This is a genomic window from Bradyrhizobium sp. 170, assembly GCF_023101085.1.
GTDB lineage: Bacteria > Pseudomonadota > Alphaproteobacteria > Rhizobiales > Xanthobacteraceae > Bradyrhizobium.
Genome location: NZ_CP064703.1, coordinates 570,247 through 625,751, shown reverse-complemented (window position 1 = coordinate 625,751; position 55,505 = coordinate 570,247). Strand labels below are relative to the sequence as shown.

Genomic DNA, 55,505 nt, shown 5'->3' with positions numbered 1-55,505 from the left:
CGAATGGTGGGCACGCTTCGCTTTGCCCACCCTGCGAAGTATCTCCTAGAACGGACTGATGGAAAAATACCGCAGCCACAGATCGGTGAAGCGGCCTTTTTCCCAAATCCTGAACAGCGCCCAGTTCAGCGACGTCCGCAGCAGATCGTTGCCCTTGCGGACGGCGATGCCGATGCCTTCGCCGAAATAGCGGCTCTCGACAAAGGGCCCGCCCGAGAACGCGCAGCAATCGGCCGAATCGGTGCCGTTGATCCAGAACGCCAGCGAGATCGCGTCGCCGAAGATGAAATCGACCTCGCTCCGCCGAAGCGCCAGCCGCAGCGCGTCGTCATTGGGATAGGACTTGATCTCGGCGTCGGTGAACATCGCCTTCAGATAGGCCTCGTGCGAGGTGCCGGCGATGACGCCGACCTTCTTGCCTTCGAGATATTCAGGGCGGACCTCCGGCATGACAGCGTCGCGCCGCGACACGAAGCGCGCCGGTGCGCGGTAATAGGGATCGGTGAAATCGAGCCTGGCGCGCAGGGCCGGCGTCACCGCCATGGAGGCGATGATGGCATCGCCGCGATTGCTTGATATCGCATCGACCAGCGTCTCGAACCGGCGCATCTGGACGGTGCAGCTGATCTTGATCTCGTCGCAGAGCGCGCGCGCCAGATCGACATTGAAGCCGGCGGGATTGCCGTCGGGACCGGTGAAGTTGAACGGCGGGTAGTCGGTCTCGGTCAGGAACCGGATCACGGTGAGGCGCGACATGTCCGGCCGGTCCGGACGCCGCCGCGGGTCCCAGAAGCCGGGCACCGCCTGCGGGGCCGCCTCGACCGCCGGGCGGGGCTGGGTTTGCGCCTGCGCCGCAGCACCGCCAACAGCCATCAACGCGGAAGCGATCAACAACCGGGCCAGCCAGGCGCCGACGGTGCGATGCAGTCTTGCATTGGTTAACGAGGCGTTAAGATATGGCATCTTCGGCAATGCTTGCGGAATTTCATGGCCTTATAGACCATCCGGCCCACGATGCGAGGGCCGTTTTACAGCTTTTGGCCGGCCTTGCCGGCTCAAAGGTAGCGTTTCAAATCCTTGGCGGCTTCCGCCGGCGTCCGTTTCAAGTTGAAGGGCGCTACGAAATTGCCGTCGCGGTCCATCAGATAGATCAGCGCGGTATGGTCCATGGTGTAGTCGCCGTCCTTGAGCGGGACTTTCCTGGCATAGACCCGGTAGGCCGAAATCACCTTGGCCACCGCCGCAGGCTCGCCGGTCAGCCCCTTCAAATGCGGATCGAAGCTGGAGAGATAATCCTTCATCGCGGCGGCCGTGTCGCGCTCGGGATCGACCGAAACGAACCAGGCGTTGACGCGATCGGCGTCCGTGCCCATCGCCTTCAGCACCTCGGAAATCTCGAACAGCGAGGTCGGGCAAACATCCGGGCAATGGGTGAAGCCGAAGAAGATCAGCGTCGGCTTGCCCTTCAAATTCTGCTCGGTGACGGCCTGTCCGGCCTGGTCGGTCAGTTGAAACGGACCGCCGATCGCCGCCGGCGCGGTCACGGTGCGCAAGCCGCCCATCGCCCACAGCATGATCACCAGCCCGACCAGCAGGCTCGCGGCGAAGGCAGCGATAATCACCAGCGGGCGGATCGTCCGGTCCATCGTCGATTTCCTTTTTCGCCGTATCAGAAGCAAGCCGAGATGCCGGCGGCGATCATCTCGAAAAACACCGCGGTGCCGTAATGGAACCACAATGCCGCCGCGCCGAGCACGACCAGCGCACCTAGGGTGGCTGCGCTCCAAACGATCATGGACGCCACCCTGCCCTGCGGGCGAGCGGGGGTCATCATGCCTTGGTCGGTGGAAACTGGCTGAGCCATGCGTTTCAGATAGGGCCAGTTCCCGGGGCAGGCAAGCGGAATGGCCGTGCGCGACATCACGTCATGCGGAGGGGCAAGTTGGGCGAGAGGTGCACGAAAAGTAAATGGCCGGGACAAGGCCGGCCACCACGTCACTTTCGGCGAAACGGCCGCCCGCGTTCAGCGCGATGCCGGCTTGTTGGTGGAGGCTTGCGCGTCGAGGTAGCAGGGCTTGTACATCGACTGCAGCTGCTTGCCGCGCAGGAAGATCATGCGCTGGGTCAGGCCGCCGCGCGCCGCAATCCACTTCCGGACCGCTGGCGGATACATCGAATACAGCATGTGGGTGGCTTCGGCGTTGGTGACGGCGCGGCCGTTGGAGCCGAAATCCCAGGCGGCATGGAAGCCGAGATTGGCGTGCGAGGTGACGCAAATCCGGTCATGGGGAACCGCGCCGAGCACGATGGTGCAGGCCGAGGCGCACAGGCCGTCGATGATCACGGTTTCGCCTGAGGTGCGCAGGCCCTGGTACTTGTCGACATAGGTGCCGATCCGGCCGCCGCGGTCGTCGGCAATCCGCACCACCGCCTGGCTCGCTCCTACCCCCGCCAGCAGCAGTACCGCCGCAAGCAACCCCGTCACCAGCTTCATATCCCAGCCCCAGTCGAAGAATGTCGAAACCGAATCTGATCGTCTTAGTGATGCAAGACGGAATGTAGCGTCGTTTGAGATCGCGTTTTTGTCTAGGCAGCGAAGGCCGCTCAAATCAAATTCAAATTAAGTGTTGCCGGGCCGCTGCACCCTCCGCGCGCATAGGTCCCAAACTGGAACAAACAACCTTGCAGACGTGATAACGCGGTCACAGACAGGAACCCATTTGCCGTTGACCGCGCGCAAGGACGCGGGCTTGAATCATAAATGGCACGGGGGAGGAAACGATGACTGAGGTCACAGACGTAATCGTGGTCGGCGCCGGACTGGCGGGGCTGGTCGCGGCAACCGAAATCGCAGATGCCGGCAAGCGCGTCATCGTCGTCGACCAGGAAGGCGAGCAAAGCCTTGGCGGACAAGCCTTTTGGTCGTTCGGCGGACTCTTTCTGGTGGACTCTCCCGAGCAGCGCCGGCTCGGCATTAAGGATTCCCACGATCTCGCGCTGCAGGACTGGATGGGCACCGCGGGCTTCGACCGCGACGATGACCATTGGCCAAAGCGCTGGGCGGAAGCCTATGTCGCGTTCGCCGCCGGCGAAAAGCGCGACTGGCTGCGCGCGATGGGCCACCGTATTTTTCCGGTGGTCGGCTGGGCCGAGCGCGGCGGCTATGACGCGATGGGCCACGGCAATTCGGTGCCGCGCTTTCATGTCACATGGGGTACCGGTCCCGGCATCGTCGAGCCGTTCGAGCGGCGTGCGCGCGAGGCCGAGAAGGCTGGCCGACTAACGTTCAAGTTTCGCCACCGCGTCGACACACTTGTGATGACGAACGGCGCAGTCGAGGGCATCAGTGGGGCAGTGCTCGAACCTGACAGCGTCGAGCGCGGCAAGAGTTCATCGCGCAAGGTGATCGGCGATTTTACGCTGCGCGCGCAGGCCGTGGTCGTCGCCTCCGGCGGCATCGGCGGCAATCACGACATGGTCCGGCAGAACTGGCCGAAGCGCCTGGGCGAGCCGCCGAAATTCATGATCTCCGGCGTGCCCGAACATGTCGACGGCCGCATGATCGGCATCACCGAGGCCGCCGGCGCGCGGCTGATCAACCGCGACCGGATGTGGCATTACGTCGAGGGCATCCGAAACTGGAATCCGATCTGGCCGCGCCACGGCATCCGCATCCTGCCCGGCCCGTCCTCGATGTGGTTCGACGCGAGCGGAAAACGCCTGCCCGCGCCGCTGTTCCCGGGCTCGGACACGCTCGGCCAGCTGCACCACATCATGTCGACCGGCTACGATTATTCCTGGTTCATCCTGACCCAGAGCATCATCAAGAAAGAGTTTGCGCTCTCCGGCTCCGAACAGAATCCCGACCTCACGGGCAAGAGCTGGCGCATGACGATCAAGCGCGCCACCAACAAGGGGGCGCCCGCGCCGGTGGAGGCGTTCAAGAAGAACGGCGCCGACTTCATCGTGCGCGACAATCTCGCCGACCTCGTCAGCGCGATGAACGCGCTGTCCGGCGACAATCTGCTCCAGCACGATCACATCAAGGCGCAGATCGAGGCGCGCGACCGCGAGATGTCAAACCCTTACGTCAAGGACGCGCAGGTGATGAACCTGCACAATGCGCGGCGCTACATCGGCGACAGACTGATCCGCACGGCAAAGCCGCATCGTATCCTCGATCCCGACCACGGCCCACTGATCGCGGTCAAGCTCAACATCCTGACGCGGAAGACGCTGGGCGGCTTCGAGACCGATCTCGACTCGCGCGTGTTCGGCACGAGCGGCGAGATCATCCGGGGACTTTATGCCGCAGGCGAAGCCGCCGGCTTCGGCGGCGGCGGCGTGCACGGCTACCGTTCGCTGGAAGGCACCTTCCTTGGCGGCTGCCTGTTCTCAGGGCGAAACGCGGGACGCGCGGCGGCTAAGGCGGCGGGGTGAAACGCCTTCCCGTCAAGGCCTGGCATAGCCGCCTGAAGGACGGCGTCGCTTCCGCTCGCCTATGCCGAGGTTCGATGCAAATAACGCAGTAGTCCTCGAGGCGTGAGCGCGCTAAGAAACCGCCGCCCCTAATCAGGAGAACAACATGACCATCCAGCGCTTCGAAACCGGACCTCGCATGAGCCAGGTCGTCGTCCACGGCAACACCGTCTATCTCGCGGGCGTCGTCGCCGGCAAGGCGGCCGGTAAGAGCGTGACCGAGCAGACGCAAGACATCCTCGCAATCATCGACGGCCATCTCGCCAAGGCTGGCACCGACAAGTCGAAGCTCTTGTCCGCCACGATCTACATCACCGACATGAAGACGTTTCCCGAAATGAACGCGGCGTGGGACGGGTGGGTATCGGCCGGCAACACGCCGGCGCGCGCCACCGTTGAGGCGAAGCTCGCCGCGCCGCAGTACAATGTCGAGATCATGGTGGTCGCGGCCAAGTAAGGCCTACCGTAGCAAGGCATCTAGCTGCCCCGGATTGCAAACGCTATCCGGGGCATTTTCATTTGCATCTCACGCGCGGATTTTTGCGCCGGCAACATCGCTGATGTTGGCCTGGAGCCAGCGGGCGATCCGGCGCCAGGAATGGCTCAAGACCTTGCGTCCCATGAAAAGGCTGAGGTGACCGCACGGCTCGCAGGCCCGTTCCAGCCACGCCGGCCGCGTGCCCAATAACGCTGCCGTGGCGAACGCCTGATCGCGCGGAACGACGATGTCGTCCGCTCCGGCCAACAGGAAAGCCGGCACGCGTACTTCAGTGAGATCGATCCTGCGGCCGAGCGCGACGAAGCGGCCTTTAGCGATCAGGTTTTGCCGGAAAACCTGCTCGGTCACCTCGAGATAATAGGTCCCCGGCAGGTCCAGCGTCGCGCGATCCCAGCGTTCGAAACGATCCAGCAGCATCTGCGCCTCATCCGATCCATCGCCGAGATTCCTTTGCAGCACGGCTTCCACGTCATGCTGGCTGAACGGAATGTTCCAGAGCTTAAGCATGTGCTCGCCGCTGACGAGGCCATCGCCCTGCTGCACCATCTGCTCGAAGGCCTGATGCGGAAGTGCGGCCACCATCTTCGAGAGTTCTGACGGCGTGGAGATATCGACAGGCGCGCCGGCGAGCACGAGCCGCCGCACCTTGCCGGGAAAACGGGCGGCATAGACCAGCGATAGCCATCCGCCCTGACACAGGCCGACAAGATCGACCGGCGCGCCAATCTCGTCGATCGCGACATTGAGATCGGCCAGATAATTGTCGATCGAGAGATAGCGCATTTCCGGCGTGGCCGAGCGCCAGTCCGGGACATAGATCCGGTTCACGCCGCCTTTTTGCAGCGCCTGCACCAGACTATGGCCCGGTGCGAAGTCCGCGATCAGCGCACCGTGCAGCGCATAGGGCGCGCAGACGACAACCGGCGGCTGCGTCGAACCCTTGCGCGAAAACTCCCGCAATCGCATCGACGGAAGCTGCAGCGACACCGCGTTCGGCGTGGTCCAGGCCAGCGGCTCTTGGTCCGGCGCGCGCGAAAGCTCAGGCTTCTGATCGCCGAACCATTGCGCGTAACTGTGCAGCGCCAATCGCGTGGCTTGCAGCGGCCACAGCCAGACCTGCTGCGCCCAATCGGCGCCCGCATACGGCTCCGGCGGCTTTGTTTTTTCTGTCATGCCCGTTCACCGATTGACCGCCCCACATAGGGAGGACGGCAAGGGCCAAGCTTTGATTCTGATCAAGAACCAACGCGGTCGAGATCATGCTTTTACGCCAAATCTGGCGCAGGCCCCAGCCCGATCAATGGTCCCGCGCCCGAGATTTGCGGGCGGCGGGCTCGCAATTCCTGACCACGGGTCAAACCCTTGACCTCCGAGGTAATCGATCAGCCCGGGCGAACCTTCGATAGTGCGTTCAGCCGATCCATCCGGCGTAACCGAAGGAGAGCCTCATGACCGACGTTCACACCATTGCCCTCAGCTACATCGATCTGTGGAACGAGCGCACGCCAGCCCGCCGCCGCGAAATGCTGGCGGCGAACTGGACGACGGATGCGAAATACGTCGATCCCCTGATGAGCGGCGACGGCCACGACGGCGTCGATGCGCTTGTCGCCGGTGTGCAGCAGCGCTTTCCGGATTTCAGGTTCAGGCTGATCGGCGAGCCCAACGGGTTCGGCGACCACGTCCGCTTCTCCTGGGGACTGGGTCCCGATGGCGGCGACAGCCCGATCAAGGGTACGGATTTCGCCGTGCTCAGCGACGGCCGCATCCGCAGCATCACCGGGTTCCTGGATCAGGTACCGGCGGCCTGACGGGTTTGTAGGATGGGTGGAGCGCAGCGATACCCATCAATTCCCCTGTAGAGACATGATGGGTATCGCTTCGCTCCACCCATCCTACGAAACCGAATAATTTTCGGGAACCTCTTTCCCTCTGCCGCATCCAACCCCAATACCCTGTTATTGGTGGACATCATGCGCCAGGCCCACATACCGCAAATAGCGCCCGTCGAATCCGTCGACACCGAGCTGGTACGGCGGGCGCTGGCCCGCGACGAGGCAGCGGTTCGCGCCATCATGCAGGCGAACAACCGCAGGCTCTATCGCCTTGCCCGCGGCATCCTGCGCAACGACGGCGAAGCCGAGGATGTGGTGCAGGAGGCCTACGTTCGCGCCTTCACGCATCTGGAAAGCTTTCGTGGCGATTCCAGCCTGTCGACCTGGCTGTCGCGGATCGCGATGAACGAGGCGCTGGGCCGGCTGCGCCGCCGACGGCCCGCCGTGGAGCTGGACTCGTTGCCGCAAGGCGCGCTCGAAGCCGAGATCATCCAGTTTCCCCTCTCCACCGCCGCCGATCCGGAAAAATCCATGGCCCAACGTGAAATTCAAGCCGTCGTCGAACATGCCATCGATGAATTGCCGGAAGCGTTCCGTCTCGTCTTCATCACCCGCGTGATCGAGGGCATGAATGTGGAAGAGACCGCCGAGATTCTTTCGCTCAAACCCGAGACCGTGAAGAGCCGGCTGCACCGCGCCCGCACCATGCTGCGCGACAACGTCGAGAGGAAGATCGGCCCCGTGGTGATGGAGGCCTTTCCCTTTGCCGGCAAGCGCTGCGAGCGGCTGACGGCCGCGGTGCTGAAACGGCTGGGTTTCGATTAACTTTCCCGGGAACCTCTGCACTCCACGGCCATCCAACTCCTGTTCGTCAACAACGCGCGGCATTGGTTCCGCGCCACAGGAGTGTCAGACATGTTCGTTCGATTGAGCGCGGCGATCGCCGCATTGAGCATCCTAAGCAGCGCCGCGCTGGCGCAGGGCGCAAAACCCACCGATCCCCAGATCGCGCATATCGCCTACACGGCTGGCGTCATCGACATCGCCGCCGCCAAGCAGGCAATCGAGAAGGCCGGCAACAAGGACGTGAAATCGTTCGCGCAGGATATGGTGCGCGACCATGAGGCCGTGAACAAGCAGGCGCTCGACCTCGTCAAGAAGCTGAATGTGACGCCGGAGGACAACGACACCAGCAAGGCGCTGTCGAAGCAGGCCACTGAGAAACTCGCCGAACTCGCCAAGCTGAAAGGCGCCGACTACGACAAGGCCTATGTCGCGAACGAAGTCGCCTACCACAAGGCCGTCAACGGCGCGCTGGAGACGCAGCTGATTCCATCAGCCAGCAATGCCGAGCTGAAGAGCCTGCTGCAGACCGGCCTGAAGATTTTTCAGGGCCACCAGCAGCACGCCGAACAAGTCGCCGCCAAGCTGAAATAAGGAGAACGCCATGCTTCCGGGACGCTATCTGCTTGCTATGGCCGCCCTGCTGTTCGGCGCGATAGCCGTCCCGGCGCATGCAGCGACGATCCAGATCACGATCGACAATCTGGTGTTCGCGCCATCAGAGGTTTCGGCCAAGGTCGGCGACACCATCGAATGGATCAACAAGGATGTGTTCGCGCACACCGCGACCGCCCGCAACGGCGATTTCGACGTGAACACACCGCCGAAAAAAACGGTCACGTCAATTCTGAAGAAGGCCGGCAATGTTGAGTATTACTGCCGCTTTCATCCGAACATGAAGGCGGTACTGACGATCGCGCCGTAGCCCGGTTAATGCGAATCTAAGACTCTCTTGAAAACCGCCTCTTCTGGATTCTTTAGAGCGGAAACAATGTTCTCGGCGACTTTATCCATAAGCTTTTGTCCCCAAAAGGGGTCGCTCATATCGTAATAAATAACTCGAATATGCTTCAAGTCGAACGGCACGTCCTCTTCGTTCGATGACACCAAGACCACAGGCTTATCAAGCGCGTGAGCTAGGCCGAGTTCATAGAAGACGTTCGGGTTCCGGGTGGTCAACTCAGCCACGAGAACTTTCGCTGAATTTATGCCAGCCCAAATCTGATCAATGATTTTGCCGGTGCCGAATATGTCGGCATCTGCCCTAACGGCCCTCAAGCCAGCTTTCTTGATTGCGGGTTCATAAACGGTTTGGAAATATCCACCAATCGCGCCTGCGAAGGGCATTACCACGAAGCAACTATCACCTGCGACAATCTTTGTTCCAACGCTTCTCTTGAGATCGGCACCCGTTTCGCGCTCTGGCGTCGAAGTGACGTCCAGAACCCGAAATTTTTCACCACGTCGCTCCAGAAGGTGGGCGCTTTGTAACGACTGAAGAAAAATCTCGTTAAACTCAGATACCTTCTCAAGAGGCAGTCCAAATTTGTCGACTAAGGCATTCTCAAAGAACGATCCGTCCGGCAAATCTTCGCCTCGATAATGCATGTAGACTTCCGAAATCTCCGGCGCTTCTAAGATGGCTTGCCGCATAGCTTCAATATCATCGCCTGGCTTCTGCGGCCGGAGAGCCTGCCGAGCCCTCTCTGTGACGCCGACGAAACCTGATCTTGGGCGATTGAGAAAACCATACTTGATGCCAGAACTTATTTCGACGCGGAACGGCCCCCCGATCCCAACACCGACATAGTTCGCGCACTCATTTTCGGAGCACTCCCGACCCGCATTTTGTTCAATGATAGCTCTTGCTATCCGAAGCGCGCGCTCCACAGTGTGCCTCGGGTACTTGGCTGTAGATGCACCGGCATTGCCCTCTTTCAACTTGGCTTTTTTTATACGTTTAGTCTTAGCCTTTTGCTTTTTCGCCCTACGTACGGCCTTCTTTGGCGCTTTGTCAGCCGCGACTTCGTCTTCCATGCTCATGGGAGCCTCCCTGCCGACGACACTCTACAATCAATGCGTGCGGCCCACAACCGCGCGGCTTTTGACCACTTGGAAGAGCTTTCACGGCAAAGACTGACGGATCGAAGGTTCATCTTTTGAACTCAATGACGAATCGAATCGCGACGACCCTTATCGCAACACGTCACACATCTAGCTTGCCCACCAAATGGGGGATATTCCCATATCTAGTTGAGGTTGAGTTAATGATCAGATTCTCGTAAAGTGCGGCGGTGGATTTAGAAGGGGTAGCGTCTGGCTTATTTGGATAAATAGAACGGATGGCCCTATGGACGACCTAAAGAAATTTGCGAATTGGTGGAGTCTGTTAGGTGCCGGTGGCGCAGCAATCGCAGCAGCTTCAATAAATCAACTGAATCCAGTCGGAATGTTTTTTGGTGCCGGCCTCCTACTCGTCGGGGTTGGCGAATGGATATGCAGGCCACAGCGGACAGAGGTTGTTCGTGGCCCTAATCCCGGAATGTTCATTACCCACAGAAGCAACCCATGGAAGCCGAAGCCTCTCGGCGTCATCTTCGATCTTGTGGGCGTCGCAGCCTTAATGCGAGCCGTTTATCTTGTGGCGTTTGCGCCGTGATACCGCGCCTAGCGCGCGGCTCAGGCCGCCCGCACCGAGCTGAGGAACTTGCCGACCTCGCGCTTGAGCCGGTCGCTTTCGCCGGACAATGACTTTGCCGCGCCAAGCACCTGGGCCGAGGCGGACCCGGTCTCGCTGGCGCCACGCTGCACGTCGGCGATGTTGGAGGAAACCTGCTGCGTGCCGTGCGCGGCCTGCTGCACGTTGCGGGAAATTTCCTGGGTCGCCGCGCCCTGTTCCTCGACGGCGGCAGCGATCGTGGAGGCGATCTCCGACATCCGGCCGATGGTGTCGCCGATCTCCTTGATGGCGCCGACCGATTCCTGCGTCGCGGCCTGGATGCCCGATATCTGCTGGCTGATCTCGCCGGTCGCCTTGGCCGTCTGTTCGGCCAGCGCCTTCACTTCGGACGCCACGACTGCAAAACCGCGCCCGGCCTCGCCCGCTCGCGCCGCTTCGATGGTGGCATTCAGCGCCAGCAGATTAGTCTGACCTGCAATGGTGTTGATCAGCTCGACCACGTCGCCGATGCGGGCGGCGGCCTTGGCGAGTTCGGCGACGCGGGCGTTGGTCTTCTGCGCCTGCTCCACCGCCTCATTGGCGATGCGCGCTGAGCCCTGCACCTGACGGCTGATCTCGTTGACTGACGACGCCATCTCTTCGGTGGCGGATGCGACCGATTGCACATTGGTGGAGGCTTCCTCGGACGCCCCCGCAACCGTGGTGGCAAGCTCCTCCGAACGCTCCGCGGTCGCCGTCAGCGTACCGGCCGAGGCTTCCAGCTCTGTCGAGGCCTGCGACACGATCTCCACGATTTCGCCGATCATCGCTTCGAAATCGCCAGTGATCCGGTCGACGCGCTGGCCGCGCTGGATCTTGGCATCCGCTTCCACCGCAGCGGCCGCGTCGGCGGCCTTCTTGGCGATCAAGGCGTCCTTGAAAACCTGCAGCGAGCCCGCCATGGCGCCGATTTCATCGGCACGCTCGACGGTCGGGATCGTGACGTCATGCCGGCCGGCCGCGAGGTCGCCGACGACGCCGGTCAAGGTTGCGAGCGGCGTAATCACGCGCCGGCGCAGCATCACAGTGACGCCGGCGAGCACGACGAGCAGCGCCACAACGGCAAGGCCGGCCAGCGCCAGCATGGTCAGCGCGGCGTCACGCGCGGCGCCCGCGCGTTCTCCCGCCTCCGCCAGCGCGGCATCGCGCACGGCGAAGAAGGCCTGCACCGCCGGCACGATCGTGCTGGCGAGCTGATTGGAGTCGATGGCGAATTTGCCGTCGTTGCGTCCGGCCGCCATTTCCTTTTCAAGCCATGGCGCAGCCTTTCCGAAATAGGCCTCGATCGCGTCGTTCATCGCTTTCGCAAGGCGCGGCGGGCTGCCGATCTGGTCGACACCGGCCTCGATCCGTTCGCGGTCGAGGTCGACGCGGCCCTGGGCGCGGTCCATGCTGGATATTTCAGCCGCCGTCAGCGGACGGCGGGTGCTGATCGCAAGCGATACCGTAGCAGCCCGGCCGCCGGCCGAGATCCGCAGATCCTGCGCCGTGCGGGCGACGTTCAACAGCGCCGTCAGCGAGGCGTCCGCCATCGCGACCTGATTTTCAAGGCGGTTCAACAGCGGTTCGAGAATGGCCACGGTCTGGGCAATGCCCGGCAGGAAGCCCTTGATCGCCGCCTGATCGCGCGCGCTCATCGGCTGGGCCATCGCGCGATCGCTTGCTGTGCGAACCTCGGCCAGTTTGGCCGCCGCCTGGTTGAGGCCCTGCACGATGACAGCGCCATCGCTAAGCGCGCCGACGGCGGTCCGCGCTTTTGCGAACGCGGCATCTGCGGTCTGCACGGCCTTCGCGGCCACCTCGAGCTGGGCCGGCGTCGCGGCGCCTTCCTGGAACAGCGGGCCGACATAAGGCGCACGGTAGCCGGCAACCTGCTGGCCAACCGCCAGCACCGTGCCATAGGCCTCCACTGCCTTGATCGCCTCGGTCTTGCTGGCGAAGGTCCGGTACTGCGGGACCAAAACCCCGGCGCCAAGGATGACCGCAAGGATCGTCACCGAAAGCATCGATACCGCAAAGAGACGACCGATTCGCATGTTGTGATTCCGCTGCGTGAGGGAGCGGCCAACGTAGGCGGAACTCGGCTAAGGCAGCCTTAATGCAGGCTTAAATGCAGGCCGGTAGAAATACGGGGGCTGCGCGACGCTCCTGGCGGTCAGGACCGCAGCGCCATCACCAGCCGCAACGCGACCGCCGCCTGCCAGACTGGATAGAGGAACGAGATCTGATCGAGGCCGAGCGCGTTGTCGAACGCCAGCAGCGTGCCGGCCAGCGTGCCCGTGATCAGCATCGACCACCACGTAGCGGCGTTACGCGGCCCTGAAGGCAACAGCGCGATTCCCAGCGCCATCGCGCCCGCACCGACCAGCCCGCCGGTCAATCCGGCGAGCAGATAGCGCATGACCGTGGCAGCGCCCGCGGTCTGGCCCTCGATGAAGATGGCCGCGTTCACTGCGCAGACAAAAGCGACCATGGTAACGAGCGCAGCCAGCCCCGCGGCCCAAAGCGGATTGGCGCTGAAGCGCCGCACCAGAATGAAGACGAGCACGGCGAACGGCACCGCGATCAGCGAAATGCGAAGCTGGCCGGGCAGGCCGACGATATGGTCGATCAGCGTCGGCAACAGCGGCGTGAGAATGCCGGAGATGACACCACCGGCGGCCACCATGAGCAGGTTGTTGCGGGAGGTGTCGGAGGAAGTGATCGCCTGGGTCAACGCGCACTCCTTTTTCCACACGCCTCACGCCTAGCACGGCAGCGACGGAAACTGAAGGCAACGGGCGAGGAGTGAGCCGGGCCGCAAATAAAAGCCGCGCCAACCCGAAGGCTGACGCGGCGATGGCCGTTCTGTTGCCAGGTGGACCAACCCCGAACAGGTTACGCCGCGAGGCGCACTTCGTTCAATGCAACGTTATCGTTTGCATTTAGGTTTTTGACCCGATAACGGCGGTATCATGCCGAGCACAATTCAGAGCTTCTTTGCGACCATCGATCCTGGTTCGCCCCCGCCCTAGCAGCCCTGGGATTCGGCCTTTCGGCAGAATCGATCTCACCGAGATGAGACCTTTAAGCTCAAGCTGCTAAGGTGGAGGCGCCGGGTACTGCCCCCGGGTCTGCCCGCAGTCCACTCTAAGGTTCAGCGCCATCGTCTTGCGACGAAGCGACCCTACGCGTGATCGAAAGCGAAAGATAGGCCGGTGTTGCGCAAAGTCGACGGGTCGAGCTGGCGACAGGCCTGAAGTGTCACAATCCACCCTTCGGCACGAAGAAACAGAGCTCGTCCCCCGTGCGCCTGTTTATGAACAGCACGGGCAAATGATCTGGCGTGTCTTCAGACTTGATGATGTCGGGTGGGATGACTTTCCATTGGCCGTCTTTGAGGTATTGCCACTGGTCCGAATGGTCGTCTGCGACGCGGAAGCGTGTTTTGAATACATCGCCGTTGTCGCAACACGATTTCCATGGAACACCGAGCCGGTGTTGGGCGGCAGGGTTCATTTCCTGTCTGTTGAACCACTCGTGGTGCGGCATCGACGCATCGTGAGCGTCAGCACGAAAAGACACCAGAAGAATACCGAACATCGTTAGTACGCGACCGAACATGGCAGCCTCCATTCTGGACTGTCATCAATTCGCGAATCACACGAACTCTCCGGCAACTAAGGAGGCCATATTCCAAAAAAAATGGGAGCCCATTTTCTGAGCGGCTAGCTTTTTCAGACAAGACTGTTGCTTTCCTGTTCGTGCGGAACGACGTCGAAGGTCCTGCCACTGCAGCGAAGAAGCTCTCGGCGTTCTTCGTCAGGCGCGCCGGTTTACCGTCGTGCGAGATATCAACCGTAGAAACACGGGGGAAGCTGAAACGCCGACTGCACTCATCGTCGCAATCACGTTTACATTTGCGATTGGCGCACAGGCGCAAGCGAGGGCCGACCGGTCCCCATCGGCGGGATCTGTATAGGCCGCCGGCGAAGTGAACGTTGAAACACAGGCACGAGTGTGAGGCGCATTTCGCGACGTATTAGCTACGAGACTTTGCCAGCGGCTTTAAGCTGATCGCATCGCGCTTTCGCTTCTTGTCCGCTCCAGCCGCCCTTGCGATTGTTAGCAATACAAGTCGAGTATTTAGGCTCTAGGCATACCTGCATCGTTCCGCCGCGCTTCGTCGGCCGCGTTCCAATAGGCCCGTCACAGGCTGCATGACTGACTACCGGTGCAACTACAAGAAATAGAACTCCCAGTAACGCCCTCATAACCTCCTCCAATATAATTTGATTAGCGATCGTCGAAAAAAGGCCGACTAGCCGAAGGCGTAATCCGCCACGGTTGTGTTTCGGTGGATTACGCCTTCGGCCAATCCACCCTACGCAATTGTTGGAGCGGGCGAAGGGAATCGAACCCTCGTATGCAGCTTGGGAAGCTGCCGTTCTACCATTGAACTACGCCCGCGGGTCGCGCCCCATGATTAGCCGACCTCGCTCGATCCGCCAAGCTGTTCCGTTGTCCGTCCCGCGTCACTGTTAACTTTCCAAAAATTCCAGATGCGCTTCGTCACGCCGGTGCTATCATCCGCGCCGGGGGCTTGGTGGCATATGACGGGGCGTGGCTACACTATTTTCGATTCGGGGATCGGCCGCTGCGGCATCGCGTGGGGCCCGTCGGGCATTATCGGCGTGCAGCTTCCTGAAGTACGCGAGCTCGATACGCGGCGGCGCCTTTATCAGCTCTATCCGGATGCCCGCGAACTTCGCCCTCCCCAAAATGTCCAGGCTGCAATCGAAGGCATCACCGCCCTGCTGCGCGGGGCCGTATGCGATTTCGCCGAGGTCGCGCTGGATATGACCGGCATTCCCGCCTTCAACCAGCGCGTCTATGCCTATGCGCGCTCGATCCCGCGCGGGGAGACCCGGACCTATGCGGAAATAGCCTCGGCCTTGCGCGCATCCGGCGCGGTCTATTCGGTGGCGCAGGCGATCGGCCGCAACCCCTTCATGATCATCGTGCCCTGCCATCGCGTGCTCGAGGCGGGCAACTATGCCGACAAGATCTCGCCGAATGGCGGAGCGATCTCCAAGCGCCGGCTGCTGTCGATCGAGGGCACCAGCCCTACCGAGAGCAAAACGCTGTTCGACGTGCTGATGCCCGTTGCGCCGCCACGGGCCCATAACTAGATCTGCGGGATGATCGCGACCACGCTCATCGAACGCAAATCCATATCCGTGTCCGACTTTCGCTGCAGCGCGGGCCCCGGCGACCGGCCGTTCGCGGAACAGCATCGCGGCCACTCGATTTCCTATGTGCGCAAGGGCAGTTTCGGCCTGCACTGCCGGGGCACGTTCAGCGAACTGGTGGCGGGATCGGTGCTGATCGGCCATCCCGGCGATGAATATACCTGCACCCACGAGCACGTCTGCGGCGACGAGTGCCTGTCGTTCTTCATCGCTCCCGAACTGGTGGAAGCGATCGGCGACAGCCAGACCCCCTGGCAGGTCGGCGCCGTGCCGCCGCTGCCGGAACTGGTGGTGCTCGGGGAACTGGCGCAATCGGCAGCAGATGGCAGCAGCGATATCGGTCTCGACGAGATCGGCCAGGTGCTGGCGAGCCGTTTTGTTGAGGTGGTGTCCGGCACGCCGCGCAAATCCGGCCCTGATGCTGCGCGCGATCGCCGCCGCGCGGTAGAGACCGCGCTGTGGATCGATGCAAACTCGCACCACCAGATCAATCTGGAAGATGCCGCCGCCCAGGCCGGGATCAGCCCGTTCCACTTCCTGCGGCTGTTCTCGCAAGCGCTCGGCGTCACCCCGCACCAATATCTGGTGCGCTCGCGGCTGCGCCATGCCGCGCGGCGACTGGCCGACGACGACAGCCCAGTCACCGATATCGCCTATGACGTCGGCTTCGCGGACTTGTCCAATTTCGTGCGCACGTTTGGCCGCGCCGCCGGCGCCTCGCCGCTGAAGTTCCGCCAGGCCTCCCGCGGCAAGCGCAAGATTTTCCAAGAACGGCTGGCCCTCCACTAGCTAGGCTTTCTCCAGGCCGCGCGACTTCGCGCTTATGACTGGAGAAACTCATGTACGACCACATCGGATTACGCGTCGGAAATCTCGACGCCAGTGTGCGCTTCTATACGGCAGCACTCGCGCCCTTAGGTTTCGTGCTGTGCTCGCGCGACGATTCCGGCGCGGGCTTCGGTCCCAAAGGCGAACCGGCGCTCTGGCTGCATCTGCACAAGGGATCGGCGGGGTCAGCGGCGCATGTCGCGTTCCGCGCCAAGGATCACGCGGCTATCAAGCAATTCCATGCCGAAGGCCTGAAAGCCGGCGGCCGCGACAATGGCGGCGCCGGGCCGCGGGCGGATTACAGCCCGACCTACTTTGCGGCGTTCCTGATCGACCCCGACGGCAACAATGTCGAGGCGGTTTGCACGTAATGCCGATGCACGAAACCGTAGGGTGGGCAAAGCGAAGCGTGCCCACCATTCAAAATAGCAATCTCGGTTGGAGGGTGAGCACGGCGCAAGCGCGCCTTTGCCCACCCTACTGATCAGAACGACAAAGGAAAGACCATGGCTTCCATCCACAAAGAAATCCTCATCGACGCATCCCCCGACCACGTCTGGGACGCGCTGCGCGATTTCGGCGCGCTGCATACGCGGCTGGTGCCCGGCTTCGTGACCGACACCAGGCTCGACGGCGACGCGCGCATCGTCACATTCGCAAATGGCACGGTGGCGCGCGAAATCCTGGTCGATTGCGACGACAAGAAGCGCCGGCTGGTCTATGCCATCGTCAGCGAACGTATCAAGCAGCACAGCGCCTCGGCACAGGTGTTCGCCGAGAGTGATGGCCGCACCCGCTTCGTGTGGATCGCCGACGTGCTGCCGAACGAGATCGCGCCCTACATGGATGCGCAGATGGATCTGGGCCTCCTCGCCATGCAGAAGGCATTGGGACGCAGTGCCGCATGATGTCCGCGTTTCTCGACGCCCTCGGCGCGGACGGCCCCTCGGCCGACCGCGCCGGCAAGATGGATCTCTACGGTCGTTTCGTCGGCTCCTGGGATCTCGATGTCAGGCAATTTTCCGAAGATGGCACGGAGCGGCGCCGCGCCGGCGAATGGCATTTTGGCTGGGCGCTGGAGGGGCGCGCGATCCAGGATGTCTGGATCGTGCCGCCACGCGGCGAACTGCGGCACGGCGACGCCGCGGCCAATTTCAGCTCGTACGGCACCACGCTGCGGGTCTACGATCCCGATATCGACGCCTGGCGGATTCAGTGGACCGACCCGGTCACGCGGAATTTCCTGCAGATGATCGGCCGGGCGGAAGGCTCTGACATCGTACAGTTGGGCACGCGGCCGGACGGCCAACTGGCGCGGTGGAGTTTTAGAGACATTACTGCCGACGCGTTCCTGTGGCGCGGCGAAGTCTCGGCGGATGCAGGCGCAACTTGGCGTGTCGTCACCGAGTTCACCGCGCGTCGCAGGCAGGCGTGATCTTTCGCACAGATCGGTTCCCTGCCCGCTCCTAGCCTCGGCGCGTGCGTCTGAATGGCGCCGCGCCCGCGGCCGCCCGCGCATGAGGAGTCGAACCATGACTGGAGCTGACAAGGTTGTCTGCCACGCAGCCACGCTGCTTTTGCTGTTCACCCTGACCGCGATGCCGGCAAAGGCGCAGTTCGGCGGTGGGGGCGGCGGCCAAGACATGATGACGCAGATGGCGCCGATGCTTGAAATGATGAAGGCGAAGATGGGCAAGCGCCGCTTCGCCATGATGATGCAGACCATGGGCCCGATGATGAGCCGCATGATGGAAGGCGGCGGCGGTAGTGGTCTTAACGGTCTTGGCGGCATGATGGGCGGCGGAATTCCAACCGGCATCGGCGGCGGTTATAGCGGCGGCTATGTGCCCGAGGGTTACGGCGTGAGCACCGGTGGCATGAACATCGGCGGCCTTGGCGGCGGCGACTTCATGGGCATGCTCGGCGGCGGTGGCGGCGGCGAGCTGATGAGCATGGTTCCGCAACTGATGCGCATGGCCAATGTCAGCGGCGGCCGTCACGGCCGGCGACGCACGCGGCGATAATCATTTCCGTCATTGCCTGCGACAAACGCGAAGCGTTTGCGCAAGGTAGCGAAGCGACGACTTGTCCGCCGTAGCTCGAAGAGCGAAGGCGGAAGCAATCCATGCCTCAGCAAGCGGTGAGATGGATTGCATCGCGGAGCCTGTCATCACTGTGCGAGCGCATTGCGCTCGTCGCCGGGCGCGCATTCGCGTGACCCGTTGGCTCGCAATGACGATCAAGACAGCGCCGGCTTCACCACGGGCACAGGCTGCTTCGGCCCCCAACGGGTCAGCATCACGCTGACGCACGACAGCACACCGAGCAACACCATCGAGGCCGCCGCCAGCTTGAAGAAGTCCTGTGCGGTCGCATTGTGCGTGGACAGCCACCAGCCGCCGGTGCCGATAAACAGCAACCGCGCGGTCTGCGCCAGCACCGGACCGATCATTTTAGCCGCGCCTTGCGATGAAAAATAGCACGTCGTGGCAAGGCCGATGAAAGCATACATCGGCGCCGCCGTGGACAAATACTGCCGGCTGGCGGCGCGCACGCTCGCATCGTCGGTGAAGAGATTGACCCAGATGTCGGGGAATACAGCAATGACACTCGCAACCGCACCGACCGAGACGAATGCGACGACCCCCGCGATCCAGCAGATTCTGCGGGCCCGCGCGATGCGCTGCGCACCGACCGCCATGCCGACCATCGGCACCGAGGCGATGCCAACCGCAAATGAGATCGACGTCAGCATGAATTCGAGCCGCGCGCCGATGCCGTAACCGGCGAGGATTTCGGTGCCGAAACTCGCCAGCATGTGGGTGAAGATGCTGATGGTCAGCACCGACTGCAGCGGCGAGAAGCAGGAGATGGCGCCGACCTTCAGGATGTCGATGAACATCGGCATGCGAATGCGAAGGCCGCGGATTTTCGGAATAACGCGCGCGCGGCCGGAAAACAGATACCAGGACATCACGGAGATGCTGATCAGGTAGGCGATCAGTGAGCCCGCCGCGACGCCGCGCATGCCGAATTGCGGGATCGGGCCGAGGCCCAAGCCTAGCGTGCCGCCGAGAATGATCTGGCAGACGGCCGACGAGAGCATCATTAACGACGGCAGCTTCATGTTGCCGGTGCCGCGCAAAATGCCGGACATCGTATTCATCAGCCACGGCACCACGGCGCCGCCGAAGAAAATTTGCGTATAGGCAACCGCCTGCGTCAGCACATTGCCGCGGCCGCCGAGCAGTTCGAGCAGCGCGGGGCCGAAGATCAGCATGCCCAGCATGAAGGTCAGGCCAAAGCAGAGGCCGATCAGGAGCGCATGCGCGGCCAATGTCGAAGCGCGTTCGATATCGCCGGCGCCAAGCGCACGCGCAATCGCCGAGGCCACGCCACCGCCCATGGCGCCGCCCGACATGGTCATGGTCAGGATCACGATTGGAAACACCAGCGCCATCGCGGCCAGCGATTCCACGCCCAGCCGGCCGATATAGGAGGTCTCGGCGATTACGACACAGGTGCCGGCGGTCAGCGCGATCACGTTCGGCCAGGCCAGCCACAAGAGCGTGCGCAGGATCGGGCCGTCGATCAGCGCATTCTTCACCGGCGCTTCCGGCGGCGGAAGCGGGCGCTCCTTCTCGTCGACGGGAATTTCGGCAACGCCGATATCGGACATTTCTGCTCCCCGCGCGCGGATTTGGTTCCACGGCGCGCTGTTTTCCTAGCACGGCGGGGGATGATTCCACGTGCGCCGGGCGCAATGGGGGCCTGCGGGATTGTGCTGCAGGGGCGTGCTTTGCCCTCCACTTGAGCGCGAGGCGCGCCCAAGCCGCCATTTCACGGGGAATTCATGCCGCCCCCACGAACGTTTAGGCCCGCATCGCATTGGTAAGGCGACTCCCTTAGGGAAACCCGTCATGCGCAAGCACCTCCTCCTGGCCCTGAGCGTTGGCGCGCTGGCGCTGCCGCTGGCCGCCTGCAACGATCCCAAGGATACCGCGACTGACACCGCGACCGTGGCGCAGACGTATGGTCCTTCGCCAACCCTGCCGCCGCCGGAACATTCGTGGATCCCGACGGTCGATATCGCCTCGGTCAACCGTTGGCCCGATGGCGCCAAGCCGACCGCCGCCAATGGCATGACGGTCAGTGCTTTCGCGACCGGGCTCGACCATCCGCGCACGGTCTATGTGCTGCCGAACGGCGACGTGCTGGTCGCCGAGAGCAACGCACCGCCGAAGCCGGACCGTGGCTTCAGCATCAAGAGCTTCATCTACGGGTTGGCGCAGAACCGGGCGGGTGCAGGAGTTCCGAGCGCCAATCGCATCACGCTGTTGCGTGACGCCGATGGCGATGGCGTTGCCGAGACGAGAAGCACCTTCATCAGCAACCTGAACTCGCCATTCGGTATGGCGCTGGTCGGCGAAGATTTCTACGTCGCCAATGCTGACGCGATCGTGAAATTTCCTTACTCGACCGGAGACACCAAAATCAGCGCACCCGGCGTCAAGCTGGCGGACTTGCCTGCGGGCCCGATCAATCACCATTGGACCAAGGATCTCGCCGCCAGCCCGGACGGCACGAAGCTGTATGCGACGGTCGGCTCCAACAGCAATATTGGCGAGAACGGCATCGACGCCGAGAAGGACCGCGCGGCGGTTCTGGAAGTCGACCGTGCCAGCGGCCAATGGCGCGTGTTCGCCTCGGGCCTGCGCAATCCGAACGGCCCGGCATGGAATCCGAAAACCGGCGAGCTCTGGGTCGTCGTCAACGAGCGCGACGAACTCGGCAATGATCTTGTGCCCGACTACATGACGTCGGTGAAGGATGGCGCGTTCTACGGCTGGCCATATAGCTATTTCGGAGACCGCGTCGACACGCGCGTCGAGCCGCGACGGCCCGACCTGGTGCAGAAGGCGATGGCCCCGGATTATGCGCTCGGCGCGCATACCGCCTCGCTCGGGCTGGCGTTCAACACCGGCAATCTGTTTCCGCAGGAAATGGCAGGTGGCGCGTTCATAGGCCAGCACGGCTCGTGGAATCGCAAACCGCGCGCTGGCTACAAGGTGATCTTCGTTCCCTTCAAGGACGGCAAGCCCTCGGGCGCGCCGCAGGACGTGCTGACCGGTTTCCTCAACGACAAGGGCGAGGCGCAGGGCCGCCCCGTCGGCGTGCGGCTCGACAAACAGGGCGCGCTCTTGGTCGCCGACGACGTCGGCAACACGATCTGGCGCGTGACGCCGGCGGCGAAATCGGCATCGCGGTGACTGGCAACTACCGTCATTGCCTGCGACAAACGCGAAGCGTTTGCGCAAGAGCGTAGCGACGAAGCAATCCATCTCTCGGCAAGCGGAGATATGGATTGCTTCGCTTCGCTCGCAATTGTCGACGCTAGACCCGGAAATGCTTGGAGAGCTTCAACCCCTGCGCCTGGTAGTTCGAGCCGATGCGCTGGCCGTACATGGCGTCGGGGCGCGACAGCATTTTCTCGTAGACCAGACGGCCGACGATCTGGCCGTGCTCGAGAATGAACGGCACCTCGCGCGAGCGCACTTCGAGCACCGCGCGCGCGCCCTGCCCGCCGGCGCCGGCATAGCCGAAGCCGGGATCGAAGAATCCCGCGTAATGCACCCGGAATTCGCCGACCAGCGGATCGAACGGCACCATTTCCGCGGCGTAATCCGGCGGCACCTGCACGGCTTCCTTCGATGCCAGGATATAGAACTCGCCGGGATCGAGGATCAGGCTGCCGTCCGGGCGGGCCGGGATCGGCTCCCAGAATTCGTCGACGGCATAGCCGCTGCGGCGGTCGATATCGACCACGCCGGTGTGGCGCTTGGCGCGGTAGCCGACGAAGCCTGATGTATTTTCGCCGGAGAGATCGACTGATAGCGCCACGCCATTGGCCAAATCTGCGTCGTCGATATCGACCAGCCGCTCCGCGCCATGCAGTGCGTCGAGTTCGTCGGCGTTGAGGATGGCGTCGCCGGTGCGGAAGCGCACTTGAGAGAGCCGAGAGCCCTCGCGCAGCAGCACCGGAAACGTCTTCGGGCTGATCTCGGCATAGAGCGGGCCGTGATAGCCGGCGCCGATCATGTCGAACCGTCGCGTGCCGTCGGCGATCACACGGGTGAAGACGTCGAGCCGCCCGGTCGAGCTCTTTGGATTGGCGGCCGCTACGATCGACGGCGGCAGCGCCAGGCTCTCCAGCAGCGGCACGATGTAGACGCAGTTGGTCTCCAGCACCGCGCCGTCGGAGAGGTCGATTTCGTGCAGCTTCAACTCGTCGATGCGCTCGGCGACAGTTGAGCCGGGACCGGGCAGAAAACTCGCGCGCACCCGGTAGGCGATATCGCCCAGCCGCAAGTCGAGGCTCGCCGGCTGGATCTGGCTTTCGACAAAGGGATATTCCGGCAGGATCAGGCCCGCATCCGCCATCGCCGCGATCATGCGGTCGGGCAGAATTCCGTTGGCGTCGGGCGGGAGCGTGAACGGCACGGCGCGATCCTCAATACGGCCCAAATGTCATCCAAACCTCTTAAATATGGGCTTTTAGGGGTTATCCGATGGCCGCCTTGACGGGAAGGGCGCGAGGTAATATCAGCATGACTTATCCCGTGGTGATTTGAGCCGGCCGGCTTGCAGCCACGTTAAATAAGTCGCTAAACAGGCCGGGGACACGTGTGATCCCGGCCTGTGGAAATTTTTCCAGGCCGGTTTTTTGTGACCATTTTCCAAGATGGTCACGGCGGAGGTCACATGTCTGAGACTCGTTCTACCAAGCGTTATCGCCCCGAAACCCGCCTTGTCCATGGCGGCACGCTGCGCTCGCAATTCGGCGAGACGTCGGAGGCGCTGTTCCTCACCCAGGGCTACGTCTACGACAGCGCGGAGCAGTGCGAGGCCCGGTTCAAGGGCCAGGAGCCCGGCTTCATCTATTCGCGCTATTCCAATCCGACGATTGATATGTTCGAGCGCCGCATGATCGAGCTCGAGGGCGCGGAAGCCGCGCGCTCGACCGCGACCGGCATGGCCGCGGTGACGACCGCGATCCTCGCGCCGCTCCGGGCCGGCGACCATGTCGTCGCCTCGAAAGCCCTGTTCGGCTCGTGCCTTTACGTGGTGCAGGATCTGTTGCCGCGCTACGGCATCGAGACGACGCTGGTCGACGGTCTTGATCTCGACCAGTGGCAGCGCGCATTGCGGCCGAACACCAAGTCCTTCTTCCTGGAGAGCCCGACCAATCCGACGCTCGACGTGCTCGACATCCCGGCGATTGCCGAGATCGCGCACAGTGGCGGCGCACGGTTGATCGTCGACAACGTCTTCGCCACGCCGATCTGGCAGAGCCCGCTTTCGCTTGGCGCCGACGTCGTGGTCTACTCCGCAACCAAGCATATCGACGGCCAGGGCCGCTGCCTGGGCGGCATCATCCTGTCGTCGGAAGCTTTCATCGCCGAGCACATCCATAACTTCATGCGCCAGACCGGGCCATCGCTCTCGCCGTTCAACGCCTGGGCCCTGCTCAAGGGCCTGGAGACGCTCGGCGTGCGCGTGCGCGCGCAGACCGAAACGGCGGGCAAGGTCGCCGACGTGCTCGCGTCGCATCCGAAGATCTCGCGGCTGATCTATCCCGGCCGCGCCGATCACCCGCAAGCCGAGCTGGTGAAGAAGCAGATGCGCGCCGGCTCGACGCTGGTCGGCTTCGAGGTCAAGGGCGGCAAGCCGGCCGCATTCCGCTGCCTCAACGCGATGCGGATCGCGCGCATCTCGAACAATCTCGGCGACGCCAAGAGCCTCGTCACGCATCCTGCGACGACGACGCATCAACGCCTGACGCCGGAGGCGCGCGCCGAACTCGGCATCAGCGAAGGCTTCATCCGCTTCTCCGCCGGGCTCGAGCATGCCGATGATCTGATCGAGGATTTTACGGCTGCGCTGGAGAAGGCGTGAGGTAGCTGCAAATGCGTAGGGTGGGCAAAGCGAAGCGTGCCCACCATCGTGCCGCGTGCATCCTGATAGAATGGTGGGCACGGCGCTGACGCGCCTTTGCCCACCCTACGAATCTCACCTCACATCGGCCTATACGCCCGCACGTCCGACGGCACGTTGACGCCGAGCTTGATCTGGCCGACCGACCTGATGATGTCGTCGCCGAGCAGTTGCGCGAAGCAGGCGTAGCCCCAGTCGCTCATGTGCAGGCCGTCAGCGATCACGAAGTTCTCGATCGGGATCGCCTGCTTTTCGTGCCAGTCCTTCATGACCGCGAAGCGCGGAAATAAGCCGACCTTGCGAAGCTCGGCGGTCTTGTTCAGCAGCGTCATCATCTTGCCGGCGCTTTCGGCGTGCTCGTTGACCCGCGGCGAATATTGCGGATCGATCAGCACGATGTCGGCGCCAACAGCCTGAATGCGCGCGATGCCTTCCTCGACGAGTTTTGCAGTCTCACCCGGATCTAGGTTGCGCAGCACGGCGTTGGTGCCGACTTGCCAGATCACCAGGTCCGGATGCATGTCGATGACGGAGGTCTGCAGCCGCTTCATCATTTCCGGCGCGTCCTCGCCGCCCTTGCCGGCATTGACGACGGAGATGTCGGCCGTCGGATATTGCCGGCGCAATTGCGCGGCGAGCCGGTTGGGATAGTTGAATTCCGGCGAGGTCGCGCCGAAGCCGGCGGTCGATGACGATCCGAACGCGACTATCACCACCGGCTGACCCGCGACGAGCTTGCTCGCGACGCGCGGCAGCGATCCCATCGATTTGGAAGCACCCTTTGGCGGCAAGCAAGGAACACGGCTGAAGATGTCGCCGGTCGATTTCGCGACCTCCTTCACCTTGTCGATCGCCTTGCCGGTGATGCCCTTCTGCGCGGCCGGATTGGCGGCAGCCGCCGGCGCGGCCTGCGGCGGCGCGCTTTCAGCGGAGGGCTTGTTTTCAGTCTTGTTTTCAGTCTTGGCGTTGTCGGACAGCGCCGCCTGCTGGGCGGTCTGTTGCGGGGCCGTCTGGGCACGCAGCGGCGACACCGAGGCAGGCATCAATAGCGCCAGGCCCGCGGCGAAGACAGTCAGCAATATCGACAAACAAAAAGGGTAGTGACGACTCATTAACGCTGGTCCCTAATTCTGCTGCGCCTGATCGAGGCGGGCCGCATCGAGCACAAATTTCGACAGCGCGCGGCCTAGGCAGCCATGAACCCGTTTGGCCATGTCGGTGCCATGAAAAGTACTGAACAGGTCGAAATCTCCGGCATCGTTCCAGTGACGCATGATGGCAAACCGGTCGAACAGCGGAACATTATGCTGCTGCGCCACCACGCGCATATTATCTAGGTATGGCGGCGCGGAAATCATCGTTTCCGTGCGCGGGCTGTATTGCAGATTGACCAGAACCACATCGGCTCCTGCATTTTGCAGTGCAGCAACTCCCTCGTCGATGGCACCGCGAAAATCGTCGGGATCGACGGATCGCATAGCATCGACGGTTCCCGTCTGCCAGATGACCAAAGTAGGCCTTTTTGCTTCCACCAGCTTAACGAGGCTGGCGTCGACCTCCTCGGCCGTCTTCCCGGTCTGTAGTTCTACGGAGAGGTTGATCGGGATCGAGGGCAGCTTCTCCTTCAGGGCCGCCTGCAGCTTGGCGGGATAGGCGCTGGCTTCGGAGGAAAGGATGGTCGAGGAGCGGCTCCCCACCACCAGGACGGTCAGTGGCCGGGCGTTCTTGACGGCCTCGGCCACCTTCGGAAGCGTGCTCTCGGTGGAGAGGAGATAGCCCGGAACTTCGCAGGTCTGCGGGGCAGCATCCTGGGCGCGCGCAAAACCAGCGGCTGCAAGACCGGCAAACAGCGTCAGGATCAGCACAGCTCCAGAACCGGGCCTCATGCGCTTCCTCCCGCCATGTCGGAGTTGCCACCCGCGATTTTCGTTTTCGACGCTCCTTTGTCGGCCGAATGCTTGTACCACGAAATAACCCACGCCACGCCCCACATGAAGAGGATTCCGGCAAGGCTCACCAGGGCGTGCGCGAAAGCACCCCCGCCAACTTCGGCCAGCACGAAGTGCCCGGCAAAGGCCAGGAAGACGCCGAGGCAGAATATCTCAAGCGAATGCTGGCCGCACAGGATCAATGGTCGCAGCCAGGGCGATTTGAGCCCCGACCAATCCTTGCGCAGGAAGCGCACGGTGAGCGCCGCCAGCGCCAGGAAATGGGCAAAGCGCAGCACGTCCAGATCCGTCTTGGTGATCGGATACATCCACTGTTCGAGCCGCTTCGGCATCAGAAAGCTGAGCTGCGGTATGTGCCAGGTCAACGTGACGAAGAAGGCAAACGTCAGATAGGCAATGCAGATCCACATCGTCACCGGCGACGTCAGGATGCGGGACATCCGCGCCGCGCCGCCCAGCGCGCACCAGGCGCCGAAGACGAACAGCAACTGCCAGCAGAACGGATTGAAGATCCAGAAGCCGCTCGGATAGGCCGTCAGATACCAGTCGAAGTGCCAGGTCAGTGCGTACAGCAGCACTGACAGCCCCAGCGCGATGTCGGCCCGCCACTTCATCAGCCACAGGATGACGGGCAGAAACAGCATCAGCACGATGTAGAGCGGCAGCACATCCATGTTGACAGGCCGGAATCTCAGGAGCAGCGCCTGGACGATGGTGACATCAGGCTGCTTGAGAAAATCCATGATGCCCATTTCCTCGCTGTAGAGCGGGTTCTCGAAACGGGTGGCGACGTAGGAAATTTCGGCGAGGAAGATCGTGAACAGGAACACATGCGCGACGTAGATCTGCCAGACCCGGCGCATGATCCGCGCGGTCGCCACCACGAAGCCGGCCTCCAGCATCGCGCGGCCGTAGACGAAGGCGGCGGTGTATCCGGAGATGAAGATGAAGATTTCGGTGGCGTCGGAAAATCCGTAATTGCGGATCGTGAACCAGGTCAGGATGTTGGTCGGCAGATGGTCGATGAAGATCAGCCACAGCGCCATCCCGCGAAACAGGTCGAGCCGCAATTCGCGCTCGCCGGCCACCGGCAGCGCAATCGCCGGCGCAGAAAGCACCGCGGCCTTGCTATCGCTGAGGGGCGTTCCGGCAACTTGATCGGCAATGGACGACATCTGGCACCGTGAGTTGAGCTTTAGGCGTGCACTGTCCGGGAAAGATAATATCGGCCCGCAACTTGCACACAAGATACGCCAGCAGATACGGGGCCGGACCACGCGCGGGTGCGCTCTAGAATGGAACTATGTTGAAACCGCGATCAAACAACCGGCAAACCCGGCGGACCGGAGATTGTTCCCCCGGCATTCTTGGCTATGATGCCGAACAGGATTTCCGGAAGCTTGCCCGCATGTACCGCGCCGTCACCCGTCAGATCGAAGTCACCGTCGAACCGAACTTCCTCCCCGGGCGCTCCTCGGTCGACAAGGGCCAGTATTTCTGGTCCTACACCATCGTCATCACCAACACCGGCGCCGAGACCGTGCAGCTCCGTACCCGGCACTGGATCATCACCGACGCCACCGGCCGCAAGCAGGAAGTCCGCGGCGAAGGCGTGGTCGGCGAGCAGCCTGTTCTGGCGCCGGGCGAGCGCTTCGAATACACGAGCGGCGTGCCGCTGCCGACCGCGTCGGGCTTCATGACCGGGCGCTACCAGATGGTCAGCGAAAGCGGCGAACGGTTTGAGATCGACGTGCCGACGTTCTCGCTCGATAGCCCTGACAGCAGGCGGGTGTTGAATTAGGGACATCGCGACCTCCCTTCGTAGCGTCTTCCTTCGTAGCCCGGATGGAGCGCAGCGCAATCCGGGACAGGTTTAGCCAGCTGTGAGAATCCCGGATTGCGCTGCGCTCCATCCGGGCTACGGATTCCTCGGGGGCACCGTTCCCTCCCGTCATTGCGAGCGGAGCGAAGCAATCCATGGCGCGGCAAGCGGAGAGATGGATTGCTTCGCTTCGCTCGCAATGACGGGGATAATCCGTAGGGTGGGCAAAGCGCAGCGTGCCCACCATTCAAGGGTGGTGTCGCGGATAGATGGCGGGCACGCTGCGCTTTGCCCACCCTACGAAGCAGCTACTCTTCCACGCCCGCTTCATGCGGGGTGAACTGGTAGACCGAGGAGCAGAACTCACAAGTCACCACCACCTTGTCGTCCTTGACCATCTCGGCACGGTCTTTCAGCGCGAAGCTTTTCAGCATCGCCGACACCGCTTCGCGCGAGCACGAGCATTGCGCGCGCAACGGCAGCGGCGTGAACACGCGCACGCCGCGTTCGTGAAAGAGGCGATACAGCAAGCGCTCGCCCGACAGATCGGGATCGATCAGCTCGACATCCTCGACGGTGCCGATCAGCGACTGGCCCTCGACCCAGGCGTCATCTTCGGCAACGGAATGCGTCGCCGCGCCATCCGGCGCATCGCCGGGATGCAGGTCGGCCTGCCGCGCCCGCTCGGGCGCTTTCGGCAAGAACTGCAGCAGCATGCCGCCGGCGCGCCAGCGGTGTTTTCCGCCGTCGCCGCCGCGCCATTCCTCGCCGACCGCGAGCCGCACGCGGGTCGGGATCTGCTCGGAGCGCAGGAAATATTCATGCGCGGCGTCTTCGAGGCTGCCGCCGTCGAGCGCTACCAGGCCCTGGTAGCGGCTCATGTCCTGCCCCTGATCGACAGTCATGGCGAGATGACCCTTGCCCAGCAGCGCGCCTGTATCCTGGCCGTCCTTCAGCCGCTTCGCGTCGTAGCGCGCATAGGCGCGCAGGCGATCCGGCGACTGGAAATCCACGATCAGGAACGACACCGGGCCGTCGGTCTGCGTCTGCAGGATGAAGCGGCCGTCGAATTTCAGCGCCGAGCCAAGCAGCGTCGCCAGCACGATCGCTTCGCCGAGCAGTTTGCCAACCGGCGTCGGATAATCGTGCTTGGTCAGGATATCATCGAGCGCGGGGCCGAGCCGGGTCAGCCGTCCCCGCAGGTCGAGTTCTGCGACCTCGAACGGCAGCACGGCGTCATCGACGGGAACGGACGAGGGCGCGCGAACGGGCGCCTCGGTCGTGATTTTGATGTCTGATTGTGAATCCATGGCGCTTTATCTGGGGTCGGTTGGGCCAAAGTGAAAGGGGGTTGAGAGGCGTGAAATATCTCCACGAGTCGTCCCTGCGCACGAAGGGACCCATAGCCACCGGCTTTTGTTACTACAGATGATGTCTACCATATCGCGATGATCGAGAGATCACGCGGTATGGGTCCCTGCGTTCGCAGGGACGACGTCAAGGGCTACGCCACTTCGTTAAAACACCAGGCGAGAATGCCTTTCTGCGCATGCAGGCGATTTTCCGCCTCGTCGAACACCACCGATTGCGGACCGTCGATCACCTCGTCGGTGACCTCCTCGCCGCGATGCGCGGGCAGGCAATGCATGAAGATCGCATCACTCTTGGCCAGCGACATCAGCTTCTCATTGACCTGATAGGGCTTGAGCACGTTGTGGCGATGTTCGCCGTCCTTGTCGCCCATCGACACCCACGTATCGGTGACGACGCAATCGGCGTCGCGGACGGCGGCCTCGGGATCGTTGCCGAGCACGATCGGGGCTTGCGTTGCCTTGATCCAGTCCTTCATCGCTTTGTTCGGCGCAAGCTGCGGCGGGGTCGCGACATTGAGCTGGAACTTGAAACGCTCCGCCGCATGCGCCCATGAGGCCAGCACGTTGTTGTCGTCGCCGGTCCAGGCCACGGTCTTGCCCTCGATCGGCCCGCGATGCTCCTCGAAGGTCATCAGGTCGGCCATCACCTGGCAGGGATGCGAGCGCCGCGTCAGCCCGTTGATCACGGGCACGGTGGCGTGCGCGGCCAGTTCCAGCAGCGCGTCGTGGTTGAGGATGCGGATCATGATCGCATCGACATAGCGCGACAGCACGCGCGCGGTGTCGGCGATGGTCTCGCCGCGACCGAGCTGCATCTCTGCACCCGTCAGCATGATGGACTCGCCGCCGAGCTGGCGCATGCCGACATCGAACGACACCCGCGTGCGGGTCGACGGACGTTCGAAGATCATTGCCAACGTCTTGCCTTCGAGCGGCTTCTTGGCTTTTTCATGCGCCTTGAGTTTCGCCTTCATGTCGGCGCTCAGCGCCAGCATGTTGCGCAACTCCTTCGGCGGCAATTCGTTGATATCGAGAAAGTGACGGACGGATTTGCTCATCATCCCGCCGCCTTCTTCAACTGAGTGCCCGACAGCGCGATGCAGGCGCGCTCGAGCATCTGAATGGACTCGTCGATCTCGGCCTCGGTCACGATCAACGGCGCCAGGAACCGCACCACATTGTCGCCGGCGCCGACGGTGAGCAATTTCTGGTCGCGCAACGCATTGACGAGATCGCCCGACGGCACCACGGCCTTGACGCCGACCAGGAGTCCCTCGCCGCGCACTTCCGAGAGCACGGTGGGATAACGATCGACCACGGAGGCCAGTTTCTGTTTGAGCAAAAGCGACATCTTCTGCACATGGTCGAAGAAGCCGGGTTTGAGCATCACGTCGAGCACGGCGTTGGCGGAAGCGATCGCCAGCGGATTGCCGCCGAAGGTCGAGCCGTGCGAGCCCGGCGTCATGCCGCTTGCGGCTTCCGCGGTGGCCAGCACCGCGCCGATCGGAAAACCGCCGCCGAGTGCCTTGGCCAGCGACATCACATCCGGCGTCGCGCCAACGCGCTTGTAGGCGAACAGATCGCCGGTGCGGCCCATGCCGGTCTGCACCTCGTCGAACGCCAGCAGCAGGCCCTTCTCGTCGCAGAGCTGACGCAGCGCCTTGAAGAATGACTGCGGTGCGGAGCGCACGCCGCCCTCGCCCTGCACCGGCTCGATCAGGATGCCCGCGGTGTGCGGCCCGATCGCTTTCTTCACTGCGTCGAGATCGCCGTGCGGTACCTGGTCGAAGCCCTCCATCGGCGGCCCAAAGCCTTCGAGATATTTGGCGGAGCCGGTCGCGGCGAGCGTGCCCAAAGTGCGGCCATGGAACGCGCCCTCGAAGGTGACGAGCCGATAGCGTTCGGGATGCCCCTTGGAGAATTGATAGCGGCGCACGACCTTGATCACGCCTTCCATCGCCTCGGCGCCGGAATTGCAGAAGAACACGAGGTCGGCAAAGCTCTGCTCGCAGAGCCGCGCGGCGAGCTTCTCGCCGTCCGGGCTCTTGAACAGGTTCGACATGTGCCACAGCTTGGTCGACTGTTCCTGCAGCGCCGCAATCAGATGCGGATGGCAGTGACCCAGCGCGTTCACCGCAACCCCCGAGGTGAAGTCGAGATAGCGATCGCCATTGGTGGCGGTCAGCCAACAGCCCTCGCCGCGCTCGAAGCCGAGATCGACCCTGGCAAAGACGGGAAGCAGATGCGACGTGGCGCTATTGGTCATGGCGATCACAAAAGGTTTGCACTGAAGGTTTGAGACCCGCTTTCAAGACCTGCCGCGGAGCACACGCGTGCATTGGCGCGAACGCGGCAACGGCCGGTCTTGCGAAAACGAAACGTGCCGCCTCTTAAGGGCGGCACGTGAGAGGTATTCTATGTGGGCGGGGGGCGCTGTCAACACGCCACGAAGCCGCCTTTCCTGCACTGCAAGATAAGAAAATCCGTAAGATTGCGGTGTGGTGGAAAACACGCAGTGCAATGCCTAGATATCGGAACATGTGGACGCGCGGGCCCGGACTCTTGCGCCCGAGTCACGCCATATTGTAGCGTTTGGGCTGTCGGGTACGACATCTCGTGCGGCAGTTCTGATCCCTAGAGTCCATTTGTGCAGGCGTAGACGTTCGGGCGCGGTTTTCGCGCCCGGCGAGGGCTAAGGGATTCTGACCGCAGGGATTTTTTGAGACGAATGACGTCGCCAGCGCTGCCCTGATTGGCCGGCGCGATGCGAAGGGAAGAATGCGATGACGGTATTGACCTGGTCCGACGATCGCGTCGAGCAGCTGAAGAAGCTCTGGGAAGCCGGATTATCGGCCAGCCAGATCGCCGCGGAACTCGGAAATGTGACGCGAAACGCCGTGATCGGCAAAGTGCACCGGCTGGGCCTGTCCGGCCGCGCCAAGAGCCCCTCCTCGGCCGCCCCGCGGCAGCGCAAGGCGCGCCCGGCCCAGCAGATGATGCGGGTGTCGCGCCCGGTCTCGCGCGGCAACACCGCGCTCGCGCACGCCTTCGAGGTCGAGATGGAGCCGGATCCGATCGCCTTCGACAACGTGGTGCCGATGAGCCAGCGGCTGTCGCTGCTCGAACTGAACGAGGCCACCTGCCACTGGCCGGTCGGCGATCCCTCGAGCCCGGAATTCTTCTTCTGCGGCGGCAAGGCGCTTTCGGGCCTGCCCTATTGCGCGCATCACTCGCGCGTGGCGTATCAACCGGCCGCCGACCGGCGGAGGCAGGCGCCGAAGCCGACGCGGTAAGGGCGATCGTAAGTTACGCGGGAAATATCCGCCGTCGTCCCTGCGAACGCAGGGACCCATAACCGCAGGCGTTCGTGGTTATGTCACGCTGGAGCACCAGCGTATTACAACAATCGAGATTTGTGGTTATGGGTCCCCGCGCCCCGTGCGCAATTGCGCACTAGGCGGGGACGACGATGGAGTATGGGTGACGCGGTGGAGCGCTACGGCTCCACCTTCGCAAACCGGTCATCCAGCGCGTATCCCGCGCCGCGCACGGTGCGGATCGGGTCCTGCTCGCGGCCGGGATTGAGCAGTTTGCGCAGGCGGCCGATATGCACGTCGACGGTGCGCTCGTCGATATAGATGTCGCGGCCCCAGACGCTGTCGAGCAATTGCTCGCGGCTGAAGACGCGGCCGGGATGCTCCAGGAAAAATTCCAGCAAGCGATACTCGGTCGGGCCAAGATCGATCTGGCGGCCCGAGCGCGCGACGCGGCGCTTCTCGCGATCGAGTTCGATGTCGCCATAGGTGAGCACGGTGGCGAGCCGCTCGGGGCTTGCGCGCCGTAACAACCCCTTCACCCGCGCCAGCAGTTCCGGCACCGAGAACGGTTTTACGATGTAATCGTCGGCGCCGGTCGCAAGGCCTCGCACCCGCTCGCTCTCCTCGCCGCGTGCGGTGAGCATGATGATCGGCAACTGCTTGGTCTCCGGCCGGGCGCGCAGGCGGCGGCAGAGCTCGATGCCGGACAGTCCCGGCAACATCCAGTCGAGCACGACGAGATCGGGCACACGCTCCTTCAGCCGCGTATCCGCATCGTCGCCGCGGGCAACGGTTTCGACGTCATAGCCTTCGGCGTCGAGGTTGTAGCGCAGCAGCGTGGTCAGCGCTTCCTCGTCCTCGACCACCATAATGCGCGCGCTCATTCTGCTTTCGCCTCTTCTGTTTGACGCGTTTTCTTCACGCGAACCGGTCTCCACTTCGCTTGAAAACGCTTTATCAAGTGTTGGGTACGGCGGTAGCAAACGTCGTCATGTCGCCTTTCGGGCGCTTGTCGAGCATCTGCTGTCCCTCGATCATGTAGAACACGGTCTCGGCGATATTGGTGGCGTGGTCGCCGATCCGCTCGATGTTCTTGGCGCAGAACATCAAATGGATGCAGAACGAGATGTTGCGCGGATCTTCCATCATGTAGGTCAGGAGCTCGCGGAACAGCGAGGTGCAGATGGCGTCGACTTCCTCGTCGCCCTTCCACACCGCCATCGCCGCCGGCAGATCGTGCGCCGCATAGGCGTCCAGCACCGACTTGACCTGCGACTGCACGAGATCGGTCATGTGTTCGAGGCCGCGCATCAGCTTCAGCGGCTGGAAATCGTTCTCCAGCGCCGCGACGCGCTTGCCCATGTTCTTGGCGAGGTCGCCGATCCGCTCCAGATCGGTAGCGACCCGCATGGCGCCGACGATCTCGCGCAGATCGATCGCCATCGGCTGGCGCCGCGCGATGGTCAGCACCGCGCGTTCCTCGATCAAATGTTGCAGGCGGTCGATTTCGACGTCTGAATCGACGACGCGCTTGCCGAGGGCGACGTCGCGGCGGACAAGCGCATCGACGGATTCGGTGATCATGCGCTCAGCCAGGCCGCCCATCTCGGCGACGAGACGGGTCAGTTCCTGGAGATCGGTGTCAAATGCCTTGGCGGTGTGTTCGGATGCCATGTTTTATCTCCTCAACCGAACCGGCCGGTGATGTAGTCCTGGGTACGTCGATCGCTCGGCGAGGTGAAAATCTTGTTGGTGTCGTCGAACTCGATCAACTCGCCGAGATACATGAAGGCGGTCTTGTCCGAAACGCGGGCCGCCTGCTGCATGTTATGGGTGACGATGGCGATGGTGTAATCTTCCGCCAGTTCCTGGATCAGTTCCTCGATCTTGGCGGTCGAGATCGGGTCAAGGGCCGAACAGGGTTCGTCGAACAGGATCACCTCGGGCCGCACCGCCACGGTGCGGGCGATGCAGAGCCGCTGCTGCTGGCCGCCGGACAGCGACAGGCCGCTTGCATTGAGCTTGTCCTTGACCTCGTTCCACAGCGCACCGCCACGCAGCGCCTTTTCGACCCGGCCGTCCATCTCCGACTTGGAGATCTTCTCATAGAGGCGGATGCCGAAGGCGATGTTTTCGTAGATCGTCATCGGGAACGGCGTCGGCTTCTGGAACACCATGCCGACGCGGGCGCGCAGCAGGTTCAGATCGAGCTTGGAATCAAGGACGTTGGTCTGGTCGAGCATCAACTGGCCGGTCGCGCGTTGGCCGGGATAGAGGTCGTACATCCGGTTGAAGATCCGCAGCAGCGTGGACTTGCCGCAGCCGGACGGGCCGATGAAGGCGGTGACGCGGTTTGTGCCGAGCGTCAGGTTGATGTTCTTCAGCGCGTGATGCTCGCCATAGTAAAAATTCAGGCCGCGCGCGGTCACCTTGGGCGCGGCCTCGGGCAGCGCCACCTGCGGAACGGGCCCGCTCGCGGTACTCACGGATACGGAGAGATCGGTCATTTGGATGTCCTCTCGGCGCCAAGAATGCGCGCGCCAATATTCAGGGCAAGTACGGTGAGCGTGATCAAGAGCGCCCCGCTCCAGGCGAGCTGCTTCCAGTAGACATAGGGGCTCTGGACGAAGTTGTTGATGGTGACCGGCAGGTTCGCCATCGTCTTGGTCATATCGAGGCTGAAGAACTGGTTCGACAGCGCGGTGAACAGCAGCGGCGCGGTCTCGCCGGCGACGCGGGCGGTCGCCAGCAGGACGCCGGTGATCAGGCCCGACCGGGCCGCGCGATAGGCGATCCGCCGGATCACCAGCGAGCGCGGCAGGCCGAGCGCGGACGCCGCCTCGCGCAGCGGATTGGGCACCAGCCCGAGCATGTCCTCGGTGGTGCGGACCACCACCGGGATCACGATCACAGCGAGAGCCAGACAGCCGGCGAAGGCCGAGAAGCCGCCCATCGGCACCACGATGGCGCCGTAGATGAACAGGCCGATAATGATCGATGGCGCGCTGAGAAGAATATCGTTGATGAAGCGGATCACCGAGGTGAGCCTGTCGTGCTTGCCGTATTCGGCGAGATATGTGCCGGCGAACAGGCCGAGCGGCGCGCCGATGCCGACCCCGATCACGGTCATCATGATCGAGCCGATGATGGCGTTCCGCAGGCCGCCGTCGGTCGAACCCGGCGGCGGCGTATCCTGGGTGAAGACGGCGAGGTTGATGCCGGACAGGCCGTTGTAGAACAGCGTGAACAGGATCAAGGCGAGCCAGGTCACGCCGAACAGCGCGGCGCCCAGGCACAGGAACTTGATAATGATATTGTTGCGGCGGCGGGATGCGTAAATCGAATTCATGATCTCAGTTCCCCGCCTTCTTTTCCAGCCGCATCAGCATCAGCCTTGCGGCAGCAAGAACGAAGAACGTCAGAACGAACAGCAAGAGGCCAAGCAGGATCAGGCCGGATTGATGCAAGCCGTCGCTCTCGGCGAATTCGGAAGCGATGGCTGCTGAGATCGTGGTTCCCGGCGCGAAGATCGAGGACTGGATCTTGAACGAATTGCCGATGATGAAGGTGACCGCCATGGTCTCGCCGAGCGCGCGGCCGAGCGCCAGCATGATGCCGCCGATCACGCCGACCCTTGTGTAGGGAATGACGACGTTGCGGACGACTTCCCAGGTGGTGCAGCCGACGCCATAGGCGGCCTCTTTCAATACCGGCGGCACCGTCTTGAAGACATCGACCGAGATCGAGGTGATGAAGGGCAGCACCATGATCGCCAGGATCAGCGCGGCGTTGAACAGGCTGAGATAGGACGGGGGACCTGCGAAGATCGTGCCCAGCACGGGGACGCCGTCGAACACGCTGATCATGAAGGGCTGGAACGTGTTGGCCAGGAACGGGCCCAGCACGAAGAAGCCCCACATGCCGTAGATGATCGAGGGAATGCCGGCGAGCAGTTCGACTGCAAGGCCGATCGGACGACGCAGCCAGATCGGACAGATCTCGGTGAGGAAAATCGCGATGCCGAGGCCGACGGGAATGGCGATCATCATCGCGATCACGGAGGTGATCAGCGTACCATAGATCGGGCCGAGCGCGCCCAGCACCGGCGGATCGGCCGACGGCGCCCAGCGCTGCGTCCACAGGAAGGCCGCGCCATATTCACGGATGGCGGGCCAGGCGCCGACGATCAGCGAAATGATGATGCCGCCGAGGATAAGCAGAACCGAGATCGCGCAGGCGCGCGTGATCCAGTAGAAAGTGACGTCGCCGAGCTTGAACGCGCTGAGAGCCCTCGCGCGATCGTAAGGTCCGGCAGCATCCATTACGTCGCTTTCAACCGCCATTTCTGCCACGCCAATCCCCTGTACTTATAGCCCAATGACCCGGACTTCGGTGCACGGCTTTTTCGGCTCGCGCATTGTTCTTGCCTCTCCTGTCCCGAGAGGGGTGCTCAACCCGGACATCCCGGGTTGAGCGATCGTGTAGCGAGGCGCAGGCCCGATCAGCTCTTGATCTCGGCCGACCAGGTCTTTTCGATCAACTTGACGACCGATTCCGGCATCGGGATGTAGTCGAGTTCTTCGGCCATCTTGCCGCCCTTCTCGAACGACCATTTGAAGAACTTGATGGCTTCCTGGGACGCCGCCTTGTCGGTCGCAGCCTTGTGCATCAGGATGAAGGTCGCCGCCGTGATCGGCCAGGAGGCTTCGCCGGGCTGGTCGGTGAGGATCACGTAGTAGCCGGGCGCCTTGGCCCAGTCGGCGTTCGACGCCGCTGCCTGGAAGGATTCAATGGTCGGCTGCACCGTCTTGCCGGCCTTGTTGATCATCGCCGCATGGGTCAGCTTGTTCTGCTTGGCGTAGGCATACTCGACGTAGCCGATCGCGTTCTTGGTCTGGCCGACATTGCCGGCGACGCCTTCATTGCCCTTGGCGCCGACGCCGGTCGGCCATTCGACCGCGGTGCCGGTGCCGACCTTGGCTTTCCAGTCGGCGCTCGACTTCGAGAGGTAATCGGTGAAGTTGAACGTGGTGCCCGAACCGTCGGAGCGGCGCACCACGGTGATGGCGTCGCCCGGCAGCTTCAGCTTCGGATTGAGCTTTGCGATCGCGGCATCGTCCCACTTCTTGATCTTGCCGAGATAGATGTCGCCGAGCACTTCGCCCGACAGCACCAGTTCGCCCGGCTTGATGCCTTCGAGGTTCACGACCGGCACGATCGCGCCCATCACCATCGGCCACTGCACCAGGCCGTCCTTCTCGAGCGTCTCATGCTTGAGCGGCGCGTCGGTGGCGCCGAAGGTCACGGTCTTGGCCTGGATCTGCTTGATGCCGGCGCCGGAGCCGATCGACTGGTAGTTCAGACCGTTGCCGGTCTCCTTCTTGTAGGCGTCAGCCCATTTCGAATAGATCGGGAAGGGGAAGGTGGCGCCCGCGCCGGTGATATCGGCAGCGAAGGCCGACGTCGACGCGGCGACCAGGCCGGCAGCGACGATTGTCCTGAGGAAATTCATGGTGGTCTCCATCTGGTGAGCGAAGCGCCTGTTGCGCCCGATCGCGCTCACGTACCGCTCATCTAGGAGCGGTCGATAGAGCTTTTACGAAGGTTCGATGACAGCTGGATGACACAATCAAGCAATTGAAATCGCTTGGATTTATTGCGCTGACGGGGTCTTGGTCTGGGGAAAACAGGCGGTAAAGACCGCGCCGTTTTTCGGCACGCTTTCGATCAAAAGCCGGCCGCGATGGCGGTTAAGAATATGTTTCACCAAGGATAAACCGAGCCCGGTTCCGCCCTGCGCGCGGCTGTCGCCGACGTCGACCCGGTAGAAGCGTTCGGTCAGCCGCGGCAAGTGTTCCGGCGCGATGCCGGGGCCGAAATCCCGGACCATGATACGGACTTCCGGCGCACCCTCGCCCGAGGTGGCCTGGGTCAGGGAGACGACCACCCGCCCGCCTGACGCGCCATATTTGAGCGCGTTCTCGATCAGGTTTTCGAACAGCCGCAGCAGTTCCTCGCGATCGCCCGCGATCGTCACCGGCGCTTCCGGCAGGTCGATCTCGATCGCAACCTGGCGCTCCCCGGCCAGCGGCTCCAGCCCGTCGGCGACCTGGCGAATGATCGGCACGATATCGACGCAAGCGTCGGGCCGGACATGGGCCGACAATTCGACCCGTGAGAGCGACAGGAGATCATCGATCAGCCGCGCCATTCGCGTCGCCTGCGTATGCATGATCGACAGGAAGCGCTCGCGCGCCTTGGCGTCCTCCTTGGCAGGCCCCTGCAGCGTATCGATGAAGCCGGACAACGCCGCCAGCGGCGTCCGCAGTTCATGGCTGGCATTGGCGACGAAATCGGCGCGCATTTCCTCGACCCGCCGCAGCGGCGTCAGGTCGTGGAAGGTCATCAGCATGCATTTCTCGGTGCCGCCGAACAGCGTCGGCACCGGCACCGGCGTGATGATCAGTTCCATCCAGCGGTCGACCGGCACCTGGTCCAGATAGGTCGCCCGGCGCGGTTCGGTGGTCGCGATCGCCTCGCGCAACGCGGTGATGATTTCGGGCGAGCGCAGCGCGAACTGCGCGAGTTCGTTCTTGCGCAACGCGGGCGCGAGCTGGGCTGCCGCCGCGTTGAGATGCAGGACGCGGCCGGCGCGGTCGAGCAGCACGGCCGGATCCGGCATGCCGGCAACGACGGCGCTGACGGCTGCAGACTCGACCGGGCTGACGGCGCGGACGTCGTCACGGGAGGCCGCCACATGGTGCAGCCGCCACGGCACCAGCGCTGCGGCCGCAATACAAATGAAAACAGCCACCGCGCGCGCCAGCGAGAGATCGGCCAATACCACAAGCGCGCAAAGCGCGAGGCCGGCGGCGAGCAGGATGATGGCCGAATGCCGCAACCGGTCCGGCCACGGTGCAAAGAAGGAGGCAGTGCTGGAATCGTCGATCGCCATGGCGCAGGCTTTCTTCCTCTATTGGCGAGGCGCCCGCCGCGTCATCAGGTGCCCGCGTCGCCACGCTCGCGCACATAGACGGCGGCCTCATGCCTCGTCGGTTCGGCGGCGGCGCCGGGCTTCAATTGGCGCAGGCGCTTCGATCGCGCGCCGATGATAATCTCCCGAAGCGTCAGCAAGATTACAGATATGACAAAGGGCCCGATATAATAGAGGACGCGGAACAACAGCATGCCGGCGAGCAATTCCTCCCGGTCCATCTGCCAGAGGCCGACCAGCATGGCGGCATCGAAAACGCCGAGCCCGCCCGGCGAATGGCTGGCAAAGCCCAACAGCGTGGCCGAGACGAAGATGACAGCCACGACAACAAAACCCAGATTGGGTTCGTCCGGCACCAGCACATACATCGCCAGCGCACAGAAGCCGAGATCGACGATGCCGATGGCGATCTGCAGCAGCGTCAGCGGCCCGCCCGGCAGCGTGACCGTCCACGGCCCGCGGCCGACGCCGCGCGGCTGAACCCAGACCCAGGCCACATAGCCGACCAGTCCGAGAAGGATGCCGAACGCCGCCACGCGGTTGAGCCAGACCGGGAGCTGATCGATCGAGGCAGCGGCTTCCGGGTGATAGGCGATGCCCAGCCCCAGCACTGCGGCATTGCCGAGCCAGAAGGTCAGCCCGGCGAGGAAACAGATCTTGGCGACGTCGATCGCGTTCAGGCCCCAGGCCGAATAGATCCGGTAGCGCACCGCGCCGCCGGTGAAGACGCTGGCGCCGACATTGTGTCCGATCGAATAGGAGGTGAACGCGGCAAGCGCGTTGACGCGGTAGGGAATGTGGTTCTGGCCGATGGCGCGGACCGCGAACCAGTCATAGAAGGTCAGCGTGAAATAGCCCGCCGCCACGAACAGGGCCGCCAGCGCGATCTGGCGCGGCTCGGTGCCCTTGATGGCGTCGATCACCTCATCGGTGTCGATGCCGCGAAGCATGTGATAGAGCACGTAGCACGCAACGGCGATGACCGTGATGCTGATCAAGACCCCGAGCTTGTGCAGGACCTGCTTCTGGCGCAGAAACGAAATCGCCCTGCGTATTGCTTCCAGCATCTACACCTCGAATTGCGCTTCTGCGACGACGGTAATGGCCTGAACCCCGCCTACGCTACGCTGCTCCCCTGCCCCTCTGGTAGCGCGTTTTGAGCCGGAGTGGAATTCGCCTGACGACAATAAAACACGCTTCTTCAACATATTAGGCGCCGGTTGACGACGGTAGAAGTACGGTTTTGCAGCAATCCCCCCGCCCGACGGCGATTCGCGACCATAGAAGGGGTCGGTCAAGAACACGTGACAATGACGGCGGTGGAACTGGCGGGCTCATGGCGCGGTCAGGCCGACGGTGCACTGCGCGAGACCACCCAGTCGCGCAACCATGATCCGACCGCACAGAAGCAGAGATAGAGCCCGAACATGATCAGCCCGAGATCGAGCCAGTAGCCGAAACGGCCGGGCACGACGCGGGCGAGCGCGGCTGCGACCAGGGCCGCGACCAACGCCGAAAGCGCCCATCGCAGCTTCCGCGAGACGCCCTCGCCGTGCTGGACCACGGATATCCAGCCCATGGCGAAGCCGAGTAGCCCCGATCCCAACAGCCAGCCCCAGTAGAATGTGGTCAGATAGGCCATGCTCACTTCACCACGAAATCGATGCGGCGGTTCTGCGCCTTGCCTTGGTCGGTATCGTTAGCCGCAATCGGCTGCGTCGAGCCATAGCCGACCGCGCTGAACCGGTTGGCCGGTAACCCCGCCTTGACCAAATAGTCGGAAACCGCCTGGGCACGCTTCTCGGACAGTCCCTGGTTGGCCGCCTCGTCGCCGTCGGTATCGGTATGTCCTGATATCTCGATATTGGCGGTCGGACACCGCAACGCGGTTTCGATCAGGCGGTCGAGGAGACCTGCGGAATCCGCGACAATATCGGCCTTGCCGGGCTCGAAGCGGATCCGGGCCTTGCCGAGCAGCTCGGAGAATAATTGCTGGCAGACCGTCGCATCCACCGGCGCCGCGGCCGGCTTGACCGAGATTTCCGGCTTGAACTGCCAGCCCTGCGGAAAGTCCTTGCCGAGGCCGGCGCGGATCTGGCCGGCGGCGGCTTCATAAAGCGCATCGCCGGACAGCTTCACCTCCCGGTCGGAGATGACGAGCGTGCCGGTCGACAGCCGCGACAACGCACCGAGCGCAGGCACCACCGAGTTGGCAAACCCCGAGGGGGCGCCGATGCTCTCCTTGAGGTTGTCAACGACCTTTTCGCTGAAGAACTTGCGTCCCGCCGCCGCCACCAGCGCGGCGTGGACGTTGTTGTCGGGCGCGTTGCCGGTCAGCGTCAGCGTCACCGCGACCGGATCCTTGTAGGCCTGGAAGATGTAAGGCGGCGCCTTGACCTCGTTGGCCGCGACCGAAAAGCCCTCGGGCAGATTTTTCAGCGCGGCGGCGATGGCTTCCCGGCCGCCGAGTTCGCGCGCCATGCCGGACAGGCTGACCTTGGTGTCCGAGAGCGTAATCTTGCCGTCCTTCAGCTTGCCGACCTGGTCGAGCAGCAACAGCGCGGCATTGTCGAAACGCGGCGGCGCCCCGCGCGACAGATTCATCCGGTCGACCACTTCGACGCCGCCGAGGTTGGCCCGGGCGGCCTCCATCAACCGGCCCTTGCTCGCCGGCAGGGGCGAACTGCCCGACAGCGTCACCCGCAGAACGTCGCGTTCGGCAGACCAGACAAACGGCTTGGCTTCGGGAACGAGCCGGGTTTCATCGTTAACCAACCGCACGCCCGGCACCGCTTCCACCGACGCCACCGCACTCTGCCGGCCGTCTTCCGAGAAAGCATCCGCCGCAAGGCTCACGTCGCGGCCTGCGACCGAGATACGCCTTTTGTCGAGGATGGTGTCCTTGAGGGCTGCGGTCGAACGCTGCGCCAGGTCGGCTTCAAGCGGTTCGGTGCTCGTCCAGGCCGCGATAGCCCAAAAGATGACCAAAGGAATGACGCCCGGCCACCATTTGCCACTCCACCTGAAAAGTCCGTGCATTCGAGTTCCCGCGGGGTCCGGAACGGAGAGAAAACAAACCCTTGCGGGGCTGTCAAACCCGAAATGTCGTGAGGGCCGAAAGGCCCTGAAATTGGTCCGGCTAACTGTTTCTTCAGCGGTCTTTCGCTAATTTCGCTCCGTAAATAACCGGGCAGCCCTGCATCTCGATGAAACTGCTTCGCAACACCGTCATCCGCGCCGGACTGGAAGCGCTGTATTTCTCCGGCGCGCATTACCTGCTGCGACCAATCTTCGCAGGTGTCGGCATCATTTTCATGCTGCATCACGTCCGCCCGAGGCGCGACGGCGAGTTTCAGCCCAATCATCATCTCGAGGTTGAGCCCGAGTTCTTGCGAGCGATGCTGGCGCATCTTCGTAACCTCGACGTCGACATCGTCACCATGGACGAGGTGCATCAGCGACTCCAGGAGCGCAAATTCGCGCGGCGCTTCGCCTGCTTCACCCTCGACGACGGCTATCGCGACAACCGCGATTTCGCTTTGCCGGTGATGCGCGAATTTGACGCGCCCCTCACCGTCTACGTGACGAGCGATTTCGCCGAAGGCACCGGCCGGTTGTGGTGGGTCGCGCTCGAGAAGGTGATCGCAAAGGCGTCCTCGATCGAAATCCCGATCGGCGGCGTCAAGACCCGCCTCGACACCTCGACGCCGGTAGCGAAGCAGGCGGCTTTCGACCGCATGCACGACTGGCTGCGTACATTGCCGGGCGAGCACGACATGCAGCGCGAAATCTCCGCGCTATGCACGCGATATGAGGTGGACGAAACTCCCATCGCCCGCGAGCTCTGCATGTCCTGGGAGGAATTGAAGGCATTCGCTGATGATCCGCTGGTGACGATCGGCGCGCACACGATCACGCATTGTAATCTGGCGCGGCAGAGCGAGGAGATCGCGTCGTTTGAACTGGCCACCAGCCGCGCGCGGATCGAAGCCGCGCTGCAGCGGCCGGTGCTTCATCTCGCCTATCCCTATGGCGACCGGATCGCGGCGGGCCGACGCGAATTCGCCCTGGCGAAGGCGGCCGGATTCAAGACCGCAGTCACGACGCGGCCAGGCATGATCTTCCCGGAAAGCGCCGAACACTTGACCGCGCTGCAGCGGGTTTCGCTCAACGGCAATTATCAGGATGCGCGCATCCTCCCGGTCCTGACCTCCGGCGCCGCCACCGCCATGTGGAACGGCTTTCGCCGCATCGACGCGGCCTGAGTTTCTCCACGAGTCGTCCCTGCCTAGTGCGCAATTGCGCACGGGCGCAGGGACCCATAAGCCGCGGCCGGCGTGACAGGCACGCGGGGAGACGGCTTCTCCGAACAAATTCACGGTCGCAGTTCAGCGACGCAAAGCGTCAAGCATCGCGCTTCACCGATAGATCACGCGGTATGGGTCCCTGCGCCCGTGCGCAATTGCGCACTAGGCAGGGACGACCAAGGTGACCTTCCTTGACTCGCACCGCTCCCCCGCTCAAAACCACGGGCAAAGCTAATGGAGGAACGCATGTTCAAGGATCTGTTCTCACTTAACGGCCGCGTCGCGCTGGTGACGGGCGGCTCGCGCGGCATCGGCAAGATGATCGCGGCAGGCTTTCTCGCGCAGGGCGCGGCGAAGGTCTACATCACGGCGCGCAAGGCGGGGCCTTGCGAGGCCACCGCGAAGGAACTCTCCGCCGCCTATGACGGCGAATGCATCGCGCTTCCGATCGACATCTCCACGGTCGAAGGCTGCGACAAGCTGGCCTCCGAGATCATCAAGCTGGAGCCGAAGCTCGACGTCCTCGTCAACAATGCAGGCGCGGCATGGGGCGCGGAGTTCGACGAATTCCCAGAAAGCGGCTGGGACAAGGTCATGGACCTCAACGTCAAGTCGCTGTTCTTCCTGACCAAGGCGCTGGCGAAGCCGCTGCGCGCGGCGGCTTCGGCCGAGCGGCCGGCCAAGGTCATCAACATCGCCTCCGTCGACGGCATCTTCGTCAACCCCAGCGAGACCTATTCCTACGCCGCGAGCAAGGCCGCCGTGATCCATCTGACGCGGCGCATGGCGACGAAGCTGGTCAAGGACAATATCAACGTCACCGCGATCGCGCCGGGCGCGTTCAAGTCAGACATGAACCGGGCCGCGCGCGACCACTCGGACGAAGTCGCAAAGCGCATTCCGGCGCGGCGGATCGGTACCGACGAAGATATGGCGGGAATTGCGATCTATCTCGCTTCGCGCGCGGGCGATTACGTGGTCGGCAACACGATCGCAGTCGATGGCGGCGTGGTCTACGCAAATGCAGGACTTGAGATCGCGGGGTAAGGCCGCCGTCGTCATACCCCGCGAAGGCGGGGTATCCAGTACGCCGCGGCCTCCATTGGTTGACCGCGGCGTTTCTGCAATTGACGCCGGTGTTTACTGGATCACCCGCCTTCGCGGGTGATGACGGGCTGCATTGAAGGAGAGAGTTGCGCCTCCCCTCACTTCTCGTTTCTGTCGTACTCGAAATCGGCCCTCGGCGCGTTGGGCAGTTCACGCTCCAGCGCTTCGCGATAGCGCAAACAGCCGCGCAAAAATTTCGGCCAGGGCGGCACCGCCACTTCGGGCGTGATCCGCTCGGGCAGCAGGCCCCAGAGATCGGGATGATGCCAGCACAGGTCGTGACCGGTGCTGTCGCGATGCGTGCGGATGCCTGCCCTTAGACGCTTCACCTCCGCGACCAGTTGGTCGCGGTTCAGTCCTTCGAGGTCGCTATCGGGGTCCATGTTACTGCTCCCCGATTGCGGGGCGGATCAGGTTTCGATCTTCACGTACTCGAAATCGCCGGGCTTGTTGTCGATGCCGACTTTCGGCGGCGAGATCCAGTTGGCGTAGACGCCGGCTTCGGTCACCGGCTTCATCAGCGAGGCGATGAAGTCGCCGTCCTGCGTCGAAGGCAACCATTCGCTCTTGCGTTGGTTCCAGGTGGCGTCGTCGATCAGGATGCCTTCCGGCGTGGCATTGATATCCCTGAACTCGCCGATGTGGCGGTGGAACGCGACGTTCGGCAGCGTCAGCTTGTACTGGTAGCCGGCGAGCGAAATGATCTTGTTCCAGCGCAGCATGCCCTTGACGCAATCCTGCGTGTAGTCGTCGCGCAGGCGCATGTTGAGCGCCGTCAGCGCCGGCTCGTCGACGCGCTTGATCACGCCATCGACCAGCTTGAGCACCGGATAGGTGGCGTTCTTGAGCTGATGGTCGTCGTCGATCTGGGTTTCCTTGTAGCGGCCCTTGATGCCGGCATTGAAGGCATTCGCCGCGTTGGTCGAGACTTCAGAGCCAAAGAGATCAAGCGACAGCGAATAATGCAGGTGCAGCTTCTTCTGGATGGTCGGCAGGTCGATCACCCCCAGCGCACGCACCTTGGCGATATCGGTGGGATCGGTGATGCCGGCTTCCTTCATCGCCTCGCAGGTGCGCTGCACGACGCGGCTGATGCCGGTCTCGCCGACGAACATGTGATGGGCTTCTTCGGTCAGCATGAAGCGGCAGGTGCGCGACAGCGGATCGAAGCCGGACTGCGCCAGCGAGTGCAACTGCATCTTGCCGTCGCGGTCGGTGAAGTAGGTGAACATGAAGAACGACAGCCAGTCCGGCGTCGCCTCGTTGAAGGCGCCGAGCATGCGCGGAGAGTCCGCGTCGCCCGAGCGGCGGCGCAACAAATCGTCTGCCTCTTCGCGGCCGTCGCGGCCGAAATATTTCTGCAAGAGATAGACCATGGCCCAGAGATGACGGCCTTCCTCGACATTGACCTGGAACAGGTTGCGCAGGTCATAGAGCGAGGGCGCGGTCTTGCCGAGATAGCGCTGCTGCTCGACCGAGGCAGGCTCGGTGTCGCCCTGGATCACGATCAGGCGGCGCAGCGTGGCGCGGTGTTCGCCGGGGACTTCCTGCCAGGCCGGCTTGCCGTAATTCTCGCCGAAGGGAATGACGCGGTCTTCTTCCTGGGGCGCCAGCAAAATGCCCCAGCGATATTCCGGCATCTTGACGTAGTCGAACTTGGCCCAGCCGCGCGGATCGACCGAATAGGCGGTGCGCAGGTAAACCAGCGACTGCTGGAAACCTTCCGGCCCCATGTCGCCCCACCAATCCATGTAACCGGGATGCCAGCCCTCCAGGGCCTTGAGCACCTGGCGATCCTCGCTGAGATTCACGTTGTTGGGAATCTTGGTCGAATAGTCGACGTTCATGAAGTTCATGGCCGTACTCCTTTGTCGGTCTCATGTCCCGGACGCGGTGCAGCGTGTAACGCTGCTCCGCAGAGCGGGACCTATTCCTGGCTGTCCATCTGGGTCCCGGTTCTGCGAAGCAGCGCAAGCGCGCTGCTTCGCGCCCGGGACACGAAATCAAACCCGCGTCATGTCGAATTGCGCCTTCTGGCCGGTGCCGTAGCGGCGCAGCGCGCCGTCTTCGCCGACTGCATTGGGGCGCTGGAAGATCCAGTTCTGCCACGCCGTGAGGCGCGAGAAGATTTTCGATTCCATGGTCTCAGGGCCTACGAAGCGCAAATTCGCTTCCATGCCGGTGAGGCCGTCGGGCGAGAAGGATGTGCGCTCCTCCAGGAACACCCGCACCTCGTCGGCCCAGTCGATGTCGTCGAGCGCGAAGGTGACGAGGCCGAGTTCTTCGGCTCCCTCCGCATCAAGTGTCGTGCCGATGGTGGCTTCCGCGCGCTCCAGATCGGACGGATCGGCCTGGAAGCGCGATTGCAGCCGGGTCAGGCCGTGGCACATCGGATAGGGGCCGAAATTCATGGCGGTGAGCTGGATCGCCGGGGGCTGGCGGTTGTCGCCCTGCCGCGAGCCGATCAGCATGTAGGAGCGGTCGGCGGCGAACACGAGTTCGGCGAGCGTGCCGGCGAAGCAGGAGCCGGGCTCGACCAGCGTCACCAGCGTGCGCGAGGTGACGTCGATCCGCTTCAGCACCCGCTTCCAGTAGTGCCTGATCTCGTTGACCAGCCAGTGCGCCTTGTTGGCATCGAGGAGGGTGTCGCAGGCCACCACATTGGCGGCATCGCCATCCGACTTGAACACCAGCATCGCGATTTCGAGTTCGTTGATGCGTAAGTGAAGGATCGCATCATCAAGCTCGCGCGCGACCTGCAGCAGCCAGAACGACGCGCCTTGCGCGATCAGGCCGTCGATATCTGCCGGCGGGGAGGACTCCGGAGCCTGGATCGAAATAGTGGCAATCCGCGCCACGCGATCGATGTCGACATTGACAAAACCGTAGCGGATGCCGCTGTCGTCGATGGTGCGATTGAGCGGCGAAAGCGTGATGCCCTTGCCGGTGCCGTTGCGCTTCGAGGCGGCGGCAAATTCCTTGGCGCGATCGGCGACTTTGCCTTCGAGCTTGCTGTTGGGCACGATCTCGTCGACCAGCCGCCATGCGACGGCGCGCTTGCCCTTGATGCCTTCCTCGATGGTGCAGAAGAAGTCGGCATGGTCGCGACGCACCTTGCGCTTGTCGACCACGCGCGTCAGACCGCCGGTGCCCGGCAGCACCGCGAGCAGCGGCACTTCCGGCAGCGACACGGCGGCAGCGCCGTCATCAGCCAGCATGATGTGATCGGTCGCCAGCGCCAGCTCATAGCCACCGCCGGCCGCGGTGCCGTTGACGACGGTGATGAAGCGCTGTCCGGAATTCTCCGATGAATCTTCCAGGCCGTTACGGGTCTCGTTGGTGAATTTGCAGAAATTGACCTTATGGGCGTGAGTGGCGCCCGCCAGCATGCGGATATTGGCGCCGGCGCAGAACACGCGGTTCTTAGCCGATCGCATCACCACCGCCTTCACTTCGGGATGCTCGAAGCGCAGCCGCTGCACGGCGTCGGCGAGTTCGATGTCGACGCCCAGATCGTAGGAATTCAGCTTGAGCTGATAGCCCTCGAACAGGCCGGCGTTCTCGTCGACGTCCATCGTCAGCGTCGCGACATCGCCCTCCACGCCCAGCTTCCAGTGCCGGTAGCGTGACGGATCGGTTTGAAAATCGATGTATTTCGCGCCGCCTGCGAGGACGCGATCTTCACCGGCCATGAGCCACCCTCTATCGTTTTCTCGAGCTTGGTCGTTTTCTCAAGCTTTGCTTGCTTCGTTAGATGCACAATAGTGCATGTTTTTTAGAAAGTCCAGCCTAAAACGCCGGAACATGCATTTTGTTTCATGTTCGGCCGGCGGCGGCGAATGCCACCCAGTCGGTCGTGGAGAGCAGCGGCCGGGCCAGTTTGGCCTTGATGAGCCCCGCCAGCGCTGCGACCGGGAAGCAGTCGGCAAATCCGTCGCCACCGGCACCGCGCGCACCCAGCGCCTCGAGTTCGCCGAGCGCCTCGCCGAGCAGCCGCGCCGCGACGTGCGGCTTCTGCATGCGCAGCCGCAAATTCGCGGTCGCGATCAGGATGCAGGCGCGCAGCAGAATCCGCTCACGGCCACCCTGCGGCGCCGCCGCCCATACCGCTTCCAGGATCTCCTGCGCCTCCCAGAAGTAGCCGTGGTCGTTGAGCATCATGCCGTAGCGCAGCGCCGGGTGGCGCGCCGGCACGTAGCCGCCAAATCGCGGCGGCACCAGAGCTGCGATCTGCCCCAGCGTTTCGTAATCGGCGCCGGCTTTGTCGGTATCGCCGGGCACATAGGCCCATCGCGGCAACGGCAGATTGCCCGTGGCTGGCGGCGGCGCGGTCATCGGGGCACGGCCCCGGAAAAAAGAAAAGCGTTACGCGGCCCGTCCCTGCGAACCGTCATCGACGTGCAACACCGCGTTTGCGAATTCCGAAATCGCATCCAGCGTCGCCCCCGGGGCTTCACGATGCGGCTGATGTCCCGCTCCCGGGATGACAGTCACATCGACCGGACAGTAGCACTCTTCCTGCGCGATCTCGACCTGCCGCATGGTCCCATACTGGTCGTCCACACCCTGCAGGATCGCCACCGGTACGCGGATATAGGCGAGGTATTCGGAAATGTCCCAGTTGCGGAAATCAGGATCGAGCCAGGCGCCGTTCCAGCCATAGAAGGCGTTGTCGACATCCTTGTGCCAGCGCGCGAGCTTCTCTTTCAGGTTCGTGGTCTCGTAGGCGTTCCGGGCCTGCACAATCGAGGCCACCGAAATGTCCTCGACGATGAAATGCGGGGCGATCAACGCAAGGCCCTGGACGCGGTGATCCTGATGCGAGCCGGCATAGATCGCCGCGATCGAAGCGCCGTCGGAATGTCCGAGCAGAAGGCCGCGGCGAAAGCCGATCTTGTCGAGCAGTTTTGGCAATACGTCGAGCGCCTCGACATGCATGTAGTCAAGCGGCCGCGGCAGTTTCACTGGCGTCGATGCGCCGTAGCCCGCGCGTGAATACACGAACACGCCCGCGCCGGTCGCCGCCTGCAGCTTGTCCGGAAAATCGCCCCACAGTCCGGCCGATCCGAGGCCTTCATGCAGCATCACGATAACAGGCGCGCTCTCGGGCGACGGGCCGATCATGCGGTATTCGAGATGGGCGGCGCCGATGGTGAGGAAGCCCGAGGGGGTAAGGGTTGTCATGTTCCAGGTTTTCCGAAAGTGATCCAGACGTCGCGCTCATTACTTCGTCGTCCCTGCGAAAGCAGGGACCCATAACCACCGGCCTTCGTTGTGAACGAAGGTCTCTCGCACATCGCGCGTCAACGGATAAGCCGCGGCGTATGGGTCCCTGCGTTCGCAGGGACGACGTGAGAGAGAGATTACGATGCGCCATCGCGCAATTTGAAGCGCTGAATCTTCCCCGTCGCCGTCATCGGCAATGAATCCACCACCTCGATCCAGCGCGGATATTTCCACGGGCCAATCTTCTGCTTGACATGATCCTTCAGCGATTCATACAGGCCGTCGGTATTGCAATCCGGGCGCAGCACCACGAAAGCCTTCGGTTTCAACAACCCTTCGGAATCGGCTTGCGGCACGACAGCGGCTTCCAGCACCGCGGGGTGCGCGATCAGCGCGCTCTCGACCTCGAACGGCGAGACCCAGATGCCCGAAACCTTGAACATGTCGTCGGCACGGCCGCAGAACGTATAGCGGCCGTCGGCATCGCGGGTGTATTTGTCGCCGGTGTAGGTCCAGTGGCCCTGGAATGTCTGCCGGGTTTTGCTGCGCTGATTCCAGTAGCCTTCGGCCGCCGAGGGCGCTTCGACCAGCAGCTCGCCGACCTCGCCGTCCGGCACCTCTTCGCCCGCTTCGTTCACCAGCCGCACCTTGTAGCCCGGCACCGGGCGGCCGGAGCAGCCGTATTTGATGTCGCCGGGCGCGTTCGACAGGAAGATGTGCAGCAACTCCGTCGAGCCGACGCCGTCGAGAATGTCGACGCCGAAGCGCGCCTTCCAGGCGTTGCCGACCGATTCCGGCAGCGCTTCGCCGGCGGAGGTGCAGACGCGCAGCCGCGTGCCGGCGCGCGCGCTCTTTTGCGCCTCATCGTTGAGCATCGACGCAAACAGTGTCGGCGCGCCGTAGAAGATGGTGGGGTTGTACTTATTCAGGAGCTCATACATCCGCGCCGGCGTCGGCCGCTCCGCATTCAGCACCGTGCTGGCGCCGACCGACATCGGGAAGGTCAAGGCATTGCCGAGTCCATAGGCGAAAAACAGTTTTGCGGCGGAGAGGCAGACGTCGCTCTCCTGGATGCCGAGCACCTGCTTGCCATAGGTCTCGGCAGTCGCCTGCATATTGGAGTGCAGATGCCGCACGCCCTTGGGCATGCCGGTGGAGCCGGAGGAATAGAGCCAGAAGGCCGGCTCCTCGGCATGGGTCGGCACGGTCGCAAAGGAATCGGTTTCCCTTGCGAGTTCATCGGAAAGCTTCTTGTGGCCGAACGCGTTGCTGCCGGACACCACGATATGTTCGAGGTCCGGCATCCCGCCGACGATGTCCTTGACGACGGGATACAGCGCCTCGGAGACGAACAGGACGCGCGCGCGGCTGTCGGCCAGCACATAGGCATATTGATCCGAGGTCAGCAGCGTGTTGAGCGGCACCGGCACGATGCCGGCGCGGATCGCGCCGAGGAACACGCTGGGGAAATCCACCGTGTCCAGCATGATCATCGCCACGCGCTCTTCGCGGCGGACGCCGAGGCGGCGCAGCATGTTGGCAGTGCGGCGGCTTTGCCGTTGCAGATCGCCATAGGTGAGCTCGGCGACGGTATCGGTGAAGGCGAGCTTGGCCCCGCGGCCCTCGTCGACATTGCGATCGAGCAGCCAGGTCACCGCATTGTACGAACCGGACATGCCGCCCACGACGCTTCTCCCGCGTTTTAAGAATTATAATTCATACAAAGACACCGGCAGCGCTTGCTGTCAATCCTCATCGGCACTATGTTTCCGAAATCCGTTCACCCGCAGGTAAAGCCGAACGAGGGAAATGACCGAGGCCAGCGACCCCGAAACCGGCTTTCTCGAGCAGCTCGGCCAGCGTGTGCGCACCATGCGGGCGCTACGCGGCATGTCGCGAAAAGTGCTCGCCAAGGTGTCGGGAATTTCCGAGCGCTATATCGCGCAGCTCGAAAGCGGCAAGGGCAATGTCTCGATCGTGCTGCTGCGGCGCGTGTCGAACGCGATGGGCGCGCATCTCGAGGACCTGATTCCTTCCGCCGAGCCGGCGCCGGATTGGGCTGTCATCCGCGACCTCCTGCGCAAGGCGACCCCCGCCCAGATCGCGCAGGCCAAGGACGCCCTCGCCGGCGGCAGCATATCGGCGCAGCGGCGGATCTCGTTCGCCGGCATCGCCTTGATCGGCCTGCGCGGCGCCGGCAAATCCACCCTCGGCAGGATGCTGGCAAAAAAGATCGGCTGGAGTTTTGTCGAGCTCAACAAGGAGGTCGAGGCGCAGAACGGACTGTCCGTCGCCGAGATCATCGCGCTCTACGGCCAGGAAGGCTTTCGCCGCATGGAGCAGGCGGCGCTCGGCCAGTTGCTGGCGCGGAAAGAGCTGATAGTGCTGGCGACCGGCGGCGGCATCGTCTCCGAGCCGTTGACGTTCGACCTGATCCTGTCGTCGTTCTACACCATCTGGCTCAAGGCCGAGCCGGAAGAGCACATGGCCCGCGTCCGCCGCCAGGGCGATCTGCGCCCGATGGCGGATGACCGCTCCGCGATGGCGGAGCTGCGCAACATCCTGGTCAGCCGCGAGCCGCTCTACGCCCGCGCCTCCGCCGTGGTCGATACCGCGGGGCTTTCCGTCGATGCCGCAGCCGCCCGGCTCAGCGACGCGGTGGCGCCGGTGCTGCATGACAAGCACGCGTTCGGCCTGCACAGCGCGGCCTCCTGATTTCCCGGCCGCTACGCCAATCATAAAAGCCGGAATTTGGCCTGTGCTGGCGCGCGTGCTCGCGTCGGTTGCACACCGCTGCCATTAACCACCAAGCAAGTTCCATGCGAACGGCCGCTGCAACACACCCTTTAATTGTGTTACCAGTTCGTTAATCGAATGGAGAGGAATGTAATCATGCTCGATCGGCGTCAACTGCCTCGAAACCGCGTCTACTACGGCGGCTTGGTCGCGTTCAACGGCCGCAACTCGACGATCGACTGCATCGTGCGCAACTTCAGCCTGTTTGGCGCGAAGATCGAATTTGAAAACGTAGTCATCGTCCCCGACGAAATAGATTTCGAGATCGAGCGCAAGGCCATCTCGTGTACGGCGCGCCTGGTTTGGCGCAGTCGGGATGCGGCGGGCCTGGTGTTCGCCAATTTGCACGAGGACAGCGTCGTTCCGCTGCACTGGGCGCGCAAGCTGCGCGCCAGTGAACGCGCCAACAGGCGGCTCAAGTCGCGCATCGATCAGCTCCTCTCCGAATACTGAGTGCGGTTATGTCAGGTCAGACCGCATGAGTACGGTTGAAGGCGAAGACGCCCTCCTCCTTGCCGCGGCCAAACCGCCGAAAGTCCGGCGGCGCCGGCTGCGTTCGATATTGCTGGCGTTGATGGCGCAGTACGCGATCGTCGCGATGCTCGTCGGCCTGTCGGTCGCCGGCATCCTTCGCTATGTCGTGACCCCGCAGATCGTCGCCAAGTTCGAGGCAATCGAAGCCGCGCTCAAGCGCTTGCCCGCGCCATAACGCAGCCGATCAGATATCGGCGATGCGGCGGACTTCCTAGTGGAACACGAGATAGCGTTTTGGCGCGATCAGATGCGGCGTGTTTTCGCGCCACCACGCGGCAGCCTCGGGATGCGCGTGAGCGAGAATGTCGACGGCGGGAAGCGCTTCGACCGCATATCCCGCGATCAGTTCGGCGCGGCAGCGGAACACCGCCAGCCATTGCGCCAGCATCGAGCGCGGCAGCGACAGCACGCCCATGGTGATAAATTTCCGGCGTCCCGAATAGCGGGCCACCGGCAGGTCGAGGCCGACCCATTTCTCGCGTACCCATAGCGGGGCTTCGCCGGGAGGGACGGCGACGATGCGGATGATCCAATCGGGCTTGTTCACGTCTTCTCCTGCGGCATCTGCATCGACTTCGTGCACGCCACGGCCGACCGCGTTCATGGGCGCCTGAAAAATTATTTCGCGGCGCCATCATTACCGGTTCCCGCGGACCGGACTTTCGCGATACTGATCGCGTATGAAGCTGCTTTTTCTCCATGGTTCGCCCGCGGTCGGCAAGCTGACGGTCGCAAAGGCGCTGCTCCGGATCGTGCCGGGGCGACTGATGGACAATCACGCCGCCATCGATCTGGCGCTCACGATCTTCGATTTTGGTGCGCCCGGCTTCTGGGAGCTTGTCCATGACGTCAGATGCTCGGCCTTCAATGCTGCCGCCGAACATCGCGTGCCGCTGCTGGTCACCACCTTCTGCTACGCCGAACCGGAGGACCGTGTGCAATTCGGGCAATTCGAGGTGATCGTGCAGCGTCGCGGCGCAAAATTGCTTCCGGTCTTCCTGCACTGTTCGCGCGAAGAAGCATTGCGAAGGGTCGGCAATCCCGACCGGGTGGCGCGGCGCAAGATAATCTCAGGGGAACATTTGATCCGGGATCTCGACCGCTACGACCTCACCACCGTGCCACGGCCCGATTGTCTCAAGCTGGATACCGGGGTGAATCCGGCGGAAGTGACCGCGCGGAAGATCGTCGAACATTTCGGGCTTAACATTCCGGCATGACAGGCCGTCGTCCACGGCGAAGACATGAAAATCGAGATCGCATCCAGATCAGACATCCCAACGATGATGCGCATCGAGCGCGGCGAGGGCTATGCGCGCCTCGTCGGCCGGTGGGACGTCGAGCAGCACGCCGCGGCGATCGAAAGTCCGTCCTGCAGATATTATCTGGCGCGCGAGGAAGACGACATTGCAGGATTTGCGATCCTGCAGAATGTCGGAAGCGAGAATCAATGCCTGCGGCTCCGCCGTATCGCCGTGCAGGATGCCGGGCGCGGCACCGGATCGCGCCTCCTGCAGTCACTCCTGAAAATCTGCTTCGACGATCTGGGCGCGCATCGCGTCGAACTGTTCGTATTCGAAGACAACGAACGGGCCCATCGCGCCTATTTGAAGAACGGATTCGTCGAGGAAGGCATCGTCCGCGACATCCA

Annotated in this window: 57 protein-coding genes, 1 tRNA gene, 1 other RNA gene and 1 riboswitch (1 of these 60 running past the window's edge); of the genes, 23 read left to right on the top strand and 36 right to left on the bottom strand. The window is 63.0% G+C overall.

Annotation, left to right across the window (positions count from 1 at the left end; all coding sequences use genetic code 11):
* Positions 1-45: 45 nt before the first annotated feature.
* From IVB05_RS02930 to IVB05_RS02915, 4 genes are all read right to left on the bottom strand, one after another.
* The gene (locus IVB05_RS02930) at positions 46-873 is read right to left on the bottom strand and encodes a transporter substrate-binding domain-containing protein (protein ID WP_247786568.1); all 828 of its coding nucleotides are present in this window, start codon (positions 871-873) and stop codon (positions 46-48) included.
* Positions 874-1,055: 182 nt separating this feature from the next.
* Positions 1,056-1,646, bottom strand: coding sequence for an SCO family protein (locus tag IVB05_RS02925; protein WP_247782938.1), 591 nt, complete (start codon positions 1,644-1,646; stop codon positions 1,056-1,058).
* Positions 1,647-1,669: 23 nt separating this feature from the next.
* A complete protein-coding gene (locus IVB05_RS02920) occupies positions 1,670-1,921 on the bottom strand; it encodes a hypothetical protein (protein WP_247787439.1) in 252 nt (83 codons plus the stop codon).
* A 102-nt stretch (positions 1,922-2,023) separates the two neighbouring features.
* Complete coding sequence (locus IVB05_RS02915) at positions 2,024-2,494, bottom strand: hypothetical protein (RefSeq protein ID WP_247782937.1); 471 nt, start codon at positions 2,492-2,494, stop codon at positions 2,024-2,026.
* Between the two features lie 287 nt (positions 2,495-2,781).
* On the opposite strand from IVB05_RS02915, the gene IVB05_RS02910 reads away from it, so the two are divergent.
* Complete coding sequence (locus tag IVB05_RS02910; RefSeq protein WP_247782936.1) at positions 2,782-4,440, top strand: FAD-binding dehydrogenase; 1,659 nt, start codon at positions 2,782-2,784, stop codon at positions 4,438-4,440.
* Between the two features lie 145 nt (positions 4,441-4,585).
* Positions 4,586-4,936, top strand: coding sequence for a RidA family protein (locus tag IVB05_RS02905; RefSeq protein WP_247782935.1), 351 nt, complete (start codon positions 4,586-4,588; stop codon positions 4,934-4,936).
* A 69-nt stretch (positions 4,937-5,005) separates the two neighbouring features.
* Here IVB05_RS02905 and IVB05_RS02900 read toward each other — a convergent pair whose 3' ends face one another.
* Positions 5,006-5,944 carry an alpha/beta fold hydrolase gene (locus IVB05_RS02900; RefSeq protein ID WP_247786567.1) on the bottom strand — a complete coding sequence of 313 codons (939 nt, stop codon included), beginning with the start codon at positions 5,942-5,944 and terminating at the stop codon, positions 5,006-5,008.
* 482 nt (positions 5,945-6,426) lie between these two features.
* On the opposite strand from IVB05_RS02900, the gene IVB05_RS02895 reads away from it, so the two are divergent.
* The 4 genes from IVB05_RS02895 to IVB05_RS02880 all read left to right on the top strand — a co-directional run bounded on the left by IVB05_RS02895 (position 6,427) and on the right by IVB05_RS02880 (position 8,581).
* On the top strand, positions 6,427-6,789 hold the full coding sequence (locus tag IVB05_RS02895; RefSeq protein WP_247782934.1) for a nuclear transport factor 2 family protein: 363 nt from the start codon (positions 6,427-6,429) through the stop codon (positions 6,787-6,789).
* A gap of 162 nt (positions 6,790-6,951) precedes the next feature.
* Positions 6,952-7,638: an RNA polymerase sigma factor gene (locus tag IVB05_RS02890; RefSeq protein ID WP_247782933.1), complete on the top strand. Its 687-nt coding sequence runs from the start codon at positions 6,952-6,954 to the stop codon at positions 7,636-7,638.
* 90 nt (positions 7,639-7,728) lie between these two features.
* Positions 7,729-8,250, top strand: a complete 522-nt coding sequence (locus tag IVB05_RS02885) for a DUF4142 domain-containing protein (protein ID WP_247782932.1) — start codon at positions 7,729-7,731, stop codon at positions 8,248-8,250.
* Positions 8,251-8,260: 10 nt separating this feature from the next.
* Positions 8,261-8,581 (top strand): cupredoxin domain-containing protein, encoded by a 321-nt coding sequence (locus IVB05_RS02880; protein ID WP_247782931.1) that lies wholly within the window; start codon positions 8,261-8,263, stop codon positions 8,579-8,581.
* 5 nt (positions 8,582-8,586) lie between these two features.
* Here the strand turns inward: IVB05_RS02880 and IVB05_RS02875 are convergent, their stop codons facing one another.
* From IVB05_RS02875 to IVB05_RS02850, 6 genes are all read right to left on the bottom strand, one after another.
* Positions 8,587-9,699, bottom strand: coding sequence for a nucleoside 2-deoxyribosyltransferase (locus tag IVB05_RS02875; RefSeq protein WP_247782930.1), 1,113 nt, complete (start codon positions 9,697-9,699; stop codon positions 8,587-8,589).
* Positions 9,700-10,335: 636 nt separating this feature from the next.
* Positions 10,336-12,411, bottom strand: a complete 2,076-nt coding sequence (locus IVB05_RS02870) for a HAMP domain-containing methyl-accepting chemotaxis protein (protein ID WP_247782929.1) — start codon at positions 12,409-12,411, stop codon at positions 10,336-10,338.
* A gap of 119 nt (positions 12,412-12,530) precedes the next feature.
* Complete coding sequence (locus IVB05_RS02865; RefSeq protein ID WP_247782928.1) at positions 12,531-13,091, bottom strand: hypothetical protein; 561 nt, start codon at positions 13,089-13,091, stop codon at positions 12,531-12,533.
* A gap of 118 nt (positions 13,092-13,209) precedes the next feature.
* Positions 13,210-13,571: a transfer-messenger RNA gene (gene ssrA, locus IVB05_RS02860) on the bottom strand.
* Positions 13,572-13,618: 47 nt separating this feature from the next.
* Complete coding sequence (locus IVB05_RS02855) at positions 13,619-13,978, bottom strand: hypothetical protein (RefSeq protein ID WP_247782927.1); 360 nt, start codon at positions 13,976-13,978, stop codon at positions 13,619-13,621.
* 772 nt (positions 13,979-14,750) lie between these two features.
* Positions 14,751-14,824, bottom strand: a tRNA-Gly gene (locus tag IVB05_RS02850).
* 143 nt (positions 14,825-14,967) lie between these two features.
* Here IVB05_RS02850 and IVB05_RS02845 point away from each other — a divergent pair.
* From IVB05_RS02845 to IVB05_RS02820, 6 genes are all read left to right on the top strand, one after another.
* Positions 14,968-15,546, top strand: coding sequence for a methylated-DNA--[protein]-cysteine S-methyltransferase (locus tag IVB05_RS02845; protein WP_247786566.1), 579 nt, complete (start codon positions 14,968-14,970; stop codon positions 15,544-15,546).
* 9 nt (positions 15,547-15,555) lie between these two features.
* Positions 15,556-16,395: an AraC family transcriptional regulator gene (locus IVB05_RS02840; protein WP_247782926.1), complete on the top strand. Its 840-nt coding sequence runs from the start codon at positions 15,556-15,558 to the stop codon at positions 16,393-16,395.
* Positions 16,396-16,445: 50 nt separating this feature from the next.
* Entirely contained in the window at positions 16,446-16,805 is a 360-nt protein-coding gene (locus IVB05_RS02835) for a VOC family protein (RefSeq protein ID WP_247782925.1), read from the top strand.
* 135 nt (positions 16,806-16,940) lie between these two features.
* Positions 16,941-17,342: an SRPBCC family protein gene (locus IVB05_RS02830; protein WP_247782924.1), complete on the top strand. Its 402-nt coding sequence runs from the start codon at positions 16,941-16,943 to the stop codon at positions 17,340-17,342.
* Positions 17,339-17,869, top strand: coding sequence for a hypothetical protein (locus IVB05_RS02825; protein WP_346771826.1), 531 nt, complete (start codon positions 17,339-17,341; stop codon positions 17,867-17,869). The genes IVB05_RS02830 and IVB05_RS02825 overlap by 4 nt, the downstream gene beginning before the upstream one ends.
* Before the next feature lie 97 nt (positions 17,870-17,966).
* Positions 17,967-18,458 (top strand): hypothetical protein, encoded by a 492-nt coding sequence (locus IVB05_RS02820; RefSeq protein WP_247782923.1) that lies wholly within the window; start codon positions 17,967-17,969, stop codon positions 18,456-18,458.
* 215 nt (positions 18,459-18,673) lie between these two features.
* Here the strand turns inward: IVB05_RS02820 and IVB05_RS02815 are convergent, their stop codons facing one another.
* On the bottom strand, positions 18,674-20,113 hold the full coding sequence (locus IVB05_RS02815; protein ID WP_247782922.1) for an MATE family efflux transporter: 1,440 nt from the start codon (positions 20,111-20,113) through the stop codon (positions 18,674-18,676).
* Positions 20,114-20,354: 241 nt separating this feature from the next.
* On the opposite strand from IVB05_RS02815, the gene IVB05_RS02810 reads away from it, so the two are divergent.
* Positions 20,355-21,704 carry a sorbosone dehydrogenase family protein gene (locus tag IVB05_RS02810; RefSeq protein WP_247782921.1) on the top strand — a complete coding sequence of 450 codons (1,350 nt, stop codon included), beginning with the start codon at positions 20,355-20,357 and terminating at the stop codon, positions 21,702-21,704.
* A gap of 124 nt (positions 21,705-21,828) precedes the next feature.
* Here IVB05_RS02810 and IVB05_RS02805 read toward each other — a convergent pair whose 3' ends face one another.
* Complete coding sequence (locus IVB05_RS02805; RefSeq protein ID WP_247782920.1) at positions 21,829-22,935, bottom strand: 2'-deoxycytidine 5'-triphosphate deaminase; 1,107 nt, start codon at positions 22,933-22,935, stop codon at positions 21,829-21,831.
* Between the two features lie 109 nt (positions 22,936-23,044).
* A riboswitch (SAM riboswitch) is annotated at positions 23,045-23,124 on the top strand.
* Positions 23,125-23,196: 72 nt separating this feature from the next.
* Between IVB05_RS02805 and IVB05_RS02800 the strand changes: the two genes are divergently transcribed.
* Positions 23,197-24,390, top strand: a complete 1,194-nt coding sequence (locus tag IVB05_RS02800; RefSeq protein WP_247782919.1) for an O-succinylhomoserine sulfhydrylase — start codon at positions 23,197-23,199, stop codon at positions 24,388-24,390.
* Positions 24,391-24,509: 119 nt separating this feature from the next.
* On the opposite strand, the gene IVB05_RS02795 is transcribed toward IVB05_RS02800, so the two are convergent.
* The 3 genes from IVB05_RS02795 to IVB05_RS02785 are packed head-to-tail and all read right to left on the bottom strand — an operon-like array spanning position 24,510 to position 27,553.
* Positions 24,510-25,541 (bottom strand): SGNH/GDSL hydrolase family protein, encoded by a 1,032-nt coding sequence (locus tag IVB05_RS02795; RefSeq protein WP_247782918.1) that lies wholly within the window; start codon positions 25,539-25,541, stop codon positions 24,510-24,512.
* A 12-nt stretch (positions 25,542-25,553) separates the two neighbouring features.
* The gene (locus IVB05_RS02790; protein WP_247782917.1) at positions 25,554-26,315 is read right to left on the bottom strand and encodes an SGNH/GDSL hydrolase family protein; all 762 of its coding nucleotides are present in this window, start codon (positions 26,313-26,315) and stop codon (positions 25,554-25,556) included.
* Positions 26,312-27,553: an OpgC domain-containing protein gene (locus tag IVB05_RS02785; protein ID WP_247782916.1), complete on the bottom strand. Its 1,242-nt coding sequence runs from the start codon at positions 27,551-27,553 to the stop codon at positions 26,312-26,314. The genes IVB05_RS02790 and IVB05_RS02785 overlap by 4 nt, the downstream gene beginning before the upstream one ends.
* Before the next feature lie 233 nt (positions 27,554-27,786).
* On the opposite strand from IVB05_RS02785, the gene apaG reads away from it, so the two are divergent.
* Positions 27,787-28,179, top strand: a complete 393-nt coding sequence (apaG, locus tag IVB05_RS02780; protein WP_214490382.1) for a Co2+/Mg2+ efflux protein ApaG — start codon at positions 27,787-27,789, stop codon at positions 28,177-28,179.
* A gap of 329 nt (positions 28,180-28,508) precedes the next feature.
* Here apaG and IVB05_RS02775 read toward each other — a convergent pair whose 3' ends face one another.
* The 3 genes from IVB05_RS02775 to IVB05_RS02765 all read right to left on the bottom strand — a co-directional run bounded on the left by IVB05_RS02775 (position 28,509) and on the right by IVB05_RS02765 (position 31,839).
* Positions 28,509-29,510, bottom strand: coding sequence for an Hsp33 family molecular chaperone (locus IVB05_RS02775; RefSeq protein ID WP_247782915.1), 1,002 nt, complete (start codon positions 29,508-29,510; stop codon positions 28,509-28,511).
* A 194-nt stretch (positions 29,511-29,704) separates the two neighbouring features.
* Positions 29,705-30,631, bottom strand: coding sequence for an ornithine carbamoyltransferase (gene argF / locus IVB05_RS02770; RefSeq protein ID WP_247782914.1), 927 nt, complete (start codon positions 30,629-30,631; stop codon positions 29,705-29,707).
* Positions 30,631-31,839, bottom strand: a complete 1,209-nt coding sequence (locus IVB05_RS02765; protein ID WP_247782913.1) for an aspartate aminotransferase family protein — start codon at positions 31,837-31,839, stop codon at positions 30,631-30,633. The genes argF and IVB05_RS02765 overlap by 1 nt, the downstream gene beginning before the upstream one ends.
* Positions 31,840-32,356: 517 nt before the next feature.
* Between IVB05_RS02765 and IVB05_RS02760 the strand changes: the two genes are divergently transcribed.
* Positions 32,357-32,866 carry a GcrA family cell cycle regulator gene (locus IVB05_RS02760; RefSeq protein WP_247782912.1) on the top strand — a complete coding sequence of 170 codons (510 nt, stop codon included), beginning with the start codon at positions 32,357-32,359 and terminating at the stop codon, positions 32,864-32,866.
* A gap of 203 nt (positions 32,867-33,069) precedes the next feature.
* Here the strand turns inward: IVB05_RS02760 and phoB are convergent, their stop codons facing one another.
* The 10 genes from phoB to IVB05_RS02710 form a co-directional block, all read right to left on the bottom strand.
* Positions 33,070-33,774: a phosphate regulon transcriptional regulator PhoB gene (gene phoB / locus IVB05_RS02755; protein ID WP_057853529.1), complete on the bottom strand. Its 705-nt coding sequence runs from the start codon at positions 33,772-33,774 to the stop codon at positions 33,070-33,072.
* Between the two features lie 73 nt (positions 33,775-33,847).
* Positions 33,848-34,564: a phosphate signaling complex protein PhoU gene (gene phoU, locus IVB05_RS02750; protein WP_247782911.1), complete on the bottom strand. Its 717-nt coding sequence runs from the start codon at positions 34,562-34,564 to the stop codon at positions 33,848-33,850.
* A gap of 11 nt (positions 34,565-34,575) precedes the next feature.
* Positions 34,576-35,397: a phosphate ABC transporter ATP-binding protein PstB gene (gene pstB, locus IVB05_RS02745; RefSeq protein WP_247782910.1), complete on the bottom strand. Its 822-nt coding sequence runs from the start codon at positions 35,395-35,397 to the stop codon at positions 34,576-34,578.
* Entirely contained in the window at positions 35,394-36,239 is an 846-nt protein-coding gene (gene pstA, locus IVB05_RS02740; protein ID WP_247782909.1) for a phosphate ABC transporter permease PstA, read from the bottom strand. The genes pstB and pstA overlap by 4 nt, the downstream gene beginning before the upstream one ends.
* A gap of 4 nt (positions 36,240-36,243) precedes the next feature.
* On the bottom strand, positions 36,244-37,233 hold the full coding sequence (gene pstC / locus IVB05_RS02735) for a phosphate ABC transporter permease subunit PstC (RefSeq protein WP_247782908.1): 990 nt from the start codon (positions 37,231-37,233) through the stop codon (positions 36,244-36,246).
* 158 nt (positions 37,234-37,391) lie between these two features.
* A complete protein-coding gene (gene pstS, locus IVB05_RS02730) occupies positions 37,392-38,402 on the bottom strand; it encodes a phosphate ABC transporter substrate-binding protein PstS (protein ID WP_247782907.1) in 1,011 nt (336 codons plus the stop codon).
* 141 nt (positions 38,403-38,543) lie between these two features.
* Complete coding sequence (locus tag IVB05_RS02725) at positions 38,544-39,845, bottom strand: ATP-binding protein (protein WP_247782906.1); 1,302 nt, start codon at positions 39,843-39,845, stop codon at positions 38,544-38,546.
* Positions 39,846-39,889: 44 nt separating this feature from the next.
* On the bottom strand, positions 39,890-40,951 hold the full coding sequence (locus tag IVB05_RS02720) for a lysylphosphatidylglycerol synthase domain-containing protein (protein WP_247782905.1): 1,062 nt from the start codon (positions 40,949-40,951) through the stop codon (positions 39,890-39,892).
* Between the two features lie 278 nt (positions 40,952-41,229).
* Positions 41,230-41,526 (bottom strand): hypothetical protein, encoded by a 297-nt coding sequence (locus IVB05_RS02715; protein WP_247782904.1) that lies wholly within the window; start codon positions 41,524-41,526, stop codon positions 41,230-41,232.
* A 2-nt stretch (positions 41,527-41,528) separates the two neighbouring features.
* Positions 41,529-42,923 carry an OmpA family protein gene (locus tag IVB05_RS02710; RefSeq protein ID WP_247782903.1) on the bottom strand — a complete coding sequence of 465 codons (1,395 nt, stop codon included), beginning with the start codon at positions 42,921-42,923 and terminating at the stop codon, positions 41,529-41,531.
* A gap of 167 nt (positions 42,924-43,090) precedes the next feature.
* Between IVB05_RS02710 and IVB05_RS02705 the strand changes: the two genes are divergently transcribed.
* Both IVB05_RS02705 and IVB05_RS02700 read left to right on the top strand, forming a co-directional pair.
* Entirely contained in the window at positions 43,091-44,149 is a 1,059-nt protein-coding gene (locus IVB05_RS02705) for a polysaccharide deacetylase family protein (RefSeq protein WP_247782902.1), read from the top strand.
* A gap of 288 nt (positions 44,150-44,437) precedes the next feature.
* Positions 44,438-45,238 carry an SDR family NAD(P)-dependent oxidoreductase gene (locus tag IVB05_RS02700; RefSeq protein ID WP_247782901.1) on the top strand — a complete coding sequence of 267 codons (801 nt, stop codon included), beginning with the start codon at positions 44,438-44,440 and terminating at the stop codon, positions 45,236-45,238.
* A gap of 158 nt (positions 45,239-45,396) precedes the next feature.
* On the opposite strand, the gene IVB05_RS02695 is transcribed toward IVB05_RS02700, so the two are convergent.
* The 6 genes from IVB05_RS02695 to IVB05_RS02670 form a co-directional block, all read right to left on the bottom strand.
* Positions 45,397-45,681: a hypothetical protein gene (locus IVB05_RS02695; RefSeq protein ID WP_247782900.1), complete on the bottom strand. Its 285-nt coding sequence runs from the start codon at positions 45,679-45,681 to the stop codon at positions 45,397-45,399.
* Positions 45,682-45,708: 27 nt separating this feature from the next.
* Positions 45,709-47,145, bottom strand: coding sequence for a benzoyl-CoA 2,3-epoxidase subunit BoxB (boxB, locus tag IVB05_RS02690; protein ID WP_247786564.1), 1,437 nt, complete (start codon positions 47,143-47,145; stop codon positions 45,709-45,711).
* 156 nt (positions 47,146-47,301) lie between these two features.
* Positions 47,302-48,990: a 2,3-epoxybenzoyl-CoA dihydrolase gene (gene boxC, locus IVB05_RS02685; protein ID WP_247782899.1), complete on the bottom strand. Its 1,689-nt coding sequence runs from the start codon at positions 48,988-48,990 to the stop codon at positions 47,302-47,304.
* Between the two features lie 124 nt (positions 48,991-49,114).
* Positions 49,115-49,633 (bottom strand): DUF309 domain-containing protein, encoded by a 519-nt coding sequence (locus IVB05_RS02680; protein WP_247782898.1) that lies wholly within the window; start codon positions 49,631-49,633, stop codon positions 49,115-49,117.
* Positions 49,634-49,663: 30 nt separating this feature from the next.
* Entirely contained in the window at positions 49,664-50,482 is an 819-nt protein-coding gene (locus IVB05_RS02675) for an alpha/beta hydrolase (RefSeq protein WP_247782897.1), read from the bottom strand.
* A 179-nt stretch (positions 50,483-50,661) separates the two neighbouring features.
* Positions 50,662-52,200, bottom strand: coding sequence for a benzoate-CoA ligase family protein (locus IVB05_RS02670; protein ID WP_247786563.1), 1,539 nt, complete (start codon positions 52,198-52,200; stop codon positions 50,662-50,664).
* Between the two features lie 133 nt (positions 52,201-52,333).
* Here IVB05_RS02670 and IVB05_RS02665 point away from each other — a divergent pair, with 133 nt between their 5' ends.
* The 3 genes from IVB05_RS02665 (at position 52,334) to IVB05_RS02655 (ending at position 54,029) form a co-directional block, all read left to right on the top strand.
* A complete protein-coding gene (locus IVB05_RS02665) occupies positions 52,334-53,239 on the top strand; it encodes a helix-turn-helix transcriptional regulator (RefSeq protein WP_247782896.1) in 906 nt (301 codons plus the stop codon).
* Positions 53,240-53,416: 177 nt separating this feature from the next.
* Positions 53,417-53,773, top strand: a complete 357-nt coding sequence (locus IVB05_RS02660; protein WP_247782895.1) for a PilZ domain-containing protein — start codon at positions 53,417-53,419, stop codon at positions 53,771-53,773.
* 25 nt (positions 53,774-53,798) lie between these two features.
* Positions 53,799-54,029 (top strand): hypothetical protein, encoded by a 231-nt coding sequence (locus IVB05_RS02655; RefSeq protein WP_247782894.1) that lies wholly within the window; start codon positions 53,799-53,801, stop codon positions 54,027-54,029.
* Positions 54,030-54,065: 36 nt separating this feature from the next.
* Here IVB05_RS02655 and IVB05_RS02650 read toward each other — a convergent pair whose 3' ends face one another.
* Positions 54,066-54,401: a hypothetical protein gene (locus IVB05_RS02650; RefSeq protein ID WP_247782893.1), complete on the bottom strand. Its 336-nt coding sequence runs from the start codon at positions 54,399-54,401 to the stop codon at positions 54,066-54,068.
* A 133-nt stretch (positions 54,402-54,534) separates the two neighbouring features.
* Here IVB05_RS02650 and IVB05_RS02645 point away from each other — a divergent pair, with 133 nt between their 5' ends.
* Together IVB05_RS02645 and IVB05_RS02640 are read left to right on the top strand one after the other, a co-directional pair.
* Positions 54,535-55,074, top strand: coding sequence for an AAA family ATPase (locus IVB05_RS02645; protein WP_247782892.1), 540 nt, complete (start codon positions 54,535-54,537; stop codon positions 55,072-55,074).
* Between the two features lie 24 nt (positions 55,075-55,098).
* On the top strand, positions 55,099-55,505 hold the 5' portion of the coding sequence (locus IVB05_RS02640; RefSeq protein ID WP_247782891.1) for a GNAT family protein. Its footprint extends 76 nt past the window's final position; 407 of the gene's 483 nt are visible here — the first part of the coding sequence; the start codon lies at positions 55,099-55,101; its stop codon lies beyond the right edge, outside the window.

Coding starts and splice junctions, on each gene's coding strand:
- IVB05_RS02900 (WP_247786567.1), bottom strand. CDS start 5,944: ATGCGATTGCGGGAGTTTTCGCGCAAGGGTTCGACGCAGCCGCCGGTT.
- IVB05_RS02705 (WP_247782902.1), top strand. CDS start 43,091: ATGAAACTGCTTCGCAACACCGTCATCCGCGCCGGACTGGAAGCGCTG.
- IVB05_RS02890 (WP_247782933.1), top strand. CDS start 6,952: ATGCGCCAGGCCCACATACCGCAAATAGCGCCCGTCGAATCCGTCGAC.
- pstB (WP_247782910.1), bottom strand. CDS start 35,397: ATGACCGATCTCTCCGTATCCGTGAGTACCGCGAGCGGGCCCGTTCCG.
- IVB05_RS02920 (WP_247787439.1), bottom strand. CDS start 1,921: ATGTCGCGCACGGCCATTCCGCTTGCCTGCCCCGGGAACTGGCCCTAT.
- IVB05_RS02645 (WP_247782892.1), top strand. CDS start 54,535: ATGAAGCTGCTTTTTCTCCATGGTTCGCCCGCGGTCGGCAAGCTGACG.
- IVB05_RS02725 (WP_247782906.1), bottom strand. CDS start 39,845: ATGGCGATCGACGATTCCAGCACTGCCTCCTTCTTTGCACCGTGGCCG.
- IVB05_RS02915 (WP_247782937.1), bottom strand. CDS start 2,494: ATGAAGCTGGTGACGGGGTTGCTTGCGGCGGTACTGCTGCTGGCGGGG.
- IVB05_RS02795 (WP_247782918.1), bottom strand. CDS start 25,541: ATGAGTCGTCACTACCCTTTTTGTTTGTCGATATTGCTGACTGTCTTC.
- IVB05_RS02820 (WP_247782923.1), top strand. CDS start 17,967: ATGACTGGAGCTGACAAGGTTGTCTGCCACGCAGCCACGCTGCTTTTG.
- IVB05_RS02790 (WP_247782917.1), bottom strand. CDS start 26,315: ATGAGGCCCGGTTCTGGAGCTGTGCTGATCCTGACGCTGTTTGCCGGT.
- IVB05_RS02660 (WP_247782895.1), top strand. CDS start 53,417: ATGCTCGATCGGCGTCAACTGCCTCGAAACCGCGTCTACTACGGCGGC.
- IVB05_RS02760 (WP_247782912.1), top strand. CDS start 32,357: ATGACGGTATTGACCTGGTCCGACGATCGCGTCGAGCAGCTGAAGAAG.
- boxB (WP_247786564.1), bottom strand. CDS start 47,145: ATGAACGTCGACTATTCGACCAAGATTCCCAACAACGTGAATCTCAGC.
- IVB05_RS02905 (WP_247782935.1), top strand. CDS start 4,586: ATGACCATCCAGCGCTTCGAAACCGGACCTCGCATGAGCCAGGTCGTC.
- IVB05_RS02765 (WP_247782913.1), bottom strand. CDS start 31,839: ATGACCAATAGCGCCACGTCGCATCTGCTTCCCGTCTTTGCCAGGGTC.
- phoU (WP_247782911.1), bottom strand. CDS start 34,564: ATGGCATCCGAACACACCGCCAAGGCATTTGACACCGATCTCCAGGAA.
- IVB05_RS02845 (WP_247786566.1), top strand. CDS start 14,968: ATGACGGGGCGTGGCTACACTATTTTCGATTCGGGGATCGGCCGCTGC.
- IVB05_RS02930 (WP_247786568.1), bottom strand. CDS start 873: ATGGCTGTTGGCGGTGCTGCGGCGCAGGCGCAAACCCAGCCCCGCCCG.
- IVB05_RS02925 (WP_247782938.1), bottom strand. CDS start 1,646: ATGGACCGGACGATCCGCCCGCTGGTGATTATCGCTGCCTTCGCCGCG.
- IVB05_RS02840 (WP_247782926.1), top strand. CDS start 15,556: ATGATCGCGACCACGCTCATCGAACGCAAATCCATATCCGTGTCCGAC.
- IVB05_RS02675 (WP_247782897.1), bottom strand. CDS start 50,482: ATGACAACCCTTACCCCCTCGGGCTTCCTCACCATCGGCGCCGCCCAT.
- IVB05_RS02885 (WP_247782932.1), top strand. CDS start 7,729: ATGTTCGTTCGATTGAGCGCGGCGATCGCCGCATTGAGCATCCTAAGC.
- phoB (WP_057853529.1), bottom strand. CDS start 33,774: ATGAGCGCGCGCATTATGGTGGTCGAGGACGAGGAAGCGCTGACCACG.
- IVB05_RS02695 (WP_247782900.1), bottom strand. CDS start 45,681: ATGGACCCCGATAGCGACCTCGAAGGACTGAACCGCGACCAACTGGTC.
- apaG (WP_214490382.1), top strand. CDS start 27,787: ATGTACCGCGCCGTCACCCGTCAGATCGAAGTCACCGTCGAACCGAAC.
- IVB05_RS02670 (WP_247786563.1), bottom strand. CDS start 52,200: ATGTCCGGTTCGTACAATGCGGTGACCTGGCTGCTCGATCGCAATGTC.
- IVB05_RS02800 (WP_247782919.1), top strand. CDS start 23,197: ATGTCTGAGACTCGTTCTACCAAGCGTTATCGCCCCGAAACCCGCCTT.
- IVB05_RS02835 (WP_247782925.1), top strand. CDS start 16,446: ATGTACGACCACATCGGATTACGCGTCGGAAATCTCGACGCCAGTGTG.
- IVB05_RS02720 (WP_247782905.1), bottom strand. CDS start 40,951: ATGCTGGAAGCAATACGCAGGGCGATTTCGTTTCTGCGCCAGAAGCAG.
- IVB05_RS02875 (WP_247782930.1), bottom strand. CDS start 9,699: ATGAGCATGGAAGACGAAGTCGCGGCTGACAAAGCGCCAAAGAAGGCC.
- IVB05_RS02880 (WP_247782931.1), top strand. CDS start 8,261: ATGCTTCCGGGACGCTATCTGCTTGCTATGGCCGCCCTGCTGTTCGGC.
- IVB05_RS02785 (WP_247782916.1), bottom strand. CDS start 27,553: ATGTCGTCCATTGCCGATCAAGTTGCCGGAACGCCCCTCAGCGATAGC.
- IVB05_RS02655 (WP_247782894.1), top strand. CDS start 53,799: ATGAGTACGGTTGAAGGCGAAGACGCCCTCCTCCTTGCCGCGGCCAAA.
- IVB05_RS02825 (WP_346771826.1), top strand. CDS start 17,339: ATGATGTCCGCGTTTCTCGACGCCCTCGGCGCGGACGGCCCCTCGGCC.
- IVB05_RS02775 (WP_247782915.1), bottom strand. CDS start 29,510: ATGGATTCACAATCAGACATCAAAATCACGACCGAGGCGCCCGTTCGC.
- IVB05_RS02855 (WP_247782927.1), bottom strand. CDS start 13,978: ATGTTCGGTCGCGTACTAACGATGTTCGGTATTCTTCTGGTGTCTTTT.
- IVB05_RS02680 (WP_247782898.1), bottom strand. CDS start 49,633: ATGACCGCGCCGCCGCCAGCCACGGGCAATCTGCCGTTGCCGCGATGG.
- IVB05_RS02810 (WP_247782921.1), top strand. CDS start 20,355: ATGCGCAAGCACCTCCTCCTGGCCCTGAGCGTTGGCGCGCTGGCGCTG.
- IVB05_RS02870 (WP_247782929.1), bottom strand. CDS start 12,411: ATGCGAATCGGTCGTCTCTTTGCGGTATCGATGCTTTCGGTGACGATC.
- pstA (WP_247782909.1), bottom strand. CDS start 36,239: ATGAATTCGATTTACGCATCCCGCCGCCGCAACAATATCATTATCAAG.
- IVB05_RS02895 (WP_247782934.1), top strand. CDS start 6,427: ATGACCGACGTTCACACCATTGCCCTCAGCTACATCGATCTGTGGAAC.
- argF (WP_247782914.1), bottom strand. CDS start 30,631: ATGAGCAAATCCGTCCGTCACTTTCTCGATATCAACGAATTGCCGCCG.
- pstC (WP_247782908.1), bottom strand. CDS start 37,233: ATGGCGGTTGAAAGCGACGTAATGGATGCTGCCGGACCTTACGATCGC.
- IVB05_RS02710 (WP_247782903.1), bottom strand. CDS start 42,923: ATGCACGGACTTTTCAGGTGGAGTGGCAAATGGTGGCCGGGCGTCATT.
- IVB05_RS02910 (WP_247782936.1), top strand. CDS start 2,782: ATGACTGAGGTCACAGACGTAATCGTGGTCGGCGCCGGACTGGCGGGG.
- IVB05_RS02830 (WP_247782924.1), top strand. CDS start 16,941: ATGGCTTCCATCCACAAAGAAATCCTCATCGACGCATCCCCCGACCAC.
- IVB05_RS02815 (WP_247782922.1), bottom strand. CDS start 20,113: ATGTCCGATATCGGCGTTGCCGAAATTCCCGTCGACGAGAAGGAGCGC.
- IVB05_RS02700 (WP_247782901.1), top strand. CDS start 44,438: ATGTTCAAGGATCTGTTCTCACTTAACGGCCGCGTCGCGCTGGTGACG.
- pstS (WP_247782907.1), bottom strand. CDS start 38,402: ATGAATTTCCTCAGGACAATCGTCGCTGCCGGCCTGGTCGCCGCGTCG.
- IVB05_RS02665 (WP_247782896.1), top strand. CDS start 52,334: ATGACCGAGGCCAGCGACCCCGAAACCGGCTTTCTCGAGCAGCTCGGC.
- IVB05_RS02715 (WP_247782904.1), bottom strand. CDS start 41,526: ATGGCCTATCTGACCACATTCTACTGGGGCTGGCTGTTGGGATCGGGG.
- boxC (WP_247782899.1), bottom strand. CDS start 48,990: ATGGCCGGTGAAGATCGCGTCCTCGCAGGCGGCGCGAAATACATCGAT.